Annotated in this window: 53 protein-coding genes and 1 tRNA gene (2 of these 54 cut by a window edge); 24 read left to right on the forward strand and 30 right to left on the reverse strand. The window is 63.8% G+C overall.

Annotation, left to right across the window (positions count from 1 at the left end; all coding sequences use genetic code 11):
* The 3 genes from AC07UC_RS11695 to AC07UC_RS11705 all read left to right on the forward strand — a co-directional run.
* Positions 1 to 5,326, forward strand: partial view of an autotransporter-associated beta strand repeat-containing protein gene (locus AC07UC_RS11695; RefSeq protein WP_494905794.1) — the final stretch only. Its footprint begins 6,296 nt before the window's first position; only the last 5,326 of its 11,622 coding nucleotides appear in the window; its start codon lies beyond the left edge, outside the window; the stop codon is at positions 5,324 to 5,326.
* A gap of 31 nt (positions 5,327 to 5,357) precedes the next feature.
* The gene (locus AC07UC_RS11700; RefSeq protein ID WP_494905796.1) at positions 5,358 to 5,621 is read left to right on the forward strand and encodes a hypothetical protein; all 264 of its coding nucleotides are present in this window, start codon (positions 5,358 to 5,360) and stop codon (positions 5,619 to 5,621) included.
* A 146-nt stretch (positions 5,622 to 5,767) separates the two neighbouring features.
* Positions 5,768 to 5,896 carry a hypothetical protein gene (locus AC07UC_RS11705; protein WP_494905798.1) on the forward strand — a complete coding sequence of 43 codons (129 nt, stop codon included), beginning with the start codon at positions 5,768 to 5,770 and terminating at the stop codon, positions 5,894 to 5,896.
* Positions 5,897 to 6,353: 457 nt separating this feature from the next.
* Here the strand turns inward: AC07UC_RS11705 and AC07UC_RS11710 are convergent.
* Positions 6,354 to 6,430 (reverse strand) — tRNA-Met (locus AC07UC_RS11710).
* Between the two features lie 241 nt (positions 6,431 to 6,671).
* On the opposite strand from AC07UC_RS11710, the gene AC07UC_RS11715 reads away from it, so the two are divergent.
* Positions 6,672 to 7,631 carry a Gfo/Idh/MocA family protein gene (locus AC07UC_RS11715; RefSeq protein WP_140771599.1) on the forward strand — a complete coding sequence of 320 codons (960 nt, stop codon included), beginning with the start codon at positions 6,672 to 6,674 and terminating at the stop codon, positions 7,629 to 7,631.
* 45 nt (positions 7,632 to 7,676) lie between these two features.
* On the opposite strand, the gene mnmA is transcribed toward AC07UC_RS11715, so the two are convergent.
* Entirely contained in the window at positions 7,677 to 8,867 is a 1,191-nt protein-coding gene (gene mnmA / locus AC07UC_RS11720; RefSeq protein ID WP_494905800.1) for a tRNA 2-thiouridine(34) synthase MnmA, read from the reverse strand.
* 287 nt (positions 8,868 to 9,154) lie between these two features.
* On the opposite strand from mnmA, the gene sciP reads away from it, so the two are divergent.
* On the forward strand, positions 9,155 to 9,430 hold the full coding sequence (gene sciP / locus AC07UC_RS11725; RefSeq protein ID WP_006203587.1) for a CtrA inhibitor SciP: 276 nt from the start codon (positions 9,155 to 9,157) through the stop codon (positions 9,428 to 9,430).
* A gap of 89 nt (positions 9,431 to 9,519) precedes the next feature.
* On the opposite strand, the gene AC07UC_RS11730 is transcribed toward sciP, so the two are convergent.
* Positions 9,520 to 10,446, reverse strand: a complete 927-nt coding sequence (locus tag AC07UC_RS11730; RefSeq protein WP_494905804.1) for an NADP-dependent oxidoreductase — start codon at positions 10,444 to 10,446, stop codon at positions 9,520 to 9,522.
* An 89-nt stretch (positions 10,447 to 10,535) separates the two neighbouring features.
* Here AC07UC_RS11730 and AC07UC_RS11735 point away from each other — a divergent pair, with 89 nt between their 5' ends.
* Entirely contained in the window at positions 10,536 to 10,934 is a 399-nt protein-coding gene (locus AC07UC_RS11735) for a winged helix-turn-helix transcriptional regulator (protein WP_140771593.1), read from the forward strand.
* Positions 10,935 to 11,064: 130 nt separating this feature from the next.
* Here the strand turns inward: AC07UC_RS11735 and AC07UC_RS11740 are convergent, their stop codons facing one another.
* Entirely contained in the window at positions 11,065 to 11,442 is a 378-nt protein-coding gene (locus tag AC07UC_RS11740; protein WP_056578132.1) for a hypothetical protein, read from the reverse strand.
* Positions 11,443 to 11,893: 451 nt separating this feature from the next.
* On the opposite strand from AC07UC_RS11740, the gene ctrA reads away from it, so the two are divergent.
* Positions 11,894 to 12,589 (forward strand): response regulator transcription factor CtrA, encoded by a 696-nt coding sequence (gene ctrA, locus AC07UC_RS11745; protein WP_006203583.1) that lies wholly within the window; start codon positions 11,894 to 11,896, stop codon positions 12,587 to 12,589.
* 182 nt (positions 12,590 to 12,771) lie between these two features.
* On the opposite strand, the gene AC07UC_RS11750 is transcribed toward ctrA, so the two are convergent.
* Positions 12,772 to 13,140 (reverse strand): response regulator, encoded by a 369-nt coding sequence (locus tag AC07UC_RS11750; protein ID WP_140607090.1) that lies wholly within the window; start codon positions 13,138 to 13,140, stop codon positions 12,772 to 12,774.
* A gap of 223 nt (positions 13,141 to 13,363) precedes the next feature.
* On the reverse strand, positions 13,364 to 13,993 hold the full coding sequence (chpT, locus tag AC07UC_RS11755; RefSeq protein ID WP_019860754.1) for a histidine phosphotransferase ChpT: 630 nt from the start codon (positions 13,991 to 13,993) through the stop codon (positions 13,364 to 13,366).
* Positions 13,994 to 14,379: 386 nt separating this feature from the next.
* Between chpT and AC07UC_RS11760 the strand changes: the two genes are divergently transcribed.
* Together AC07UC_RS11760 and AC07UC_RS11765 are read left to right on the forward strand one after the other, a co-directional pair.
* Positions 14,380 to 14,916 (forward strand): DUF1134 domain-containing protein, encoded by a 537-nt coding sequence (locus tag AC07UC_RS11760; RefSeq protein WP_224518884.1) that lies wholly within the window; start codon positions 14,380 to 14,382, stop codon positions 14,914 to 14,916.
* Between the two features lie 159 nt (positions 14,917 to 15,075).
* The gene (locus AC07UC_RS11765; RefSeq protein ID WP_494905806.1) at positions 15,076 to 16,227 is read left to right on the forward strand and encodes a coiled-coil domain-containing protein; all 1,152 of its coding nucleotides are present in this window, start codon (positions 15,076 to 15,078) and stop codon (positions 16,225 to 16,227) included.
* Between the two features lie 170 nt (positions 16,228 to 16,397).
* On the opposite strand, the gene AC07UC_RS11770 is transcribed toward AC07UC_RS11765, so the two are convergent.
* The 5 genes from AC07UC_RS11770 to AC07UC_RS11790 form a co-directional block, all read right to left on the reverse strand.
* On the reverse strand, positions 16,398 to 17,195 hold the full coding sequence (locus AC07UC_RS11770) for a TrmH family RNA methyltransferase (RefSeq protein WP_494905807.1): 798 nt from the start codon (positions 17,193 to 17,195) through the stop codon (positions 16,398 to 16,400).
* 103 nt (positions 17,196 to 17,298) lie between these two features.
* A complete protein-coding gene (locus tag AC07UC_RS11775; RefSeq protein WP_056578376.1) occupies positions 17,299 to 17,643 on the reverse strand; it encodes an ArsR/SmtB family transcription factor in 345 nt (114 codons plus the stop codon).
* Positions 17,644 to 17,798: 155 nt separating this feature from the next.
* On the reverse strand, positions 17,799 to 18,578 hold the full coding sequence (locus AC07UC_RS11780) for a HugZ family pyridoxamine 5'-phosphate oxidase (protein WP_494905809.1): 780 nt from the start codon (positions 18,576 to 18,578) through the stop codon (positions 17,799 to 17,801).
* A gap of 145 nt (positions 18,579 to 18,723) precedes the next feature.
* The gene (locus AC07UC_RS11785; RefSeq protein WP_494905810.1) at positions 18,724 to 19,485 is read right to left on the reverse strand and encodes a 3-hydroxyacyl-CoA dehydrogenase; all 762 of its coding nucleotides are present in this window, start codon (positions 19,483 to 19,485) and stop codon (positions 18,724 to 18,726) included.
* Positions 19,486 to 19,609: 124 nt separating this feature from the next.
* Complete coding sequence (locus tag AC07UC_RS11790) at positions 19,610 to 20,134, reverse strand: GNAT family N-acetyltransferase (protein WP_140771579.1); 525 nt, start codon at positions 20,132 to 20,134, stop codon at positions 19,610 to 19,612.
* Positions 20,135 to 20,399: 265 nt separating this feature from the next.
* On the opposite strand from AC07UC_RS11790, the gene AC07UC_RS11795 reads away from it, so the two are divergent.
* Positions 20,400 to 21,389 carry a glutathione S-transferase family protein gene (locus AC07UC_RS11795; RefSeq protein WP_494905811.1) on the forward strand — a complete coding sequence of 330 codons (990 nt, stop codon included), beginning with the start codon at positions 20,400 to 20,402 and terminating at the stop codon, positions 21,387 to 21,389.
* A 1-nt stretch (position 21,390) separates the two neighbouring features.
* Here AC07UC_RS11795 and AC07UC_RS11800 read toward each other — a convergent pair whose 3' ends face one another.
* Complete coding sequence (locus AC07UC_RS11800) at positions 21,391 to 21,885, reverse strand: NUDIX domain-containing protein (protein ID WP_494905813.1); 495 nt, start codon at positions 21,883 to 21,885, stop codon at positions 21,391 to 21,393.
* A 71-nt stretch (positions 21,886 to 21,956) separates the two neighbouring features.
* On the opposite strand from AC07UC_RS11800, the gene AC07UC_RS11805 reads away from it, so the two are divergent.
* Entirely contained in the window at positions 21,957 to 22,886 is a 930-nt protein-coding gene (locus tag AC07UC_RS11805) for a metallophosphoesterase family protein (RefSeq protein ID WP_494908923.1), read from the forward strand.
* On the opposite strand, the gene AC07UC_RS11810 is transcribed toward AC07UC_RS11805, so the two are convergent.
* From AC07UC_RS11810 to leuA, 4 genes are all read right to left on the reverse strand, one after another.
* On the reverse strand, positions 22,870 to 23,484 hold the full coding sequence (locus AC07UC_RS11810) for a hypothetical protein (RefSeq protein WP_494905815.1): 615 nt from the start codon (positions 23,482 to 23,484) through the stop codon (positions 22,870 to 22,872). The genes AC07UC_RS11805 and AC07UC_RS11810 overlap by 17 nt on opposite strands.
* Before the next feature lie 109 nt (positions 23,485 to 23,593).
* Positions 23,594 to 24,397: an alpha/beta fold hydrolase gene (locus tag AC07UC_RS11815; protein WP_494905817.1), complete on the reverse strand. Its 804-nt coding sequence runs from the start codon at positions 24,395 to 24,397 to the stop codon at positions 23,594 to 23,596.
* Positions 24,398 to 24,621: 224 nt separating this feature from the next.
* A complete protein-coding gene (locus tag AC07UC_RS11820; protein ID WP_494905819.1) occupies positions 24,622 to 26,385 on the reverse strand; it encodes a tetratricopeptide repeat protein in 1,764 nt (587 codons plus the stop codon).
* 241 nt (positions 26,386 to 26,626) lie between these two features.
* Complete coding sequence (gene leuA, locus AC07UC_RS11825) at positions 26,627 to 28,387, reverse strand: 2-isopropylmalate synthase (protein ID WP_140771567.1); 1,761 nt, start codon at positions 28,385 to 28,387, stop codon at positions 26,627 to 26,629.
* Between the two features lie 412 nt (positions 28,388 to 28,799).
* On the opposite strand from leuA, the gene AC07UC_RS11830 reads away from it, so the two are divergent.
* The 3 genes from AC07UC_RS11830 to AC07UC_RS11840 all read left to right on the forward strand — a co-directional run bounded on the left by AC07UC_RS11830 (position 28,800) and on the right by AC07UC_RS11840 (position 31,217).
* Entirely contained in the window at positions 28,800 to 29,966 is a 1,167-nt protein-coding gene (locus AC07UC_RS11830) for an ATP-grasp domain-containing protein (RefSeq protein ID WP_494905821.1), read from the forward strand.
* Positions 29,967 to 29,971: 5 nt separating this feature from the next.
* A complete protein-coding gene (locus AC07UC_RS11835) occupies positions 29,972 to 30,748 on the forward strand; it encodes an esterase family protein (RefSeq protein WP_202326078.1) in 777 nt (258 codons plus the stop codon).
* Positions 30,749 to 30,902: 154 nt separating this feature from the next.
* Positions 30,903 to 31,217, forward strand: a complete 315-nt coding sequence (locus AC07UC_RS11840; RefSeq protein ID WP_494905823.1) for a nuclear transport factor 2 family protein — start codon at positions 30,903 to 30,905, stop codon at positions 31,215 to 31,217.
* A gap of 15 nt (positions 31,218 to 31,232) precedes the next feature.
* Here the strand turns inward: AC07UC_RS11840 and AC07UC_RS11845 are convergent, their stop codons facing one another.
* Entirely contained in the window at positions 31,233 to 32,765 is a 1,533-nt protein-coding gene (locus AC07UC_RS11845) for an MFS transporter (protein ID WP_494905825.1), read from the reverse strand.
* A 148-nt stretch (positions 32,766 to 32,913) separates the two neighbouring features.
* Here AC07UC_RS11845 and AC07UC_RS11850 point away from each other — a divergent pair, with 148 nt between their 5' ends.
* The 6 genes from AC07UC_RS11850 (at position 32,914) to AC07UC_RS11875 (ending at position 37,948) form a co-directional block, all read left to right on the forward strand.
* Positions 32,914 to 33,801, forward strand: coding sequence for a LysR family transcriptional regulator (locus AC07UC_RS11850; protein ID WP_494905827.1), 888 nt, complete (start codon positions 32,914 to 32,916; stop codon positions 33,799 to 33,801).
* 224 nt (positions 33,802 to 34,025) lie between these two features.
* Positions 34,026 to 34,487, forward strand: a complete 462-nt coding sequence (locus AC07UC_RS11855; protein ID WP_140771555.1) for a MarR family winged helix-turn-helix transcriptional regulator — start codon at positions 34,026 to 34,028, stop codon at positions 34,485 to 34,487.
* Between the two features lie 52 nt (positions 34,488 to 34,539).
* Positions 34,540 to 35,103, forward strand: coding sequence for a cysteine hydrolase family protein (locus AC07UC_RS11860; RefSeq protein WP_494905828.1), 564 nt, complete (start codon positions 34,540 to 34,542; stop codon positions 35,101 to 35,103).
* 1 nt (position 35,104) lies between these two features.
* Entirely contained in the window at positions 35,105 to 35,434 is a 330-nt protein-coding gene (locus tag AC07UC_RS11865) for a hypothetical protein (protein ID WP_494905829.1), read from the forward strand.
* A complete protein-coding gene (locus AC07UC_RS11870; RefSeq protein WP_494905830.1) occupies positions 35,431 to 36,720 on the forward strand; it encodes an MFS transporter in 1,290 nt (429 codons plus the stop codon). The genes AC07UC_RS11865 and AC07UC_RS11870 overlap by 4 nt, the downstream gene beginning before the upstream one ends.
* Before the next feature lie 148 nt (positions 36,721 to 36,868).
* Complete coding sequence (locus AC07UC_RS11875; RefSeq protein WP_494905831.1) at positions 36,869 to 37,948, forward strand: SIP domain-containing protein; 1,080 nt, start codon at positions 36,869 to 36,871, stop codon at positions 37,946 to 37,948.
* Positions 37,949 to 37,970: 22 nt separating this feature from the next.
* Here the strand turns inward: AC07UC_RS11875 and AC07UC_RS11880 are convergent, their stop codons facing one another.
* The 5 genes from AC07UC_RS11880 to AC07UC_RS11900 all read right to left on the reverse strand — a co-directional run bounded on the left by AC07UC_RS11880 (position 37,971) and on the right by AC07UC_RS11900 (position 41,112).
* Positions 37,971 to 39,074 carry an AbrB family transcriptional regulator gene (locus AC07UC_RS11880; protein WP_494905833.1) on the reverse strand — a complete coding sequence of 368 codons (1,104 nt, stop codon included), beginning with the start codon at positions 39,072 to 39,074 and terminating at the stop codon, positions 37,971 to 37,973.
* 91 nt (positions 39,075 to 39,165) lie between these two features.
* Positions 39,166 to 39,408 carry a type II toxin-antitoxin system Phd/YefM family antitoxin gene (locus AC07UC_RS11885; protein WP_202326086.1) on the reverse strand — a complete coding sequence of 81 codons (243 nt, stop codon included), beginning with the start codon at positions 39,406 to 39,408 and terminating at the stop codon, positions 39,166 to 39,168.
* A gap of 47 nt (positions 39,409 to 39,455) precedes the next feature.
* A complete protein-coding gene (locus AC07UC_RS11890; RefSeq protein ID WP_140771544.1) occupies positions 39,456 to 39,764 on the reverse strand; it encodes a putative quinol monooxygenase in 309 nt (102 codons plus the stop codon).
* 64 nt (positions 39,765 to 39,828) lie between these two features.
* Positions 39,829 to 40,611, reverse strand: coding sequence for an SDR family NAD(P)-dependent oxidoreductase (locus tag AC07UC_RS11895; RefSeq protein WP_202326087.1), 783 nt, complete (start codon positions 40,609 to 40,611; stop codon positions 39,829 to 39,831).
* A gap of 63 nt (positions 40,612 to 40,674) precedes the next feature.
* Positions 40,675 to 41,112, reverse strand: coding sequence for a DsrE family protein (locus tag AC07UC_RS11900; protein WP_494905836.1), 438 nt, complete (start codon positions 41,110 to 41,112; stop codon positions 40,675 to 40,677).
* Positions 41,113 to 41,207: 95 nt separating this feature from the next.
* Here AC07UC_RS11900 and AC07UC_RS11905 point away from each other — a divergent pair, with 95 nt between their 5' ends.
* Positions 41,208 to 42,311: a hypothetical protein gene (locus tag AC07UC_RS11905; protein ID WP_494905838.1), complete on the forward strand. Its 1,104-nt coding sequence runs from the start codon at positions 41,208 to 41,210 to the stop codon at positions 42,309 to 42,311.
* Between the two features lie 156 nt (positions 42,312 to 42,467).
* Here AC07UC_RS11905 and AC07UC_RS11910 read toward each other — a convergent pair whose 3' ends face one another.
* From AC07UC_RS11910 to AC07UC_RS11920, 3 genes are all read right to left on the reverse strand, one after another.
* On the reverse strand, positions 42,468 to 43,415 hold the full coding sequence (locus AC07UC_RS11910) for a cation diffusion facilitator family transporter (protein ID WP_140771536.1): 948 nt from the start codon (positions 43,413 to 43,415) through the stop codon (positions 42,468 to 42,470).
* A gap of 4 nt (positions 43,416 to 43,419) precedes the next feature.
* Positions 43,420 to 45,609, reverse strand: a complete 2,190-nt coding sequence (locus AC07UC_RS11915) for an anthranilate synthase (RefSeq protein ID WP_494905840.1) — start codon at positions 45,607 to 45,609, stop codon at positions 43,420 to 43,422.
* Between the two features lie 127 nt (positions 45,610 to 45,736).
* Positions 45,737 to 45,862, reverse strand: coding sequence for a hypothetical protein (locus AC07UC_RS11920; RefSeq protein ID WP_274609153.1), 126 nt, complete (start codon positions 45,860 to 45,862; stop codon positions 45,737 to 45,739).
* A gap of 68 nt (positions 45,863 to 45,930) precedes the next feature.
* Here AC07UC_RS11920 and AC07UC_RS11925 point away from each other — a divergent pair, with 68 nt between their 5' ends.
* Positions 45,931 to 46,701 carry an isocitrate lyase/PEP mutase family protein gene (locus AC07UC_RS11925; protein ID WP_494905843.1) on the forward strand — a complete coding sequence of 257 codons (771 nt, stop codon included), beginning with the start codon at positions 45,931 to 45,933 and terminating at the stop codon, positions 46,699 to 46,701.
* Between the two features lie 270 nt (positions 46,702 to 46,971).
* Here AC07UC_RS11925 and AC07UC_RS11930 read toward each other — a convergent pair whose 3' ends face one another.
* The 3 genes from AC07UC_RS11930 to AC07UC_RS11940 all read right to left on the reverse strand — a co-directional run bounded on the left by AC07UC_RS11930 (position 46,972) and on the right by AC07UC_RS11940 (position 51,845).
* Entirely contained in the window at positions 46,972 to 48,027 is a 1,056-nt protein-coding gene (locus tag AC07UC_RS11930) for a M14 family metallopeptidase (RefSeq protein ID WP_494905845.1), read from the reverse strand.
* Between the two features lie 113 nt (positions 48,028 to 48,140).
* Positions 48,141 to 49,316 (reverse strand): MFS transporter, encoded by a 1,176-nt coding sequence (locus tag AC07UC_RS11935; RefSeq protein WP_494905847.1) that lies wholly within the window; start codon positions 49,314 to 49,316, stop codon positions 48,141 to 48,143.
* A 165-nt stretch (positions 49,317 to 49,481) separates the two neighbouring features.
* A complete protein-coding gene (locus tag AC07UC_RS11940) occupies positions 49,482 to 51,845 on the reverse strand; it encodes a membrane-bound PQQ-dependent dehydrogenase, glucose/quinate/shikimate family (protein ID WP_494905849.1) in 2,364 nt (787 codons plus the stop codon).
* 173 nt (positions 51,846 to 52,018) lie between these two features.
* Here AC07UC_RS11940 and AC07UC_RS11945 point away from each other — a divergent pair, with 173 nt between their 5' ends.
* A complete protein-coding gene (locus AC07UC_RS11945) occupies positions 52,019 to 52,468 on the forward strand; it encodes a MarR family winged helix-turn-helix transcriptional regulator (protein ID WP_494905850.1) in 450 nt (149 codons plus the stop codon).
* Positions 52,469 to 52,606: 138 nt separating this feature from the next.
* On the opposite strand, the gene AC07UC_RS11950 is transcribed toward AC07UC_RS11945, so the two are convergent.
* Positions 52,607 to 53,491: an alpha/beta fold hydrolase gene (locus AC07UC_RS11950; RefSeq protein WP_494905852.1), complete on the reverse strand. Its 885-nt coding sequence runs from the start codon at positions 53,489 to 53,491 to the stop codon at positions 52,607 to 52,609.
* Between the two features lie 43 nt (positions 53,492 to 53,534).
* Positions 53,535 to 54,293, reverse strand: a complete 759-nt coding sequence (locus AC07UC_RS11955) for a class II aldolase/adducin family protein (RefSeq protein WP_494905854.1) — start codon at positions 54,291 to 54,293, stop codon at positions 53,535 to 53,537.
* 106 nt (positions 54,294 to 54,399) lie between these two features.
* Here AC07UC_RS11955 and AC07UC_RS11960 point away from each other — a divergent pair, with 106 nt between their 5' ends.
* Positions 54,400 to 55,345: the 5' portion of a GlxA family transcriptional regulator gene (locus AC07UC_RS11960; protein ID WP_494905856.1), read on the forward strand. It continues 74 nt past the right edge of the window; the window shows 946 of its 1,020 coding nt (coding positions 1–946); its start codon is at positions 54,400 to 54,402; the stop codon falls past the right edge of the window.

The raw sequence follows: 55,345 nt of genomic DNA on the forward strand, positions 1-55,345 counted from the left end.
TGCCCTGTCGGGGACGAATGCCTATTCGGGGCCAACCGACGTGCAGGCCGGCACATTGCTGGTGAACGGCGACCAGAGCGCCGCGACCGGTCCCACCACGGTGGCCGACGGCGCGGCGCTTGGCGGCACCGGTACCATAGGCGGCAGCGTGACGGTCGCCGACGGCGGCGTGCTGACACCCGGCAGCGCCAGCGGCGCGCCCGGCACGCTCACCATCGCGGGCGATCTCAATCTCTCCTCGGGCTCGGTCCTGCAGTATGAGTTCGGCCAGGCGAACGTGCCCGGCGGCCCCCTCAATGACCTCACCGAGGTTGGCGGCAATCTCGTGCTCGACGGCACCATCAACGTGACCGTGCCCAGCGGCGGCTCCTTCGATCCGGGCGTCTATCGGGTATTCAACTATGCGGGGACGCTGACGGATAATGGCCTCACAGTCGGCACCATCCCGTCACCCACCTATTTCGTGCAGACCTCCGTGGCGGGCCAGGTCAACCTCGTCAACACCACCGGCCTGACGCTCAACTATTGGGATGGCGCGGCCGGACCCAAGAATGACGGCGTCGTCAACGGAGGCGACGGCCTCTGGCAGAACAGCAACGGCAACGACAACTGGACGACGGACAGCGGCTCGCCGAACGCGCCCTTCGCCGATGCGGCCTTCGCCATCTTCACCGGTGCTCCCGGCACCGTGACTGTCGATGCCTCGCTCGGGGCGGTCGATGTCCAGGGCATGCAGTTCGCGGTCGATGGCTATGTCGTGCAAGGTGACGCCATCAATCTGGTCGGCTCGCCCGGCTCGCTTATCCGCGTCGGCGACGGCACCCCGGACGGCGCGGCCATGACGGCGACGGTCGCCTCGGTGCTGACCGGGAACACGACCCTCACCAAGTCCGATCTCGGCACGCTGGTCCTGACGGCCGCCAATACATATACCGGCGGCACGGCGATCAACGGTGGCGTGCTGCAGGTCGCGTCGAATGCCAATCTCGGCGCGGCAGCCGGCGGATTAAATTTCAACGGCGGCACCTTGCGCACCACCAGCAGCTTCACGACGGCGCGCGAGGTCACGCTGCAGACCAATGGCGGGACATTCGAGACCGCGCCGGCAACGTCTCTCACGCTCAGCGGCGCCATCGCCGGCGCCGGAGCACTGGCCAAGACTGGCAGCGGAACGCTTGTCCTGACGGGAGAGGCCAGCCACACCGGCGGCACCACGATCGACGCAGGCACGCTCCAGGTCGGCGCCGGCGGCACCAGCGGCAGCCTTGCGGGCGACATCGTCGACAACAGCCTGCTTGTCGCCAACCGCTCCGACACGCTGACGCTGGCCGGGGTCATCTCGGGCAGCGGGTCCTTCACACAGGCAGGCTCCGGCACGACGATCCTGACAGGGGCCAACAGTTATGCCGGGACGACGAGCGTGTCGGCCGGCGCCCTGCTTGTCGATGGCGACCAGAGCGCGGCGACCGGCCCGGTCAACGTCGCCGCGAATGCGACGCTCGGAGGCACCGGCACAATCGGCGGCAGCGTTGCGGTCGCCAATGGCGGCACGCTTGCACCCGGTGGCGCGGGCACGGCGCCCGGCACGCTCACGATCGCGCAGGACTTGGCGCTTTCCGGCGGCTCGCAGCTCGCCTACAATTTCGGGCAGGCCAATGTGGTTGGCGGCCCGCTGAACGACCTCACCGTGGTCGATGGCGATCTCGTGCTCGACGGCACGATAAACGTAACGGTTCCAAGCGGCGGCAGCATCGATCCGGGCGTCTACCGTGTCATCAGCTATGCCGGCGGGCTCACCAACAACGGCCTCCAGATCGGCGCCATGCCATCCCCCGGCTTTGTCGTGCAGACTTCGATCGCGAACCAGGTCAATCTGGTCAACACTTCGGGCCTGACGCTCGACTTCTGGGATGGCGCGGCCGGACCCAAGAACGATGGCGTCATCAACGGCGGTGACGGCGTCTGGCAGAATGCGGCCGGCAACGACAACTGGACGACGGCGAACGGCACGCCGAACGCGCCGTTCGCCGACGCGGCCTTCGCCATCTTCCAGGGCACCGCGGGCACGGTGACGGTCGACAACTCGCTCGGCGCCGTCAATGCCTCGGGCATGCAGTTCGCGGTGGATGGCTACGTGGTCCAGGGCGATCCCATCAACCTCGTCGGGCCGATCTCCGTCATCCGCGTCGGCGACGGAACGGCGGCCGGCACGGGCATGACCACGACAATCGATTCGGTGCTGGCCGGCGGCGCGACGCTTGCCAAATCCGATCTCGGCACGCTGGTCCTGACCGGCGCCAATACATATACCGGCGGAACGGCGATCAATGGCGGTGTGCTGCAGGTCGCTTCGGACGCCAATCTCGGCGCGGCGAGCGGCGGATTGAGCTTCGACGGCGGCACTTTGCGCACCACCGACAGCTTCACCACGGCGCGTGGGGTCACGCTCGAAACGAATGGCGGGACGTTCGAGACGCTGGGCGACCTGGCGGTCGGCGGGGTCGTTGGCGGCGCCGGCGGTCTCACCAAGACCGGAACCGGTTCGCTGACCCTTTCGGGCGCCAACAGCTACGCCGGGCCGACGACCGTCTCGGCCGGGGCGCTCTATGTCGAGGGGAACCAGAGCGCGGCGACGGGCCCGACAACCGTTGCGAGCGGCGCGACGCTTGGCGGCGCGGGCACGCTTGGCGGCAGCGTGACCGTGGCTGATAACGGCCGACTTTCCCCGGGTAACGCCAGCAACGTGCCCGGTGTGCTGACGATCGGGCAGGACCTGACGCTTTCGGCGGGATCGCGGCTTGCCTACGGCTTCGGCCAGGCCAATGTGGTTGGCGGCCCCTACAACGATCTGACGGTCGTGGATGGCGATCTGGTGCTGGACGGCACGATCGACGTCACGCTGTCCCCCGGCGGCAGTCTCGACCCGGGTGTCTACCGCGTGATCAGCTACGCCGGTGCGCTCACCAACAATGGCCTTCTGATCGGCGCCATCCCCTCCGCCGGTTTCGGCGTGCAGACGTCGGTCGCGAACCAGGTCAATCTTATCAACACCTCGGGTCTCACCCTCAATTATTGGGATGGGGCCGCGGGTCCGAAGAATGACGGCGCCGTCAATGGCGGCGACGGCGTCTGGCAGAGTTCGGCCGGCAACGACAGCTGGACGAGCGCGAACGGTGTGCCCAACGCGCCTTTCACCGACGCAGCCTTCGCCGTGTTCATGGCGGCGCCGGGCACGGTCACGGTCGACGACAGCTTGGGCGACATCACTGTCTCGGGCGTGCAGTTCGCCAGCGACGGCTATGTGGTCGAGGGCGATCCGGTCACGCTGGCAGGTCAGGCGGGACGCACGACCGTCCGTGTGGGCGATGGAACCGCCGACGGCGCCGGCTACACAGCTATCGTCAATTCCGTCCTCACCGGCGACTCGACGCTGGTCAAGACCGATCTCGGCACGCTGGTGCTGAATGGCGCCAACACCTATACCGGCGGCACGGCCATCAACGGTGGCGCGATACAGGTCTCGAGCGACGCCAATCTCGGCGCGAGCGGCGGTGCGCTTACCCTCGACGGCGGCACGCTCAGGACCACCGAAAGCTTCGATACCGACCGCGCCGCCACGCTCGGGCCGGCGGGTGGCACGTTCGAGACCGGGGCCGATACCACCTTGACAATCAACACAGGCATTTCCGGCGGCGGCTCCCTCACCAAGACCGGCACCGGCACCCTGGTGCTGAACAGCGCGGCCAATACTTATGGCGGTTCCACGCTGGTATCGTCGGGCACGCTGCAGGCAGGCGCCTCGAACGCGTTCAGCCCCAATTCGCAGGTCTCCGTTGCCTCCGGTGGGACGCTCGACCTTGCCGGCTTCGACCAGATACTTCCCGGGCTGACCAATGCGGGGCTGATCCGCACCGGTGGCGCGCCCGGCACCCCCCTGACGGTTGCCGGCAACTATGTCGGAGCGAACGGGGTGCTCTCTCTCAACACGCAGCTTGGCGGCGATTCCTCGCCCACCGACAGGCTGGTCATCGACGCCGGACAGGCAAGCGGCAGCACATCGATCCGCATCACCAATGTCGGCGGCGGTGGCACCGTCACCGCGGGTGACGGCATCCGCGTCGTCGATGCCGTGAATGGCGCGACGACGATGGCCGCCGCCTTCTCGCTGGGCGCGCCCGCCGTTGCGGGTCCCTATGAATATTCGCTTTATCGCGGCGGGCTTGCCGGCGGCTCCGACGACGACTGGTTCCTCAGGTCCATTCTGGACTGCAATCTTCAGCCGACTTTCCCGGAATGCCTCAACGCTCCCGGGTCGACGCCCGACTACCGACCGGAGACCTCCCTCGACACGGCCATTCCTTCGCTGGCCCTCGACTACGGCAATACGCTGCTCGATTCCTTGGACGAGCGCATGGGCGGACGGCGTTCGTTCGGCGGAAGCGATCCCTCCGTCCAGGCCAACGCCCCAGACCGCCTTGCGTGGGGGCGCCTGATCGGCACCACCGGCTCCAGGGACGGCGGCGCGCTCGGCATCTACGGCAGCGGCGGGCCAAGCTACGACTACGACATCTTCGCGCTGCAGACGGGCATGGACCTCTATCGCGCCGAGAATGCCGGCGGCAGCTTCGACAGCGCGGGCCTTTATTTCGCCTATGGCCACATCAGCGCCGATGTCGACCATTTCGACGGTTCGGATGCCGGCACCGACAGGCTGAACGGAGTGACGCTCGGCGGTTACTGGACCCATTACGGAGCGACCGGCTGGTATCTCGACGGCGTCGCCCAGGGCACCTGGTACGACATAACGGCCTCGGGGCGGCTGCCCGACACGAAGACGAACGGTCTCGGTTTCGCCGCCTCGCTGGAAGGGGGCTATCCCTTCCATCTCGACAACGGCTTCGTGCTCGAGCCGCAGGCGCAATTGACCTACCAGACGATCAAGCTGGACGACACGAGCGATCCCGGCGCCCAGATCCGCTTCAGCGATGCGCAGAGCCTCGTCGGCCGCTTGAGCGTGCGCCTGTCGCGGGACTGGGAGCTCACGCCGGCCGGCACGCCCGCGGGCGACCGGCGCCAGGCCACAGCCTGGATCAGGGCAGGCGTCCTCAATGAATTCCTCGGGCAGCCGAAGACGGAGTTCTCCTCCGCGGACGGCTATGTGCCGTTCGAAGCGGACAACAAGGGTGCCTCCTTCAAGATCGATCTCGGCCTCGACGCAGAGGTGGCAAAGAACGTTTCACTTTATGGAAATCTCGAATTCCAGCGGAAGTTCGATGGCAGCGACCATGCCTTCGGCGGCGAATTCGGCCTGAAGGCGAAGTTTTGAAGGCACGGCGAAGTCATGGCTTCCTGAAGTCATGCCGTCGATCTCGAGTGTGAACTCCGGCTACGGTCACCTCGGCTGGGTCGCCGCCCAGTTGGTAGCAGAAACCATTGCCGATCCGTTCGCCACCGATGTGGCTATTCAGCCTGACTTGGATCGGGCGGGATCCGTCGTTTCGAAATGCGCGGGCAGATTGGCGGTAGCGGAGGAGCGTACAAGCGCGCAACTCATCGCCTCCTGCAAGCGCTTAAAGACCCTGAAATGCGCACAGGGTTCGATTTCGTCCAACACAGGCTGATCATGCGAGGGACGGCAGGTCGATTAGTGTCAGACGGTTTCCAGGTTCAAAGGCGCTAACTTACTTGTCTTCCTCATTCGCGCGGTAGCCCTAACTCTGGCGACGCTGCCTGATGATCGCGTCGGGCACGTCGCCAGGACGCTATCATGATGATCGAGGGCGTTGCCATGCTCGCCAATATCGGGCAGCGATTGAGGGAGCGTTTGCGGGAGGGGGCGGAAGCCTACGCTAAGGATTTCGGCCAGCGATATTTCGAGCGGCGAGACATGGGCTAGCGATAGCAGTTCCCCGTCGCGTTTCTGCTTGGCAACGACCTCGCGAAAATCGCGGCTTCGGGCCGACTGGGCCGCGTAAGCGGATAACTTCTTGGTAGCCGTCCAGCGGATGTCGCGCTCGATGCCGAGGCCGAATGGGCGTTTCCCAGGACACGCCGGACACCAGCCACTTTTTTATGCCGAGGTTGGGGCGGCACCAGCCGGCCCAAAAACGAGACATCTGAATTGGATTGTGTTTGCGCTGGCCCTCAAACCAGAACGGAATCCGTGCCAAGGCCGCTAGGCGGGGCGATGCTGCGCGTGCCATCTGGGAAACTGGTAGCGGTGGGGTTTTGAACCCCCGGGACAAATGCCTTTAGTATCAATAGCTTAAGGCAAATCAGGATTGTCGACACAGGTGTCTCCAACCCTTCTGGCTAAAAATATTTATTGATATCAGATGGTTACATGGCAGTTATGGTAGCGGGAGAGGGACTTGAACCCCCGACCCCAGGATTATGATTCCCGTGCTCTAACCAACTGAGCTACCCCGCCAGGGCGGCGAAAGGCCCGAAATCCACCTTAAATCGAAAGGCATTTCGAGGCGTTCGCCAAGGTCGCGCGGATATAAGGTTGGGAGGGCGAGCCTGTCAAGCTTCGAAGCATTCCATATCGCCGCATATTCTCATTGCCGAAAAAAGCTTTGCCGCGTGGACATTTGGTTGCAACCGCCGGGGTTGAGTTCGAAGGGGCACGTCGCTATGTCTCGGCCACGAGTTTTTAGAGTTTGAAACAGATGAAGCCGCGCATTGCAGTCCTCGGTTGCGGATACTGGGGCTCAAACCATATCCGCACCCTCAAGGCGCTTGGCGCGCTGTATGCGGTTTCCGACGCCAACCGGGCGCGAGCCGAAGGCTTTGCCAGCGAACAGGATTGCCTGGCGATCGAGCCGGACCAGCTGTTCGGCCGCGACGACATCGACGCCATCGTCATGGCCTTGCCGCCGCAGTTCCATGCCGACCTTTCCGTGCGCGCCGCCGAGAGCGGCAAGGACCTGCTGGTGGAAAAGCCGATCGCGCTGACGGTGCCGGATGCCGAGCGTGCGGTGCAGGCGGCCAAGGACAATGGCCGCGTCTTCATGGTCGGCCATGTCCTGCGTTTCCATCCCGCCTTCGAGACGCTGAAGGGGCTGATCGACAATGGCGAGCTCGGCGAGGTCCGCTACATACATTCGCACCGGCTCGGCCTTGGCAAGTTCCACACCGAGAACGATGCGCTGTGGGATCTGGCGCCGCATGATTTGTCGATGATCCTGGCCATCACCGGCACCGAGCCGATCGAGGTGCGCGGCGAGGGCGCCGCACTCCTCGACAATCTCAGCGACTTCGCGCATCTGCACATGCGCTTTCCCAACGGCCTGCGCAGCCATCTTTTCACCTCGCGGCTCAATCCCTACCGCGAGCGGCGGCTGACAGTGGTCGGCACCAAGGCAATGGCGGTGTTCGACGATGTCGAGCCGTGGGAGCGCAAGCTTGCCGTCTACCGCCACGCGGTCTGGCAGGACAGCGGCCAATGGGCGTTCACCACCAACGAGCCATCCTATGTCGCGGTCGCGCAAGGCATGCCGTTGACGCGCGAGCTGGAGCATTTCATCCACTGCATCGAGACGCGCGCCGAACCGCGCACCAGCGGCGAGGAAGCGATCAGGGTGCTGCGCATCCTGACGGCGGGCACGGTCACCCACACCAAATCTTGAAGGAAGGCCGCGCCGTACTCTTGGCGCGACAGGGCAGGTGGTCGCCTATTCGGCGGGAATTTGCGCCGGCCTTGCCGCCAGCTTCGTCAGCATGGCCTCGGCCTCGGCGCCACGCTCGGAGCGCTCGATGAAACCACCGCCGAAGATGCGGGCTTCGTTGCCGTCATCGGAATAGAGCACGCACGCCTGTCCGGGCGCGATGCCGGATTCGCCGTCAGCCAATTCGACTGATGTCACGCCTGCCGCATGGCGCAGCACCGCTGGACGCGGCGGCCTGGTGGAGCGCACCTTGGCGAACAGTTCGATGCCGCTGGCGGGCACGTTGGCGAGCGGACCGTCGCCAAGCCAGTTCATGTTGCGCAGATAGATCTTGTGCGTCTCCAGCGCCTCGCGCGGGCCGACCACGACGCGGGCCCGTTCGGCGTCGAGATGGACGACATAGAGCGGCTCGCCGGAGGCGATGCCGATGCCGCGGCGCTGGCCGATCGTGTAGCGCAGGATGCCCTCATGGCGGCCAAGCACGCGGCCATCGATGTGGACGATGTCGCCCGGATTGGCGGCGGACGGCTTCAGCTTGGCGATGATGTCGGAATATTTGCCCTGCGGCACGAAGCAGATGTCCTGGCTGTCCTGCTTGGCGGCCACCGTCAGTCCCATCTCCTCGGCAATCGCGCGAACCTGCGGCTTCGACAGGGCGCCCAGGGGAAAGCGCAGATAGTCGATCTGCGCCTGCGTGGTGGCAAACAGGAAATAGCTCTGGTCGCGGTCGGCATCGACCGGCCGGTAGAGTGCGCGGTGGGCGCCATTGGCGCCGGAGCGGATGTAGTGGCCGGTGGCGAGCGCGTCGGCGCCAAGCTCCTTGGCGGTGGCCAGGAGATCGGCGAACTTCACCGTCTGGTTGCAGGAGACGCAAGGAATGGGGGTCTCGCCGGCGACATAGCTCTCGGCGAAGGGGTCGATGACCGCCTTGCGGAAACGCTCCTCATAGTCGAGCACATAGTGGGGAATGCCCAGCGTCTCGGAGACGCGGCGGGCATCGTCGATGTCCTGTCCGGCGCAGCATGAGCCGGCCCGGTGCGTTGCCGCGCCATGGTCGTAAAGCTGCAAGGTGACGCCGACGACATCATAGCCCTCGCGCTTCAACAGGCCCGCGACCACGGACGAATCCACGCCGCCCGACATGGCGACGACGATGCGGGTGTTTTCGGGACGTCCGGGAAGGTCGAGACTGTTCATGATGCTTTCATTCTGCGCGGCGTCTGAATGCCAATGTCGAGAATATAGGTCAAGCTTTCCCACGACGCCAGCTTGCAGGCCCATTCACGGATTGCGAACGATCCGCCATCCGTCGGATTTTTCCCAACCAATTCAAGGCGTCGAGCCCGATGTTTCAAATGCCTGCGAAAAGACTAACGCGCTGTTCACGATCCTTACCTAGTCATTAGGGTCTGCTTAGGCAATTTTTAAAGCTGTGGCGGTAACGTGGCGGGGATTGGGTCTTTGAGTTTTTTGTAGAGAGTACGATGACCGATCTGGTTAGACCTAGAGTCAAGTATGTTATTGGGCCTGACGGCAGCCCTCTTACGATTGCCGATCTGCCGCCGACGAATACGCGTCGCTGGGTTATCCGGCGCAAGGCGGAAGTTGTCGCGGCGGTGCGCGGCGGGCTTTTGAGCCTCGAGGAGGCATGCCAGCGCTACAAGCTGACCACCGAGGAATTCCTGTCCTGGCAGGCGTCGATCGACGAATATGGCCTTGCCGGGCTGCGCACCACGCGCATCCAGCAATACCGGCACTAGAGCCGGCCTGGTACAGTCAAAGGGCGCGGCACTCCGCGCCCTTTTGCTTTTCCAGGCAGGTTCCTGGTCCTGAGGCAATTTCCCGCGGGTCAGACCGTCAGCGCCACCTTGCCGATCGGCCTGGTGGCGAGAAAGGCGTGGGCGGCACCCGCCTCTTCGAGCGGAAAGCTCCTTGCCACATGAACGGCAAGCTTGTTCGCGTCGATCAACCGACCAAGCTCCACAAGGCCTTCGCGGTCAGGCACGACGGACATGCGCTCGACCCGGATGTCGCGCGCGCTTGCCAGTGCCCTGGTGGTGTCGTTCAGGTTCAGCAAGGACACCAGCACACCGCCATTCCTGATGACCTTCAAAGAGTGTTCGGCGTGCTCGCCGCCCATCGGGTCCAGCACCAGATCGATGTCGCTGATCCGGCTGGTAAAATCGCCCTGGGTGTAGTCGATGACCTCGTCGGCGCCGAGCTTGCGGACGAAATCGAGCTTGTTCGGGCTGGCGGTGGCGATGACATAAGCGCCGCGCGCCTTGGCGATCTGCACCGCCACATGGCCGACGCCGCCGGCGCCCGCATGCACCAGAACCCGCTGGCCCGGCTTCAATGCGCCATGGCGGACGAGGCCCTGCCAGGCGGTCAGGCCGGCCAGCGGCAATGCGCCTGCCTGGATGTGGTCCGCCGCCTTCGGCTTCAGCGCGATTTCGTCGGCTGGCACGGCGGCCAGTTCGGCGTAGGCCGCCGCCTGCTTAGGGAACCGCGGCATGCCGAATACCTCGTCGCCGATCTTGAGATCCGTGACGCCGGCGCCCAATGCCTCGACGGTTCCCGAAATATCCCAGCCGAGGATGAAGGGAGGTTCGCCAAGCAGCGGATAGTAGCCGGCGCGTACGGCGCCATCGACCGGATTGATGCCGGCGGCCTTGACGCGGACCAGCACTTCACCGGGCTTTGCCGTCGGGTCGGGCTGATCGGCAATGACAAGGACGTCGGGTCCGCCGACGGAATTCTGGATAACGGCACGCATGGGATGTCTCCTGCTTGGTTGCTGCCGCTATCATTTGGATAGTAATATTCCCTTGTCCAGTATGTACCTTCTTGATATATAGGTACCTCATGGATAGTGAAGATGCCTCCCCCTTCGGCTATGACGCGTTCCGGCGGACATGTCCGTCGCATACCGTGCTGGAGATGCTGGCCAGCAAATGGGTCTACCTGGTGGTCTGCGCGTTGCGCAAAGGCCGTCTGCGCAATGGCGAGCTTGCCCGCAAGCTCGAAGGCATCACGCCTAAGATGCTGACGCAGACGCTACGCGTGCTGGAGCGTGACGGCCTGGTGCGGCGTGAGATCTTCCCGGTCATTCCGCCGCGCGTCGAATATGAATTGACCGAACTCGGCCAGAACTTGGCGGGACTGCTGACCCAGATCAGGGCCTGGGCGGAACAGCACGCCCCAGACATCAAGGATGCGCGAGCCAGGGCGATTGCGGCGAATGAAGGGGAATGGGCCGCCTAGGGCAGCTCGCCGTTTCCCGGAAACCGCATTCTTTCTTGTTCTTACGCAAGTCCGTACGGAAAACCGCCAGGCACTTTCCTGGAATTGCTCCAGCTACGCGCCCGCGGACATGCCGACGATCTCGGCCTGTTCAACCGATCATGGCGCTGCGGCCGCCGGTCTCGGCTTCGCGAATCTTGGTGTCGCGCGATTCCAGCATTTCGGCCTTGGAAAGCTCCGCTTCAGCTTCGCCGAGTAGTGATTCGGCAGCGCTTCGCTGTTGTGCGAGGTCGCTTTGCGAATTTCTGAGGTTGTCGCGGCGCAAGCGTGCCGCCTTGGCGAAGGTCGGATAGGCGAAATGATTGATGTCGGTGATGCCGGCTTTCTTTTCCTCGGCGGTGATTTGAAGCTCCAGTTCGACGGCCATGCGTTCGAACTCGGCGATCATCATGTCGAGTTGCAGCAGCTGCCGCCGCTTCTCATTCACCTGAAACTGTTTCAGCCGAACGAGGTTTTCACGTGACTTCATGATTCGGTACTCCCGGAAACGCACACCCGCACATATCGTCCAAACCACCTGGAAACGCCCAGGCGTTGCCCGTGTCCACCGGCTTTCCCCGAACTATGGGAAACAAAACCCTAAAGTTTTTTGCCGGCGGTAACCATTCGTTTACGGGCATTGTTAATCATACGGGTCAGGGCTTAAGGCCGGGTAAAAATTCCGGTCGCCGAAGCGAAGGCGCGTCGATGAGTCCCTGGAGTCGCTTAGTCCAGGTTATTAATGTGTTGCATTAGGAATTTGGGTCTAGGATTCGTTATTAGATTCAAGAGGGTGTAGAAAGGGGTTAAAAAATCTGATACCGTCATGGACGGGAAATTAGGTTTTGTTAACCATTCGATGGCAGCCTCTGCACAAGGCAACCACTGCTCCGGGGCAGGACGGGTCGTGAAATGGTCCGGCAGCAGAAAAGGGGAATGAAATGCGTGTTCTGCTGATAGAAGATGACAGTGCAACCGCACAAAGCATCGAACTGATGCTGAAATCGGAAAGTTTCAATGTCTATACGACGGACCTCGGTGAAGAGGGTGTCGATCTGGGCAAACTCTACGACTACGACATCATCCTTCTCGATCTCAACCTGCCCGATATGTCCGGCTACGAGGTCTTGAGAACGCTTCGTCTCTCCAAGGTGAAGACGCCTATCCTCATCCTCTCCGGCATGGCCGGCATCGAGGACAAGGTCCGCGGCCTGGGCTTCGGTGCCGACGACTACATGACCAAGCCGTTCCACAAGGACGAGCTGGTGGCGCGCATCCACGCCATCGTGCGGCGCTCCAAGGGCCATGCCCAGTCGGTCATCACCACGGGTGACCTGGTGGTCAACCTCGACGCCAAGACCGTTGAGGTCGGCGGCCAGCGCGTGCACCTGACCGGCAAGGAATACCAGATGCTGGAGTTGCTCTCGCTGCGCAAGGGCACCACGCTCACCAAGGAAATGTTCCTCAACCATCTCTATGGCGGCATGGACGAGCCGGAGCTGAAGATCATCGACGTCTTCATCTGCAAGCTGCGCAAGAAGCTCGACGCCGCGTCCGGTGGCCAGAACTACATCGAGACGGTCTGGGGCCGCGGCTATGTGCTGCGCGAACCCGAGGACATCCGCGTCAGCGCCTGAGCCGACCGCTATTGCCATCTTCGACAAAAAACCCGGCTTCGGCCGGGTTTTTGCGTCAGCGATGGCAATGACGGTGGCTGCCAGAGCAATTCCAGGAAAAGCGTGACACGGTTTTCCGTCCGGAATTGCATGCAAAACAATGAGATATGGCGGTTCGGCGTTTCCGTGAAACGTTCCGCGTCTCAGGCTGCGATCTTCAGCGTGCGAAAGCGCTCGAGCAGCTGCGGGCGGTTGAACGGCTTCAGGAGATAGCCCTGGGCGCCTGCGCGCTTGGCCCGCATGATCGACGCGATATCGAGTTCGACCAGCGAGATCAGGATCTGCGGCTTTATCGGGCTCTCCATGGCGCGTACGCGGCGGATGAGGTCGACCGCCTGGACATCCGGCAGGGCACCGTCGACGACGATGATGTCGGGCATGTCGGCGGCGCACATCTCCAGTGCATCAAGCCCGCTGGCCGCTTCGATGACCACCATGTCGGAACCGCCCAGGATGCGTTTTGCAACCTTCCTGATGACGCTTGAATCGTCGACGAACATGCAGCGTTTCATTCCGGGTCCTCTTTGCCCTTGGGCAATCCGGTCGTGCGGGGCATCTGCTGCGCACCCTAGACCAATCTGGTAAAGAACCCGGAAAGCCATTGGGTAAAATTTTTGCAAACATGCGTTTGAGAGGCTTTTCCTTGCGGATGCTTCGATGGCGCTCCCAGTCGAGCCATCACGACAATATTACGCTGCTGAAATACTTTGCCCTGCGAGCAAGCCGGCAGGCCGCTCAGGCTGCCGAAAGTACGATTTCTTCCGCCGTCGCGTGGATCGATATCGTCATGCCGGCCTCGCGGGCCAGAAGCAGCGTGTAGTAGGGCTGCACCGAATGCGCATCGATCGGCTCTTCCGGCTTGTGGCCGGAATGCAGTTCGAGGAATTTCGGCGGCACGCGCAGCATCGGGCCGCTTGCCGACAGGGAAATGCGCGGCTCGGTTTCGAGATTCTCGAGGGTGACGACCAGCTTGCCGCCACGCGGAATGGCGGCATTGGCGACCAGGATCAGGTTGAGCAGCAGCTTGACCTTGTTCTTGGGCAGCAGCGCACGGGCCCCGTTCCAGGTCAGTTCCGGCTTTTCATTCTTGAGGAAGGCGATCGCCACCGCTTCGGCGTCACCGGTGTCGATCAGCATGCCGGCCGAACCGGCCGCGCCGAAGGCGATGCGGGCGAACTGCAGCCGGGCCGAGGCGTTCTTGGCGCTCTGGCGGATGAGCCGCATGGCGTCTTCGTCGGCGCCGCCCTCGTCAAGCAGTTCAAGCCCGTTGTTGATCGCGCCGACCGGCGAGATGATGTCGTGGCAGACGCGGCTGCACAGAAGCGCCGCCAGGTCAGGCGCGGAAAGGGTGAACAGATCGGCCATCGGTGAAAATCCCTGCAAAATCCCACAATTCGCGGCCGAGCGATTGATTATCGCGCCTGCGCACACGAATCATGCTCCAACCCGAGGCTTTCTGAATACACAGCACTCGTAGGTACAGCAACAAACCCAAAATTGTCGTCTGGCAAATGGCGTGTTCGCGCAGGCCGCCGGCGCGCGCGACCCCAAAGCCAGCCTTCGAACCGCCATCTTCCTGTGGGAGTTAATGGTTGAAAAAGAATTACGGCATAGTTTGCCCTTAACTGTCATCCTTAACGGCCGCCTAAAGAGCCGGACCGGATGCGAGGCGTCGGCGAAAGTGCTCCATGACGGAGATTGGAAGCATGTTTTCCCGAATCTATGACCGGAGTGTCCTCCGTGTCCTCTCAATGGCGATCACGCTCATGGGCGTCCTCGTCTTCTCGACTTCAGCCCTGCGGGCTCAGGAATATACCGCTCAGGAGATTGTCGATTCCGGTCACAAGTTCTTCGGCGCGACATCGGGTGGACTCGCCACGGTCGTGGAGAAGATCTTCGCCTCCTACGGCTTGCCCAATGGCTATCTCCTCGGTGAGGAGGGGTCGGGTGCGCTGATCGGCGGCCTGACCTATGGCGAAGGCACGCTCTACACCAAGAATGCCGGCGACCACAAAGTGTTCTGGCAAGGCCCGTCGCTGGGCTGGGATTTCGGCGGCGAGGGCTCCCGGGTGATGATGCTGGTCTACAATCTCGACGATGTCGGCAACCTCTACAACCGCTATGGCGGCGTGGCCGGTTCGGCCTATGTGGTGGCGGGTGTCGGCTTCAACGTACTGAAGAACAACAATGTGCTTCTGGTGCCGATCCGCACCGGTGTCGGCGCCCGGCTCGGCGTCAATCTCGGCTACCTGAAGCTGACCGAGCGGGCGACCTGGAATCCGTTCTGATTCCAGTTCGCCGTGACCGCAATGCCGGCTTTTCCGTGGGAATTGTAGGTCCGTGATGCTCCATGCGCCGCGGCAGGCTCTTGCCGCAGCGCCGGATTTCCGCCATGCCAATATGATGCGGTCCAGTCCAGGTGGTTGCCGCCGATAGCGGGTTGTCTTTTGGTTCAGTCGGTCCTGTTCTTTGCCCTCGGCTTTCTCTGCGCCGGCTTTCTGGCGCTGATCGTGGCCCCGGCCGTCTGGCGGCGTGCGGTCTCCCTGACCCGCAGGCGCATCGAGGCCTCTATTCCGCTGACGCAGGCCGAGATCCAGGCCGACAAGGACCGGATCCGGGCCGAGTACGCCATGTCGACACGCCGCCTCGAGATGAACGTCACGGCGTTGCGCGAGAAGGCGGCCGAACAACTCGTCGAGATCAGTCGCGGCCGCGAGGCGTTGAAGGGGCTGGCGGTCGAGCGCACGGACAAGAATCACGCGCTCGCGGAACTCGGCGCCAAAAGCGAAGCATTGCGGCAGCGCGAAGAGGAACTGCACCAGCTTTCGGAGCGGCTCAAGGAAACCGAGCGCAAGCTGGAGAAGCGGGCGCTCGAACTCGAAAAGCTGGAGCACATGTACGACGATGCCAGTTTTTCCTCCAGCAGCCGGCAAATCGAGCTCGTGGCGCGCGAGTCCGAATTGCAGAAGCTCGCCAGCGACATCTCGCTGCTGCGCGGCCAGCGCAAGGAAGCGGATCGGCGTCATCAGGAAATCGCGGCCGAAAGCAAGGCCGCGCGCGATGCCCTGAAGGCGGAGAAGAAAAGGGCGGCCGAACTCGACAAGAAGGTCGAACGGCTGCTGGCGACGCTCGCCGACCGCGAGGACAAGCTCGACCGTCGCGAGAAGGAACTGGTGCGGCTGCGCGAAAAGGCGAAGGGCGAGGACGGCGCACCGGCCTTGCGACTGGTCGGCAGGCCGGATGACGCGGCAGGGGATGACGAGGCCAAGAGGCGCGACGACCTGGACCAGGCGATCGCCAAGCTCGACAGCGATCGCGAACGGCTGGAGGCCAGGCTGACGGCGCTGGCGCGCGAGAACAAGCGGCTCAAGGCGGATCTCGGCGCCGTGGCATCGTCGGGTTCGGTGAACGGCAGTGCCGCGCTGCGCGAGCAGATGAACGAGTTGGCGGCTGAAGTCGTCCACCTGACGGCCAAGCTCGAGGGGCCCGATTCGCCGATCGCGAAAGCGCTGGCGGGCCCGCAGGACAGCCGATCCGACGGCGGCGACCTCAGTCTCGCCGACCGCGTGCGGGCCTTGCAGAAAGCGGCCACGAACTAAGGTGTGTTGAGATTCAGCTGATGCGGGGCTGCAAACGGCGGCTTTCTGCGCTTCCGGTGTTCAAGTACCCAAAAGTACGCTCCGCTCCGGTTCTCGAAAACCACCATTTTCGGCTCGGCCTGACCTGAATCTCAACATCACCTTAAGCGGGGTGCCGCCGTCACGCTTGTTCAACGGTGTGAGAAATGATGCAGGGCGATGGCCGAGGCGGCGGCGACGTTCAGGCTGTCGAAGCCTTTCGACATTGTGATCCGCACGGTCTGCAGGCTAGCTAGCAGGTTTTCGGGCAGGCCTTCGCCCTCGGTGCCGAGATAGAGCGCCAGGCGTTCGGTCGGCCTTGCATCACGTATGTCGGTTCGTCCGCGCGGCGACAGGGCGAATTGTTCAAAGCCCCGTTCGGCGAGCGTTGCGACAAAGCCAGGGGCGTCGCTGAAGGATGCGAACGGGATCTTGAGCGCGGCGCCGACAGAAACGCGAATCGCCTTGCGGTACAGCGGATCGCAGCATGTCGCGTCCATGAGCACCGCATCGGCGCCGAAGGCGGCGGCATTGCGAAAGATCGAACCCATATTGTCGTGGTTGGCGATGCCGACAAGCACCACCACCAGGGCTCGGCCGGGCAAGGCATCCAGCAATGCCCCGGCCGCTTGCGGCGTCTGCTTGCGGCCGATGGCCAGGATGCCGCGATGCATGTGGAAGCCGGCGATCGCGTCCATCACCGCACCGGTGACGACGAAAACCGGCAGGTCCACCGGCGCCTTGTACAGGATGTCCCTGAGGCCGCCGAGCCGGTTTTCCAGGACCAGAACGGATTCGGCGCCGAAGCGGCCGGACGACAGAAGCAGGTCGAGCACCACCTTGCCTTCGGCGACGAAACGCCCTTGCCGGCCGGCGAGATCGCGTTCGCGGATATCAAGATAGGCGGCGACCCTGGGATCGCCCGGGTCTTCGATGCGAATTGGGTCCATATCCTCCGCTCAAACATCAAGAGCGTGGTTTGTGCGTCGAGGAAGACGCGCAAGCCATGTTCTGGAAATCGTCAGCGAGGTAGACGGCCGCAGCCGCGTCCGGTCAAGTGCCGGCGCGGCGCAATCTCTGTGCCATCTGGGACAGATCCTCCTTGCCGCCGCCGAAAATACCATCCAGCACGACAAGCAACTCCCGCACCGCATCGGAGTTGCAGGAGTAGTAGATCATCTGGCGGTCGCGGCGGGTTTCCACAAGGTCGAGCGCCCGCAACTTGGCCAGATGCTGCGAGAGGGCGGATTGGCTGAGCATCACCTTTTCGGCGATAGCGCCGACCGACATTTCACCGTCGATCAGATGGCTCATGATCAACAACCGTTTTTCGTTGCCCATCAGCATCAGAAATTCGGCAGCCGATTCGGCGTTGGCGATTAGCTTTGTCGAGACCATGAATGCCCCATGCTGTTTGCTCATCGAGGCGCCATGGGGGCAATGGTGCCTGAATCCATAAATTCAATAGCGAAAGGCAACCGACGAGTCAGCGCCCTTCACAAAGGGTAGAACATTTCTTTCAAATCTCAAGTGTTGCTTTCGATCAAATGCAATTAAGTTTCGTTGGTTGCCTGCCCGGCAGCCCGGCCGCTCCTGGCCATGGCGACCAGAACGGGTCGCAGGTCCCGCGCTGCCACCAGGGGTTGCGGAAAGAATACCCGGCAAACATTGTCTTTCGACACCAAATCCATGCCATCGGCGTCCAAACCCGCGATGCTCCAGCCGTCGCCAGATGCCCCGGCATAGTGATGCGCATAAACCGCGATCGCGTCGAGATGGTCCGCATTCATGTGCTCGACGGCGGATTGTTCGCTCGCCGCAAGCTCTTCGACGATGGGCCCGCTGGTGACGAGATCGGACCGATCGAGCAGATAGGCCTTGCCGAAACCGCCATTGAGGCTGGCGCGCTCCGGCTCGAGGCGAAAGATCGAGAAGTCGCCGAGCCCGGCATAGAGGCTCGCCTTGGGATTGCGGTTGAGATAGCGGCGCTCGGCACGGGCATGCGCGTCAGAGCCACGCTCCAGCCGCGACGCCCGGCAGATCAGGGTTAAGCGCGGATGCGCCAGCGGGTCGCCCTTGCCGGGCTCGCCGAGCAGCAGGGAACAGCGTGGATCGGCCAGGATGGCAGGCGTATGCGCCGAGAGCATCGAGACCAGGATCAGCGGCACGCCGTCGATGTCGGTGGCGACACCGACCCGGCTTGCAAGCGGCGACCCGGTCTGCGCCTCCAGCACCGCCAGTGCGCCGAAGCGGGCACTGCGCAGAAGCGTTTTCGCCAATCGGATTGCCTCGGCGTCGGTCTCGCGGATCACATCCTTCTTTCGGTCGTCCAAGGTTCTCGCCCTGCTAAGTTGATTTTTCTATTCCACTTATCAGACGATGAGGCCTGTCTTGGCAAGTGTTCCAATGCATGTCGCCATCCCGGAACTCGCTCGCACTCGTGGCTCGAGGCGTGGGCAGGCTCATGGGCGGCATGCCTTACCTCGGCGCCATGCGGATGGCGCCGTCGAGGCGGATGGTTTCGCCGTTCAGCATCTGGTTTTCTATGATGTGCAGGGCAAGGTCGGCATATTCGGATGGTTCGCCGAGGCGCGACGGGAAGGGCACGGCGGCGCCCAGTGAATCCTGCACGTCCTGCGGCATGCCCGCCATCATCGGGGTCTTGAAGATGCCGGGCGCGATGGTGCAGACCCGAATGCCGGAACGGGCCAGGTCGCGCGCTACAGGCAATGTCATGCCGACCACGCCGCCCTTGGAGGCGGAGTACGCGGCCTGGCCGATCTGGCCGTCATAGGCGGCGACCGAAGCGGTGTTGACGATGACGCCACGCTCGCCGCCCTGCAGCGGCTCGAGCCTGGCGGCGCGGTCGGCGACGAGGCGGATCATGTTGAAGGTGCCGATCAGGTTGACCTCGATCACCTTGCGGTATTGGTCGAGTGGATGGGGCCCATCCTTGCCGATCGTCTTCACGCCGATGGCGATGCCGGCGCAATTGACCAGGATGCGCGGCTCGCCCAGCTTGCTCGCCGTCTCGGCGACGGCCGCAGTGCCACTGTCGGCGCTGCTGACGTCGCATTGCACGGCAATGCCGGCGATGTCGGCCGCGACCTTGGCAGCGCGGTCGATGCCGACGTCGAAGATGGCGACGCGAGCGCCCTTGGCGGCAAGCGCACGCGCCGTTGCCTCACCAAGGCCGGAGCCGCCGCCGGTCACGATCGCGATCTGGCCGTTCGGATTCATGGCGTCATCCTCTCCTAAAGCGGTTCAAGTCCCGTGGGAAAACCGTTTCACATTTTTCCTGGAATTGCTCCAGGAGAACAGGACGGATCAAGGCCCGGATCGAAGGACCAGGTCAAGCCATCGCCTAGACGTGCTCGGCGAGCCTGGCCTGGCTGGCATGGCCGACCTCGCCCGTGAGCCTGGCAACCGCGCCCGGCGTGATCTCGTGCGACAAAAGGCGGTCGAGGTCGACGGGGCGCGGCATCGAGATCTGGCCGCGCGGGATGCGCTTGAAGCCGAGCGGCCCGTAATAGGGTTCGTCGCCGACCAGTATGACGGCCGGCGCCCCGGACTTTGCGGCCGCCTCCAGCGCGATCGCCACCAGCCGGCGGCCGATGCCGAGATTCTTGAAGGCGGGCCGCACGGCAAGCGGCCCGAGCATCAGCGCGCGGCCGGCACCGGCGGCAATGCGGGTCATGCGTACCGAGGCGACGACGATATCGCCGTCGACCGCGACAAAGGACAATCCACGCTCATGGCCGCCGGCCTCGCGGATCTTGTAGGCGGCAAGCACGAAACGGCCAGGCCCGAAGGCCTCGTCATTGATGGCTTCGATTTCAGGGTCGTGCGCCGGAGTTTCCGGCAGGTATTTAACGTCGGCAAGGCTCATGGTCTTTGCGTTCCGGTAGAGGAGGAAAGGTTGCTGCGAACGGCAGCATTCGCCAGTCAGCGCTTCAAGCGCGGGCGCCCTTTCGTCGTCGGTCAAACCGGATCAAAGCAAAGTCGAACATGCGGAGTGTCCGCTAGCATCAATTTTCGGCCGCCGCAATCGGCGCCTTCGCTGGCCCTACTGATTGACAATCTGTTCAGCCCTGAATGATTTCCGGCCTGCCGCATCGCGCTCTACATGAGGTGGAAACGCGAAAGGACATCTCATGGGATTGCTGGTCGACGGCAAATGGCAGGACCGCTGGTACGGCACCAAGGAAAGCGGCGGCAAGTTCGTGCGTCCGCAATCGCAATGGCGCGACTGGATCACGCGCGACGGAACGCCCGCCGGAGACCGTGGCCGCGGGTTCAAGGCCGAACCCGGCCGTTATCACCTCTATGTCTCGCTCGCCTGTCCGTGGGCGCACCGGACGCTGATCTTTCGCGCGCTGAAGAAGCTCGAAGGCATCATCTCGGTCTCGGTTGTGCATCATTTCATGGGCGCGAATGGCTGGACGTTTCTTGCCGAAGACGGCGCCACCGGCGACACGCTCTACGGCCTCGATTTCCTGCACGAGATCTATACCAGGGCAGATCCCACCTATTCGGGCCGAGTGACGGTGCCGGTGCTGTGGGACAAGAAGGAGCAGACCATTGTCTCAAATGAGTCTTCCGAAATCATCCGGATGCTCAATTCAGCCTTCGACGAATGGGGCGACGCCGGCCTCGATTTCTATCCTGAAGCGTTGCGGGGCGAGATCGATGCGATCAACGCGCTGGTCTATCCCGCCATCAACAACGGCGTCTACCGTGCGGGCTTCGCCACCACCCAGGCGGCCTATGAGGAAGCGTTCGGCGAACTGTTTTCGGCGCTCGATACGCTGGAGGATCGCCTTTCCAGGCAACGCTATCTGGCGGGCGATCGCATCACCGAGGCCGACTGGCGGCTGTTCACCACGCTGGTGCGTTTCGACCCGGTCTATGTCGGCCATTTCAAGTGCAATCTGCGCCGAATCGCCGACTATCCGAACCTGTCGAACTATTTGCGCGACCTCTATCAGGTGCCTGGTGTCGCCGGCACGGTGAACCTGCATCACATCAAGGCGCATTATTACGGCAGTCACGAAACGATCAATCCGACACGGATCGTGCCGCTAGGGCCGGAACTGGACTATGGCGCGCCGCATGACCGGGTCCGGTTCGGGGAGCGGGCCTGATCTACCAGTAGGGCGATGTCGACTCACCCCGAAAAACCTCGGCGATCCGCCGCAGCGTCGCCGGCGTCGTGTCCCTGGGTAAGCGATCCAGCGGGAAGAAACCGGCCTCGGCGATCTCGTGGTCCGGCTGCTTCGGTGCTGTCTGGCTGAAGTGCTCGATCAGGTACAAGCCGACATGGTCGCGGCGGCTGGAACGGCGGTTGAAATGCATCGATTTGAGAACCGGCGGCGCGGTCAGCGCGATGTTGCCTTCCTCGGCCAGTTCGCGCGCCAGCGCCTCGGCAAGCGTTTCGCCCGTTTCGACGCCACCGCCGGGAAGCTGCCAGCCCGGCACATAGGTGTGTCGGATGAGGAAAACGGAATTGTTGGCAGCGTCATGGATCAGGCCGCGCACGCCGAGCGTCATCGGCCGCCGCAGCACGAAATAGAGGTGGAACAGCCTGGACCTCAAACCCGCCCAGCCGGTCTGGCGGAAGGCGTCTTCCGGATTTGCCATCAGGTGCGAAACCGTGGGTGATAAGGAAACCTTGAGTGGAAAGCGGGGCGCTGGTCGCCTATGAGGGATGGATGTTCAGGCTCGCGCATATTTCCGATGTCCATCTGGGGCCGCTCCCCGATGTATCCTATCGCGATCTCGCCTCCAAGCGCGTGCTCGGCTACGTCAACTGGCAGCGCAACCGCCGCCGCCACATGCATGACGCCGTCATCGATGCCATCACCGCCGATATCAAGGCGCAGAACCCCGACCATCTCGCCGTCACCGGCGACCTGGTCAATCTGGCGCTCGACGGCGAGATCGAGATGGCCAAACACTGGCTGGAGACGCTGGGATCGCCGCATGATGTTTCGGTGGTTCCGGGGAACCACGACGCCTATGTGCCTGGCGCCTTCGACAAGGTCTGCCGCGCATGGGCGGCCTGGATGAGCGGCGACGGCGTCAACGCACCGGTCGACCGCAACGCATTCCCCTATCTGCGCGTGCGCGGCAATGTCGCGCTGATCGGCGTCTCGACGGCGCGTGCCACGGCTCCCTTCATGGCCAACGGCTTCTTCATGGAGGGGCAGGCGGAGCGGCTTGGCAAGATCCTTCGCGACACCGCCGCGCAAGGCCTGTTTCGCGCGATCATGATCCACCATCCGCCGGTGCGCGGCGCCGTCTCGCAGCACAAGCGGCTGTTCGGCATCGCCCGCTTCCACAAGATCATCCGCCGGCACGGCGCGGAACTGGTCCTGCACGGACATTCGCATCTACCGTCACTGTTCCAGATCGGCCCGCGCGACGCCAAGGTCCCGGTGGTCGGCGTCGCCGCCGCCGGTCAGGCGCCGGGGGGCAAGCATCCAGCGGCACAGTACAATCTGTTCGACATCGATGGCGAAAAGGGCAATTGGCGCATCCGCCTGACACGGCGCGGCCTGACCGGGCCGGCGATGCCGCCTACCGATCTGCAGACCATGGAACTGGGTGTGGAGGCCAGCGCTTCTATTGCCGCAGGCTGAACACCATGGCCACGAGGCGGTCCCAGAACAGGGCGACCGACACCGCCAGGCCGACCAGGGCGCCGGCGGCGATCAGGCCAAGGCCTGACAGGAAGGCCGACCAGCCCTTGCCGCGCGTCGTCGAGCGCAGCGGCGGCTCGGCTTCCGCCACCTGGGCGCGCTTCATGCCGGCGACGGCCGGTTCGGCCCCGCCTTCCATCATCCTTTGCCGCTCGACGATGCGCTCGGCGACATAGCGCGTCACGGAATCGGCAACCGGCTTCATCTCGGTCGATTCGGCAAGCACCACACGGCCAATACGGGTGTCCTTGAGGAAGCGGTAGGTGCGGCGGTCGCGCCCCATCGCGACATGGCTGACGGCGTCGATCCACAGGCGCGGCTGCAGCCCCGAGGAAACGACGAAGTCGAAATTGTCCATGTCGGCGGGCACGTCGGCGAAGACAGGCGCAAGTTCGGCTGCCAGGAGATCGAGGCGCATGCGATGCGCCTCGCGCATGTCGACAACGACATCGTCGCGGTCGGCGAAGGCGTTCTTCACATCACGGATGGCATCGGACAGTTTTCTCGACGGATCGATCTTTTCGCCTGCGTCCTTCATCGGCGTCTGCCTCGCGGGGTTGGTTAACACGCAGTTAACACAGCCGCCGGCAAAATGCACTGGCGAGATAGACGGCGCGCGGCGCGGGACACCGTTGCGCGGGAAGAACTCAACCAGTCGCGGTGGCGAGCCTCGGGCGAATGGGCCTGGCGCGACGGTTCATGTTGCGCTGGATGATATCAGCCACCAGATCGGGTGCTTCCTCGACCAGCATATGGCCGGCCTCCAGCACGTGATGCACATGAAAGCGCGCCGGCAGGTCGTCCGCCTGGGTGAAGGGCAGCACCGCGTCATCACTGCCCCACACCACCATCACCGGCATGGCCAGCCTCTCCAACTGGTCGCGCGGGATGACGCCTTGCCGGTCGTCCCTGGTCATGGCGGCGGCGATCTCGACGAGTTTTTCCAGTTGCCCGGGCCGTTTGCGCATGTCGCAGAGGGTGTCGGCGGCGTGATCAAAAGGCGGTGCCCGTGGCCCCGACATGGCGGCAAGGCAGGCGCGGATCTCGGATGGGCTGTGTGCGCCGGCATAGCGGCGCAACAGTGGCCCGTTGATTTCCGGGCCGAAGCCGCCGGGCGCCAGCAGGGTCAGCGAGGCCACCTTTTCGGGCTCGGCCAGCGCCATCAGGGTCGCCACCGCTCCGCCCATCGAATGGCCAACGAGATGGATCCGTTTGCCCGCGCGCGCCGCAAGGTCGGCAAGAACGGCCCTTGCCGCGACCTTTGCGGGCCCGGCGCCCGGAAAATCGAGCGACAGGCCGTGCCCCGGCAAGTCGTAAGCAAGCGTGCGCACGGAAGGCGCGAGCGAGGCGACCACGTCTCGCCAGCCGTCGGAGCAGCCGCCGAAACCGTGCAGCAGGACGATGGTCTTCGAGCCAACACCCTGTTCGGTGGCATGGAGCGATGAGATCATGATCGCGGAAGGTGTTAGATTGCGGGAAAACTCGAAATGTGGCTGGATTGCTCCTTGTCCAGCCGGATGACCAGTAAAGTTTTCGCGACTGGCGCCTGGGCGCGAGCATGCCATTCCATGGCTTTGCCGGCAAAGCCGGCTAAATCAGCGCGATTGCGGCTTTATCCGCAGCGCGCGGGCGTCCAACTGTCCCATTGGTCCAAATAGGCCCGGTCTATTGGACATCAGCTGGCGTTGCCGAGTCCGGCGGCGCGCAAGGCGCCGACCAGGCGTTCGGTCAGGTCGGCCGGATATTTTCGGTCGATGAAGGTCGCGCGCGGATTGGCGGCGAATCTCGGAAACTTGGCGCTCAGCTCATCGATCAGCTTTCGCGCTTGACCGTCCTGGCCGGAGATCCTGGCGCCGATCAGCCGGGCGGCGAGATAGTGCGATTTCGTTGCGGTCGTTCGCAGGGCGGAACTGGCGATGGCCGCCTTGTTCGTGTCGCCGAGCATGAGTTCGCCGGCGAACAGCCCGAAATCCCACCAGGTCGGATGGCCGCTGGAGGCGTCCACCGCATGGGCCAGGATCGGCGTCCCCTCGGCATACCGCCCGGTGAAGATCAGCCCATAGCCATAAGCGGCGGCCATGGCGAGATCGTAGGGGTTGAGGTCATAGGCCTTGCGCATCCAGCGCAGGGCCTCGTCGGCATTGCCGATACGCGAATTGATGTAACCGTAGGAGCGATGCGCATAGGGGCTGGTCGGCCCCATCTGCACGGCGCGATGCGCGAATGTCACCGCCTTCTCTATCGTCGCGTCCGGCGGATAGGCGTAGTGGTCGTTCACGGCCTCCAGATGCAGCGAGGCGAGCTCCGAATAGACCAGCGGCGATCTGGCGCCGTTGTCGGCAAGGGTTTCTAGGCAGCGATAGGCGGCCTCGTGCGTCTTGGCGTTCTGGTCGAGATAATATTTGTCGTTGAGCAACAGGCACTGCGTCAGGGCGGTCTGAATGCCGCTCTGCTCGATATAGCTGTAGATGGTGCCGGACGCGGGAAGGGCCGAACTCAGTATGCCGGCGATACGGTCCTCGACGGCCGATGGCGCGCTGTCGGCGGTGGTCAGGTTGCGCGACAAAAGCACCCGTCCGGTCGCCACGCTCTGCAATTCGATGGTCACGTCGCCAGCATCCGGTCCAGGCAGGACATCGAAGATGAAGCTTGCCGCGCTGGCGGCCGAATCGGTCTTGTCGACCGTGTCGCGGCCGATGAAGTCGATCGTGTCGAAGCCGCTCAGACCGGCGCGCAGCGCCGCGGCGACGCGGCTGGCGTCGGCGCCGCTGGCCTTGACGGCGATATAGACGAGCGGCAAGGCCTCGCTCGCGGGCGACGATGCGATGCTGCTGGTCAGGCCGGCAGTCTCGACCGCGGCCGGCATGTCGCCGCCGGCGAGCAGCGCGCCGCTGCCCTGACGCATGATCAGAACGCCGAGCATGGCGATGACCAGGGCGATCGCCATCCAGAAGAACCTGAGATGGCGCGCCACCGAGGGGGTGGCAGAAGGTACGGCAGGCAACGCCACGGCGGGGGCAGGATCACCGGATGGTTCGGACAGAGCGGTCGCCGGTTTGGCCTGTCCGGCAGGCTCAACGGTTTCCGGCAAACGGATCGCGTTGAGCTCATAAGCCGGCACGTAGCCGCCGCGTGGAATGGCGATGCGGACCGGTTCGGCGATGCCCTCATTGGCGAAATACTGCTGTAGCAGTTCGCGCAGCCTGCCTGCCTGCACTCGCACCACGGCATCGGTCGACGGATCGAAATCGCCATCCTTGCCGAAGACATCCATGGCGATGGAAAAGCCCTTGAGCCTGTCGGCTTCGCCGGCCTGCTCGCGTTCGACGAGATAACGGATCAGCTTGCGCGCGCGCTCGGATCTTCCGAACGTTTCGCTGGCAAGCAGTCGCTCCAGTGTCTCGCGCACTGCGGGGGCGGCAGGCGTGGCATGCTGCAAGTGTCGATCCTCTCGAAGTCGGCACAGGTTGAGGCGCGATCATATAGTGCCCGCATCGCCACACAAGTATGCAGCCCTTATGCGATCGCGTACCTAACCGGATAATTTTCCGGTGGTTAATGACGGGGGCCGCCGCCGGTCACGGGACGACGCGGTTGGATGTGGACAAGCTCTTGTTCCGGCTTGAAAAAATAGCGGCGCGAGAGCCGGTCGAATCTCTCGCGCCGATAACCGGCAAATGCTACCGCGCCTTGCGGCCGACGATGCGGTTGGCGGCCGAAGTCACCGCTTCCAGCGATGCGGCGACGATGTTGGTGTTGATGCCGGCGCCGAACAGTTTGCCGCCGGGATATTCCATCTCGACATAGGAAATGGCCGACGCATTCGAGCCGCGCTGCATCGAGTGCTCGGAGTAATCGAGCACCGACATCTCGACGCCGACATGACGCGACAGCGCGTCGACGAAGCCGTCGATCGGACCGGTGCCGGTGCCGGATATGGTCACTTCCTTGCCGTTGTCGAGGATGACCGCCTCGACAACGCGCCGGCCCTTCACCTCGGTATCGGGATAGGTGTGGTGGTCGAGGAATTTCAGGCGCGCGCCCGGCTGGTCGACATAGGTCTCGAGGAAGCGTTCATGAATGCGCTTGACCGGAACCTCCTTGCCTTCGGCGTCGGTGATCGCCTGGATCGCCTGGCTGAACTCGATCTGCAAATTGCGCGGCAGGTTCAAGCCGTAATCGGCCTGCAGCACATAGGCGATGCCGCCCTTGCCCGACTGCGAGTTGATGCGGATGATCGCTTCGTAGCTGCGGCCGACATCGGCCGGGTCGATCGGCAGATAAGGCACTTCCCACAGGCTGGTGTTGGCCTTCTTCAAGGCCTTCATGCCCTTGTTGATGGCATCCTGGTGCGAGCCGGAAAAGGCAGTGTAGACGAGTTCGCCGACATAGGGGTGGCGCTCGGGGATCTTCAACTGGTTCGAGTACTCGTAGACGTCCTTCATCCGGTTGATGTCGGAGCAGTCGATGCCGGGATCGACGCCTTGCGTGTACATGTTGAGCGCCAGGGTGACGATGTCGACATTGCCGGTGCGCTCGCCATTGCCGAACAGCGTGCCTTCGACGCGGTCGGCGCCGGCCATCAGGCCGAGCTCGGTGGTGGCGATGCCGGTGCCGCGGTCATTGTGCGGATGCAGCGAGATGATCAGATTTTCGCGGTTGTCGAGATTGCGGCACATCCATTCGATGCGGTCGGCATAGACGTTGGGCGTCGACATCTCGACCGTCGACGGCAGGTTGATGATCAGCTTGTTGTCTGAAGTCGGCCTGACGATCTCGGTGACGGCGTTGCAGATCTCCAGCGCCACTTCGAGCTCGGTGCCGGTGAAGCTCTCCGGCGAATATTCGAAACGGTAGCCGCCGCCGGCCTTGGCCGCCATGTCGGTGATCATCTTGGCGGCGTCGGTGGCGATGCGCTTGATGCCGCCGACATCTTTTTCGAAGACGACGCGGCGCTGCAATTCGCTTGTCGAATTGTAGAAATGCACGATCGGGTTGGTGGCGCCCTTCAGCGCTTCGAAGGTGCGGGTGATCAACTCGGGCCGGCACTGCACCAGCACCTGCAGCGATACGTCGGCGGGGACGTTGCCTTCCTCGATGCACCAGCGGGCGAAGTCGAAATCGGTCTGCGAGGCCGAGGGGAAGCCGATCTCGATTTCCTTGAAGCCCATGTCGAGCAGCAGGCCGAACATGCGCGCCTTGCGCTCATGGCCCATCGGATCGATCAGCGCCTGGTTGCCGTCGCGCAAATCGACCGAGCACCAGATCGGCGCCTTGTCGATCACTTTCGAGGGCCAGGTCCGGTCGGTGAGGCCTACGGTCGGATAGGGCTGATATTTGCGGGCCGCATCCGGCATGCCCTGGGCTGACTCGGTCATGCCCTTCGGAGCATTCTTGCCGGCTACCGCGGCATCAGGGCGGATTTCTTCTCGTGCGTTCATCGTCTTGTTCTCCCGGCGGCCCTCGGATCCGTCTTGGACGGATGGGTGGCGAGTGGCGCCTTTACCAGATTTTCGTTCGCTTGATATGACTGCCAAGGAGCATGCGCTTGCGCGGCGGTTCGACCGCCGGGCGCTCCTTCAGCGAACCCGGCGATCGCCGATAAGGCCGAGAAGAAGCAGGGTCGAGGCAAGCGCGCGCACGGTCTCGCCGGCAAAGCCGGTCTGACGGGAAGCGGTGGTGGCGCGCGTGTTCATGCCGGCTCTCATACAGGAGCGGCCCGTGAGAGGCAAGCGGGCCGGGATCGGTCGACCACTATCCTCAATGCGGATGCTCTTTCCCGCGCGCCGCAAATGCGCCAGACTTGGGCGCCGGCGGGGCTGCGGTGCGCCATCGCCGGGAAGGGGGTCGTCCATGAATTTCGTGTTCTTCTCGCCGCATTTCCCCGCCAACGGCGCTGATTTCTGCGACCGGCTGAAGAAGGCGGGCGCCACCGTGCTCGGCATTGGCGACGCGCCTTACGACGCGCTGGACGGCAAGCTGAAAGCAGCACTTTCGGAATATTACCGCGTCGCCGACATGGAGGACTATGATGCGGTGTTCCGGGCGATAGGCCATTTCATCCACAAATGGGGCCGCATCGACCGCTTCGAATCGCTCAACGAGCACTGGCTGGAACTGGAAGCCAACATCCGCACCGATTTCAACATCTACGGCACCAAGCTCGATTTCGTGAAGAACCTGAAGCGCAAGAGCCGCATGCGCGCCTTCTTCCGCAAGAGCGGCGTCGAGACGATCGCGCAGCGCAAATGCTCCGACCGCGCCGGCGCCATGACCTTCATCCGCCGCGTCGGCTATCCCGTCGTGGTGAAGCCGGATTCGGGCTCCGGTGCCTCGAATACCTTCAAGATCTCCAACGCCAAGGAACTCGACCAGTTCTTCCGGGACAAGCCCGAGGACGTGACCTTCGTCATGGAGCAATTCATCGAAGGGCTGGTGGTGACCTATGACGGGCTGGTCAACCGCAACGGCGAGGTGGTGCTGGCGGCCAGCCACCGCTATGACCAGAGCGTCATGGAGGTGGTCAACAAGGACCGCCACATGAGCTACACCTGCTTTCCCCGGATCCGACCTGTTGTCGAGGAGGCCGGACGCAAGATCCTGAAGGCGTTCGACGTGCGCGAACGCTTCTTCCACATCGAGCTGTTCGAGACCAGGGACGACCGGATCATCGCGCTGGAGGTCAACATGCGGCCGCCCGGCGCCTGGATGACCGACGCGATCAACTACACGTTCGATATCGACGTCTACGCGGCATGGGCCGATATGGTGGTCAAGGACGCTGCCGGCGGGCCCTATGAGGGCAAATATTTCACCGCCTATGCCAGCCGCAAGCGGCACCTCCACTATTTGCACAGTCATGAGGACGTGCTAGCGGCGCACCGCGACAAGATCGTCCACCATCAGCCGATAGAAGAGGTTTTCAGCCGCGCCATGGGAAATTACGCCTACCAGATGCGCTCGAAGGATCAGGCTGATCTGCGTGAGGCGGTCGCCTATATCCACGCTGAAAAGGCTTGAAGGCGATGGACATCTCCTATCACAAGCATTTCGCCCGCAATCTCGGCCGCGACATGGAATACAAGCGCTACGGCCATGCCGGCCGACCGGTGGTGGTGTTCCCGACCTCGCAGGGACGGTTCTATCAGTTCGAGGATTCCGGCGGGGTGGGCGCACTGGCCGAATTCATCGACACCGGCCGCATCCAGCTGTTCACGGTCGACGGCATCGATTCGGAATCCTTCTTCGACAAGCATCACGACGCCGCGCACCGCATCGCCCGGCACGAGGCCTATTTCCGCTATGTGCGCGAGGAGGCGCTGCCGGAATTTTTGTCCACCGCGGCGGCCGCCAATGGCGGGCGCAAGCTGAAGCCGTTGTTTTCAGGCTGTTCGATGGGCGGCTACCACTCTTCGAACTTCGTCTTCCGCTTTCCGGAGCTGGCCAGCGGCGTCATCTCGCTGTCGGGCGTCTATTCGGCCCGCGATTTCTTCGGCAAGGCGCTGGAGGGCGACATCTTCTACAACTCGCCGCTCGATTATCTGCCCGGCATCGTCGACCCCAAGCTGCTGGCCCGGCTGAAGGCGCTGAGGCTGATCTTCTGCTGCGGGCAGGGCGCCTGGGAAGAGCGCATGCTGGTCGAGACGCGCCAGCTGGAGCAGATATTGCGCGACAAGTCGATTCCGGCCTGGGTCGACTATTGGGGTGGCGATGTCAGCCATGACTGGCCATGGTGGCACAAGCAGCTGGTCTATTTCTTCGGCCGGTGGCTGGATGATGACCTGATGCATCGGCTCGATTAAGGTGCATTGATATTCAGGTGATGCCGGTCTGCAAACGAAGGTTTCCTGCGCTTCCGGTGCTCACCTACTTCAAGTACGCTCCGCTCCGGTTCTCGGAAACCATCGTTTTCGACTCGGCCTGACCTGAATCTCAATGCACCTTGGGCGCTGACGAATGAACACACCCGACCCCCTCCGCCGCTTTGTCGATGCCACCAACAAGGGTGACACGGAAGCCTTTCTCGATAGCTTTGCCGACGACGCGTTCCTGAGCGACTGGGGACGATCGTTCCAGGGCCGCGAGCAGATCGCGCGCTGGAACCAGTCGGACAATATCGGCGTGAAGTCACATCTGAGCATCGTCAGCATCACGCCGGCGGACGGCACTTATCGCGTCCGCATCGCCGTCAAGGGCAAGGGCTTCAACGGCGAGGGCGACATGACTTTCACGCTGGATGGAGACCGCATAGCGAGCCTCGTCATCACCTGATGTCGTCGCGGACGATCATGCCTCCTGGCACGCCGGCAGCGGGACTGCCTCGTGTTCCGCCGCCGATCCGCGGCGCAGGCCGAGGAAGACGACAAGGGCGGTGACGATGGTGATTACGGCCAGCACGATCAGCAGCCGGTCGAACGCCGTCTCATAGGCCTCGACCAGAGCGCCGGCATTGGCCAATGGCAGATGTTGCGCCGTTTCACCGACATTGCCGGTGACCAGCAACTGCGCCGCGGAGGCCGTATCCCTGGGAGATGCGCCTCGAGTGGCGAGTTGTGCCGCGGTGAAGCCCGACAGGGTCGCCATGACGATGGCCAGCGCCACGCCCTCGCAGGCGACGCGGGTGGTGTTGAAGATGCCGACCGCCATGCCGGCGCGCTCCTTCGGCACGACGCTGACGGCGAGCCCGTCCATCAATCCCCAGGGCAGAGCGATGCCGACGCCGATCAGCATCAGCGGCGCCACCAGAGCGACCGCAACCGGCGGTGTCAGGCTCAGCCAGACGAGGCCGGCGGCAGCGATGAGCAGACCGACGCCGCAGATCGTGGCCGGAGCGACCCAGCGCGCCAGCTGACCGGCGAGCAAGGGCAGGATCAGCAGCGGCCCCGACAGGCAGATCATCAATTGCCCGGCCTTGACCTCGCTCATCCCTTCAATGCCGATGAAACGGATCGGCAGGAGCACGAGCAGGACGACGAAGCCGTAGGCAGGCGCCGCCGCCAGGAACTGGACGCCGACGAAGCGGGGAAAGCGAAACAGGGTGAGATCAAGCATCGGCCGGCGCACGCGCCGCTCGACGATGACGAAGGCGGCGAAGAAGAGGACTGCCGCCGCGAGCAACACGATGACGACGGGATCGGCCCAGCCGGTCTGCGGCGCCTGCAGCACGCCAAAGGTCAGCGCGGCCAGCGCGACGGTGAATGTGCCGGCTCCCGCCCAGTCGAGCCCGGTTGCATCCGGGTCGCGCGATTCCCTGATGGTGCGCAGGCCGAGGGTTGCCGCGGCGATCGCAAGTACTACAACCAGAACAAAGATCGACCGCCAGCCGAGTGCGGAGATGAGCAGGCCCGAGGCGATGGGGCCGAAGGCCAGGCCGATGCCGAAACTGGTGCCGAGGAAGGAGAAGGCGCGCAGCCGCAGCGGCCCTTCGAATTCCTGGGCAAGTGCCGAGGCGCCGCCGGCGAAGGCCAAGGCACTGCCGATCCCTTGCGCGGCCCTGAACATGTCGAACCAGACGATGTCGGGCGCCAGCATCGCGCCGAGTGATGCCACGACATAGAGGCAGAGGCCGGTAAGGAAGACGCGCTTGCGGCCGTGGTTGTCGGCCAGCGCTCCCGATGCCATCAGGCCGGCGCCAAAGGTCAGCATGAAGGCGTTCGTGACCCAGTTGAGCGCGATCGGGCTGCCGCCGAGATCGGCGGCAATGCGGGAGAGCGCGACGGCCGGGCCGGTGAAGGTCAAGGGCATGGTCATCGCGGCAAGGCATACCGACAAGAGCACGAGCCATCTCGCGGTCGAGCCGGTTATGGTCTGCAAGGTCATGGATTTTCCTATCTGAAGCAGCATCGGCCGGCATGGCGCACGGGTTGCGGCGCCGGTCGTAACGACAAGATAGGTCGACGGCCTTTCAGGAAAAATGGTATTATATCTCCTGATATACCGGACTAAAACGCTCGAATGGAAGAATGCGATGGATCGTCTCAGCGGCCTCATGGCCTTCGCCCGCACCGCCGAACTCGGCAGTTTCATCGCTGCCGGCCGGGCGCTCGGCATCTCTGCCTCCGCCGTCGGCAAGAGTGTCGCGAGGCTCGAACAAGAGCTCGGCGTGCGGCTCCTGCAACGCAGCACGCGACGCATCGGGCTGACGGAAGAGGGTAGGCTGTTCAACGAACGGGTTCGGCGCATCCTCGACGACATTGACGATGCCGAAGCGATGCTGTCGCGGGCACGAGAGACGCCGCACGGCCGGCTGCGCGTGTCGACCCCGATCGTCACCTACCATCTGCTGCTGCCGGTGTTGTCGGAGTTCATGGAGCGCTACCCCGAGATCGAGCTCGATATCGATTTCAACGATCGCATCGTCGACGTCATTGAAGAGGGCATCGACGTCGCCATTCGAAGCGGCCAGCTGCCCGATTCACGATTGGTGTCGAGACCCGTTGCGCCGTTTCGCATGCTTTTGTGCGCGGCGCCGTCCTATCTCGACCGCCATGGCACTCCCGGCGCGCCGGCAGATCTCATCAGGCATTTCGGCATCAACTTCCGCTTTCTCAACAGCGGCAGACTGCTGGAGTGGCCGTTCATCACCGGCGCCGCCGAACCGCAGATCCGCTCGATGCTGACCTGCAACAATATGGAAGCCTTGAAGGGCGCCACGATGGCTGGCCTCGGCATCGCCTGCATGCCCGATTTCCTGGTCCGCGAGGCGCTGCGCGACGGCAAGCTGCGGATCGTGCTGGACGATCATGTCGACGGCCGTGGCCAATTCCGGATGCTGTGGCCTTCCAATCGCCATCTGTCGCCGAAGGTGCGCGTCTTCGTCGATTTCCTTCCCGAGCGCCTCTCCGTGGCGCGATAGGCCGGCCGGCGTGGCACGGCCTTCGGCCGGCCAGGGTCACGGCCTTCGGCCGGCCAGGGTCACGGCCTTCGGCCGGCCAGGGTCACGGCCTTCGGCCGGCCAGGGGTCACGGTCTTCGGCCGGCCAGGGGTCACGGTCTTCGGCCGGCCAGGGGTCACGGTCTTGTGATTTCTGATATGAAGTTAAACTTTGAAGTTTAGCTTCATATCTACTACAAAGCGGCCATGAAAGATCAATTGCCCCCGCAGGACGACCCCGAAGCCGCGCATGCGCTAGCCCTGGCGGCCGAGCTTCGGGTGGTGGCCGGCAGGCTGATCCGGCGGCTGCGCGAACAGGCCGATACCGGTGATCTGACCACGTCGCAGAAGTCGGCGCTGCTGCATCTCGAGCGCGAGGGGCCGGCGACGGTGACGACGCTGGCGCGCGCCCAGGACATGCGTCCGCAGTCGATGGGCGCCATTGTGTCAGCGCTGCAACTGGCCGGTCTGGTGGAAGGCGCGCCGGATCCGGCCGATGGCCGGCAGATCCTCCTGTCGCTTACGGCTGCCTGCCGGGACATGATTGCGACCGGGCGGGCGGCCCGACAGGACTGGTTGTTCCGCGCCATCCAGGCGAACCTTGACCGCGAGGAGCAGAAGCAACTCGCGGGCGCCGTCGAATTGTTGAAACGGCTCGCCGACTCCTGACCCTTCAATATCCACGATCCACGCAGCCGTTCGATCGCCGAAAGGAAGCATAATGGCAGTCACCACGCTTGACCCGAAGACCGCACTCATCGTCATCGATCTGCAAAAGGGCATTGTTTCGCTACCCTGTGCCCATCCGGTCGGCGACGTCATACAGCGGGCCGGCGCGCTCGCCGACGCGTTCCGCGGCCGCGCCTTGCCGGTCGTGCTCGTCAACGTCGCCGGCGCGCCTTCGGGCCGGACGGAGCAGGCGCCGCGCGTGCGGGAATTTCCCGCCGGCTGGACTGATCTTGTCCCCGAACTGAAGCAGCAGCGGGAGGATCACATCGTGACCAAACGCACCGTGGACGCCTTCGTCAACACCGATCTCGAAGCCTGGCTGAAGGGCGAGGGCGTCACCCAGGTGGTGATCGCCGGCGTCTCCACCAGCATGGGCGTCGAAGCGACCGCCCGTCACGCGCGCGATCTCGGGTTCAACGTCACGCTCGCCGTCGATGCCATGACCGACATGAGCCTCGATGCCCACACCAACAGCACTGCGAATATTTTCCCGAGGCTGGGCGAAAACGGCAGGACACAGGACATCCTCGATCTCCTGGCCAAGGGGAGTGCCTGACATGCAATGGATCGACTACGTGTCCTATTTCCTTGGTGGCGCCGTGCTGACGAATGCCGTGCCGCATTTCGTCAGCGGCGTGATGGGGCGGCCTTTTCAAAGTCCCTTCGCCAAGCCGCGCGGCCAGGGCCATTCCTCCTCGACAGTGAATACCCTGTGGGGATTTCTGAACCTGGCCATCGGTTACCTGCTGGTGGTGCGTGTCGGAGATTTCGACCTGCGATCCACGGCTGATGTCGTCGCGTTGGGGTTGGGCACCCTCCTCATGGGGGTGGCGACGGCACGCATGTTCGGCCGCTTCAACGGCGGCAATGCCCCGGTTGACGGATGAGCGGTCAGACAAAAGGCACGTTCCGTTCGCTGGCCAATTTCAACTACCGGATCTGGGCCGGTGGCGCGATCGTGTCCAATGTGGGAACCTGGATGCAGCGCACCGCCCAGGACTGGCTGGTGCTGACCCAACTGACCCACAACAACGCGACCGCCATGGGCGTGGTGATGGCGCTGCAGTTCGCGCCGCAGATCCTGCTGCTGCCATGGACGGGCTTTGCCGCCGATCATCTCGACCGGCGCAAGCTGCTGCTCGCCACGCAAGCCGCCATGGGCCTGCTCGCGCTCGGCCTTGGCCTGCTCACCGTCGCCGGGCTCGTGCAATTGTGGCACGTCTATGTGTTCGCATTCCTGCTTGGCTGCACGACGGCGTTCGACGCGCCGGCCCGTCAGACATTCGTCTCCGATCTGGTCGGCGAGACAGACCTGTCGAATGCCGTGGCGTTGAATTCCACCTCGTTCAATGTCGCGCGCATGATCGGGCCTGCCGTCGCCGGCGCCCTGATCGCCTCCGTCGGCTCCGGCTGGGTGTTCCTGATCAACGCGGCATCGTTTGCCGCGGTCCTTGCCTCGCTCGGCCTGCTGCGCCTCGGTGAGCTTCACCTGAAGGACAAGACGCAGCGGAGCCGCGGCAGGCTTGCCGAGGGTTTTGCCTATGTCTGGAAGCGTCCTGACCTCAAAGCCATCCTTTTGATGCTTTTCCTGATTGGTACGTTCGGGCTCAACTTCCCGATCTTCATTTCAACCATGTCCGTTTCCGTCTTTCACGCGGGCGCCGGCCAGTACGGGCTGTTGATGTCGACCATGGCGATCGGATCGGTCACCGGCGCATTGCTGGCGGCCCGGCGCGAGCAGCCCCGCCTGGCGTTTCTTCTGGCGGGCGCCGCGATCTTCGGCTTTGGCTTCAGCCTGGCCGCGATCATGCCCAATTACTGGCTGTTCGGCCTGGCGCTCGTTGTCATCGGCGTCTCGGCGCAGACGATGACCACCTCGACGATCGGCCTGGTGCAGCTTTCAACCGAACCTGCCATGCGTGGACGCGTGATGGCGATCCTGCTGGCCATAACGCTGGGCGGCACCGCTCTAGGCGCGCCGGTAGTCGGCTGGGTGGCCGATGATGTCGGCCCACGCTGGGCGCTCGGCGTGGCCGCCATTGCCGGCTTTGCGGCGGCTCTCGTCGGAGTTCGCTATCTCGCGAGGTATCGCCACTTGCGCGTGCGGATCGAGGCCGGACGTCTCCGCTTCGACCTCGACGATGGCAAAGCCGAGCCGGCAGAGGCCGGATAGTGTCTTCTCCGGCGGTCCGATAAAAATATGATTACTTAAGTCAAGTTTTTGATGGAAACCCCGGCGGCGCTGTGGCATGCCCCGTGATGGCAACGAGGCCAGGATCTTTCGGCGGCTTCGTTTGAAGCGCTATCGAGGGATTTCAGCGATGGACCAGTTGAGTGCGCAGACCCGCATCAGCGACGAGGCGATCAGGTCGGCGATCGAGCGTCTACGCGCCGAGCACCGCGAATTCGAGATCGAAACCGGCGCCGCCGATCGATGGGAGCTTCGCCTGTATTACGGGTCGGTGAGCGCGATGCGCGAGGGCGACGCCATGCTCATCCGTGTCGCGGCGATCGACGAGACCTGCCTCTCCTACATGAAGATGACGGTTGCCGGCCATGTCGCGCGGCATCTCGGCACGGCCAGCGGATTGCGCTGGCAAGGCGATGGCAGCGACGCCGGCACGCCGGTCTTCTTCCGCGAGATCACGGTGATGTCGTCGGCGCCGATTTCGCCGCACATGCAGCGCCTGCGCTTCGCAGGCACGGATCTCGACCGCTTCACCCATGGCGGCCTGCACATGCGGCTGCTGTTGCCGCCGCGCGGCCGGCGGCCGGTCTGGCCCTCCGTGGGCCCTGACGGCCTGCTTGTCTGGCCCGCGGGGGAGGATGCGCTCACCATACGGGTCTACACGATCCGGGCGATCGATGCGGCAAGCGGCTGGTTCGATGTCGATTTCGTGCTGCATCCCGGCCAGGATACGCCGGCCGCCATCTTCGCGCAGAATGCACGGGCGGGAGACGTGATCGGCATGATCGGGCCCGGGGGCGGCGATGCGCCGGAGGCAGGAACCCTGCTTCTGGTCGGCGACGACACCGCGCTGCCCGCCATCGGCCGGATCCTCGAGCATCTGCCGCCGGCAAGCCGAGCCGAGGCGCTCATCGAGGTCGATGGGCCGGACGACCGGATCGCGCTGCCGCAAGGCGAGAACATCGATATCAGCTGGTTCTACCGGCACGGCCGTGAAGCTGGCACCGCCGGCCTGCTGCCGGCCGCCCTGCGCGAGCGCAGTCACGCAGCACTTGCCGACGGCCTCTTCGTCTGGGCCGGATGCGAATTCACCGATTTCCGCGAACTGCGCAAGATCGTGCGCAAGGAGTGGGGCCTGCCACGCGACAGGCATATGGTCACCGCCTATTGGCGTCGCGGCGCGCAAGGCGAGAACGGCGGCGGCGAGGAATAGGGCGCCGATGCGCTGAAGCCGATCAGTCCCGGATGCTTCTGGCCACCAGACGCGCGACGCTCGGGCCGACGAGCAGCACGATCAGGAAGCGCGCTGACTGCAGCGCCATGACGAAGGAGATGTCGACGTTCTGCGCCGCGGCGGCAATGATGGCCACGCTGTCCATGCCGCCGGGGCTGGTCGCCAGATAGGCCGTCAGCGGATCGATGCCCAGGAGATGGCTGATCAGGAAGGCGAGCCCGCCGCAGAATGCGATCAGCGCCACGATCGAGGCGATGATCTGGGGCAAGGCCCGCGTCGCATGGCGCAGGATCGGCCTGGTGAAATTCAGCCCGATCGACCAGCCGACCATGGCGTAGCTGATAGCCAGCAGCCAGGGCGGCAACTGCATCTCGACGCCAAGACCGAGATGGATGACGCTGCCGAAGATGAAGGTGCCGAGGAAGGAGGGCGAGGGCAGCCGGCAGAGCTTGCCCGCCAGGCCGCCGACCAGCGCGATGCCTGACGTGGCGGCGAAGGCCTGGGCATCGATCGGCGGAAACCAGATGATGGGCGGGATTTCGATGCCCGATGTGTCGACCCACATCTTGGCGACGATGGCGGCCGTCATCGAAACGAAAATGACGCGCAGATACTGCATGAAAGCGACAAGCCGCTGGTCGGCGCCGAAGGCGCCGGCCATCAGCACCATGGCGGTGGCGGCACCCGGCGAGGAGCCCCAGACGGCGGTGGTGCCGGGCAGGATGCGCCAGCGGCTGATCAGCCAGCCAAGCAGGCTGGAGGCCGCGACCGTTGCGATCACAACGCCCAGGAACAGCGGCCACTCTGCGTAGAAGACGGGAAAGATGTCGGCCGAGATCGACGCGGCGACGAGACAGCCGACAATGGCCTGGGCGGAGCCGAACAGCAGGCGCGGCACGCGCACCGTGGCGCCATTGGTGCCAGCGACGATCGCCGCCAGCATCGGCCCGATCAGCAGCGCCGCCGGCAGAGCGGCGAGTTCGAGCGCACCGGCAAACAGAGCGGAGATGGTGAGCAGAACCAGCCATTGCCAAGGCTTGCCCATCCGCGCCATGCGCTCGGTGGCGGGCTGGTCCTGGGGTGGAGACTCGGCCGAGGAATCCATAGTTTGGTCTTAGACCTGGCGCGTGAAAATGCGAACCACGGTTTACCGAAAAAATGATGGTTTCACGCGTCCAGGCGCCGAGTAACAGCTTTCATATGTCGGCGCCGAACCGTTGCTCGATCTCATCGCGACCCATGCGGTCGAAATCTTCAGCGACGGAAAGGCCGGTCATAAAACCAACCCGTCGCTTCTGCGGTGCGGGCTGATCGATAGGCACGATTCTGGCCAATGGCTTGCCGGCGTTGGTGATGATGAACGACTCACCTTTGGCTACCTGTCTTACGAGGCGCGACGGATGGGCTTTCGCATCGCGAATGTTGACCGTCCGCGTCAAAGGTTGCTCCTCAATGACCGACACTGTGCGGGCCTTAGCTGTCCGGCTCAGCTCGTCTTGCCGTCGACCAACCCGAAGCCGCCGACGGGGTGGGTCTCCACTTGGAACTCGAAGCCGGCGATGAAGGGGCGGGCCTTGGCGATGGCCGCCTGGACTTCCGGAAGCTGCAGGGAAGCCTTGTGGCTTGCCTGATCCGTCCACACTTCGGTCACCCAGATCGCGTCGGCATCGGCCGGATCGGTGGCGACGATGTAGCTCAGGCAGCCGGGCAGGGCGCCGGTGCTGGCGCGCAGCACATCCATGACCGCGTCGCGCTGGCCGCGCGCTGCCCGCATCTTGCCGATCAGTCCGTACATTCCTTGTCTCCCCCTGGGATTGGCGCGAAAGGAGTATGCAGGGCGCCAGTATGCAATTCACGGGTCACGGCATCAACTGGCCGCCATTCACCTCGATCACCTGGCCGGTGATGTAGCCGCTCAACAGGTCCGATGAGAGGAACAGATAGGCGCCGACGCAGTCTTGCGCCGTGCCAGCCCGCCCCTGCGGAATTGTGGCGACCATGCCCTTGATCTGCTCCTCGGTCGAATAGCGCTCGTGGAACGGGGTGAGAATGGTACCGGGCGCCACGGCGTTGACGCGGATGCCGAAGCCGATCAGCTCCTTGGCCATGCCGCGTGTCACATTGGAGACGAAGGCCTTGGCCGAACCGTAGAGACCGGCACCGCCGCCCGCGCCATTGCGCGCGGCGATCGAGGAGGTGTTGACGATGAAGCCGCCCTGCTTCTTCAGCCACGGGATTGCCTTGCGGGAGGCGGTCAGCACCGAGCGGGCGTTGAGGTCCATCACCGCGTCGTAATGCGCTTCGGTCTGCTCGGCGTAGGGTATGCGGCCGAGCATGCCGCCGGCATTGTTGACCAGTCCGTCGAGACGGCCGAAATGCCGCGCACTGTCCTCGACGACGCGTTCGACATCGGCGGGCAGGGAAAAATCGCCCTGGACGAGGAAGACCTCGCCGCCGCTGTCGCGAATGGTCTTGCCAAGTTTCTCGGCGGCCTCCTGGCTCGAATTGTAATGCAGCGCCACCTTGGATTTCTGCGCGGCATAGGCCAGTGCGAGTGCCGCGCCTATGCCGGTCGAGGCGCCGGTGACCAGCACCGCCTTGCCGGCGAGATCGGGGATGGTAAGCGCGGTCGTGGTGGGCACTGTCGGTCCTCCGGAGCGTTCAACGGGACCAGCCGTTCCAGGTCCCATGGTCGAGACTGTGCACTATGGCCGGAGATAGGCATAGCCCTGGCTTTGCAGTTCCGCGAGCTTGACGACGCCGCCCTTGTCGGCGGCATGGAAGCCGTCGAGCAGGTCGGTGAGCGAAATGTCCATGCCTTGCATGGTGTTGGCGCAGGCTTGCGGCTCGAGCCCCTGCCGCACCAGGCCGGCGAAGCGGCCGGAGACCGCGGCTGATATGCCCTTAGACTTGAAGGCGGCCAGGGCCGGGCCATGCACGACCAGCACGATGTCGACATTGCCGCCGGTGCCCTCATAGTGGTTCTTGATGTTGCCGAGCACGAAATTGACCTTGTCCACATCGCTCAGGTGATAGGCGACCTTCAGCCTGGCGGGCTCGATGGCCGCCGCCTGCACCGCCCGCAAGCCAAGAAACGTTCCGGTTCCGGCAAGAACCGCGCGGAACATGTCACGCCGGCGCATGGCTTCCTCCTCCAATTTCACCGCGATTTGCGTGGCTCCGGCCGCAATACTAGCATAAATTGACGCTACGTCCTGTCGATGCGAGGAGGGATCACATGACGTTCAGGGCAGGGGAATGGAGGACGATTGCGGGCGCTGGATTTGGCGTGGTGCTGCTCGGTTTGCTATCAGGCACGGCAGTCGCCGGCGACACGCTTAAACTCAGGGAACTCAGCCCGAACGGAGCGGACGCCTGTTTCGGGCGGGTCTATGACGCAGCCCATCTCAAGGCGCATCCGAAGCAGAAGGTGGCGCGGATCTTCTTCTACTACGGCCATGACCCGGTCAGCCGGCCGAACGAAGAGCCCACGGCAAACGCCGACACGTCCTACAATGGCTTTCTCTCCACCACGGTGCGTGGCGCCAAGGCGCCGGAATGGGCCGGCGGCTGGTGCAATCATGAATCCGAGGACGGCACATCAGGCCCGATCCGCTGTGGCATGGATTGCGACCGTACGCTGGCCTCGCTGAAAGTCGACGACAAGGGCCGGCTGCTCCTCTCAGATCTGTCTTCCGATATCTACCTCGATCCGGACTCGGAGGAGCAACTCGGCAAGGCGGAATACAACCGCCAGGCGCTCGGCTCGGAGGATGACAATTTCCGCCTTGACCCGATGCCGGCCGCGACCTGCAAGGCCGAGTTCGCACGCATCGATCCCATTGATCCGGCGCTTGGGGACCCGTTGCGCGTGCGGCTGAAGCCAGACCAGCCCTTCTGCTATGGGCGCGACTATGACGCGGCCCATATGAGTTCGCACCCCAACCAGCTGACGCAGTCGATCCGGGTTTTCCGCGGACCGGTGGAGCTGGCATCCTTCGCCTCCAGCGGCGACGCCGCCAACTGGCCCGACGGCGCCGACATTGCCGTGTCAGTGACGACCAGAAAGAATGGGACCAAGGTCACGCAGACCTATTCCTGCCAGGGCGAGGCCGACCAGTGGCGTTGCGCGGCAAGCTCGAAGATGAGCGATTTTGCCTGCGACATCGCGCAGAAGGAAATCTACCTCAAGCGCGGCGCCAACGGCATGATGATGCTGGCCAATCCCAATAGCAGCCTGGCGATCGTCGATCTGTGCTCCAAGGCCGCCGACGGCAAGACGAAGTCGGACGACAAGGTCTATCGGCTGGAGCCAATGCCGCAATCGGCCTGCGCACCTTGAGGCCTGCCGATATTCAGGTGAGGCCGGCCTGCGAATGGCGGCTTCCTGCGCTTCCGGTGCTCACGTACTTTGAGTACGCTCCGCTCCGGTTCTCGGAAGCCACCATTCTCGACTCGGCCTGACCTGAATCTCGACAGGCCTCAGGCTAGCGCGAGGCTACGCGAACGGCACGGCCGTCGTGCCCTTGGGCAGTTTCGCCTCATCATCTGGCTCGACATGGATGGTGACGCGCACCGAGGGGATTTCGGCTTTCAGCGCGTCCTCGATGCGGTCGCAGATGACGTGGCTGGCGCCGACGGACATGTCGGCGTCGACGACCAGATGGAACTCGATGAAGGTGGCGCGGCCGGCGATGCGTGTCTTGAGGTCGTGCACCTCCAGCGCGCCCTTGCAGTTGGCCGAGATGATGTCGCGGATGCGCATATGTTCCTGCGTGTCGACGGCGCGGTCCATCAGCCCGTTCATCGACGAGCCGATGACGTGCCAGCCCTGCCACAGGATGTTGAGCGCGACGATGACGGCAAGTGCCGGATCGAGGATCTGCCAGCCGGTCAGGATTGCGCCGACCAGGCCGCCGAAGACGCCGATCGAGGTCACCACATCGGTCATGATATGATTGCCGTCGGCGACCAGCGCCGGCGATTTCTCGGCCCGGCCGACTCGGATCAGCGTCCAGGCCCAGAAGGCATTGATGGCGGTCGCGACGCCATTGATGGCAAGTCCTTTCCAGGGCTGCTCAAGCGGCGCCGGCGTTTGCCAGGAGCGCCAGACCTCGTTCAGGATCAAAAGGGCGGCGACGACGATCAGCACGCCTTCCAGTACGGCCGAGAAATACTCGGCCTTGTGATGGCCGAACGGGTGGTCCTGGTCGGCCGGCTTGTAGCTGACCTGGATCGCCCAGAAGGCGGCGACCGAGGCAATGACGTTGACGATGGATTCCAGCGCGTCCGAATAGAGCGCGACGGAGCCGGTGACGTACCAGGCGGCGACCTTCAACGCGAGCACGACAAAGGCGATCACGATCGACCAGAAGGCAAGGTTGGCGACCTTGCGCTTGCCGGCGGCTTTCGTCGCGATCATCATGGCGTTCTCGGCTTCGGCCATTTCGTCAGGCTGCCTTTTCCTTGGCCTTGCGCGGCAAATGGGCGACGATGTTCTCGATGATGCGCATGCCGGCATTGTGGCCGAGCGTCATGATCGATTCCGGGTGGAACTGCACCGCGGCGATCGGCTCCTTGCGATGTTCGAAGGCCATGATCACGCCGTCCTCTGTTTCCGCCGTGACGATGAAGTCGTCGGGCAGCCGCACCGGATCGGCGAAGATCGAATGGTAGCGGCCGACGGTGACTTCCTTGGGCAGGCCGGAGAAGATGATGCCCGGCTTTGAGACGCGGATGCGCGAGGGCTTGCCGTGCATCGGGATGTGCAACTGGCGCAATTCCCCGCCATAGGCCTCGGCCAGTGCCTGCAGGCCGAGGCAGACGCCGAAGATCGGCAGGTCGCGGGCGCGCGCCTTCTTGATGGTGGCGGCGCAGTCGAAATCCTTCGGCGTGCCGGGTCCGGGCGACAGCACGACGAGATCCGGCTTCAGCCGCTCGAAGACTTCCTCCGGCACCGGCGTGCGCACGGTCGAGACATTGGCGCCGGTCTGGCGGAAGTAGTTGGCCAGCGTGTGGACGAAACTATCCTCATGATCGACGAGCAGGATGTTGACGCCGTCGCCGACGCGCGCGGTGGTGCGCTCGGTGCTGGTGGAATTGCCCGTCTTGGCGTCGCGGATGGCGGAGAGCATGGCGGATGCCTTCAATTCGGTTTCGGCTTCTTCTTCCTCGGGAATGCTGTCGAAGAGCAATGTGGCGCCGGCGCGCACCTCGGCGATGCCGTCCTTGATGCGGATGGTGCGCAAGGTCAGGCCGGTGTTCATGTCGCCGTTGAAATTGACCATGCCGATGGCGCCGCCATACCAGGCGCGGGGGCTTTTCTCGTTCTGCTCGATGAAGCGCATCGCCCACAGTTTCGGCGCGCCGGTGACGGTGACCGCCCAGGCATGCGAGAGAAAGGCATCGAAGGCATCCATGCCTTCGCGCAGCCGGCCCTCGATGTGATCCACGGTATGGATCAGGCGCGAATACATCTCGATCTGGCGGCGGCCGATGACGCGCACCGAGCCCGGCTCGCAGACGCGCGACTTGTCGTTGCGGTCGACGTCCGAGCACATTGTGAGCTCGGACTCGTCCTTCTTGGAGTTGAGCAGCTTCAGGATCTGCTCGCTATCGGAAATGGCGTCGTCGCCGCGCTTGATGGTGCCCGAGATCGGGCAGGTCTCGACACGGCGGCCGTTGACGCGCACGAACATTTCCGGCGAGGCGCCGATCAGGTATTCGCCTTCGCCCAGATTGATGAAGAACGAATAGGGCGAAGGGTTGATCGACTTCAGCTTGCGCGAAATCTCGGATGGCTGCGTCTCGCACCGCTCGTAGAACATCTGGCCGGGAACGACCTCGAACAGGTCGCCGCGCTTGAACGAGTCCATCGCGCGCCGCACAAGGTTGGCATATTCGCCGGGCTCATGGTCGCCGCGCGGCGGGATGCGGTCGGCGGTCTGGAACGGCTCGGCGATTTCGTCGCGCGGCAGGCCTTCGGTGGAAAAACCCTCGCCTGAATAGTCGTAGCGGTCGGTCCAGGCCTTGGCCGAATAATGGTCGACGACCAGGATCTCGTCAGGCAGGAACAGCACGAGATCGCGCTGGCTCGGCTTGCGCTCGAGCTTGTAGTCGACTGGGTCGAACTGGAAGGCGAGGTCGTAGCCGAAGGCGCCATAGAGGCCGAGATTGGCGTCTTCCGCTGTCTTGAACAAAGCGGTGATGGCACGCAGCACAGTAAAGACCGAAGGCACGCGGCTGCGCTCCTCTTCGGTGAAGACACGGCCCGGTTTGGCGACATCGAGGCGGATCAGCTTCCTGGTCGTCTCGGCGATGGTGACGTCTGCAAGGCCAACCAGCGTCTTGCCGACGACCGGCAACAGGGCTTCGCCACGCCCGTTCAGCGCCTCGATGCGCATGGCGCGACCGCGCGCGGAGATGACCAGAGGCGGATCGATGATGGCCGTGTCCCAACGCGTATAGCGGCCGGGATATTCGTAATTCGAGGAAAACACGGCACCGCGGCGCGAATTCAGCCCGTCGACATAAGTGTCGATCGCGCCTGCATAGGGCCGGTCGTGGCGCTCGCGGGTGATGGTGATGCCACCCGCGGTCACGAAGCTTTCAGCGCCGTTCTCCAGAACCTTCATCGTCATTGCCGTCTCCATCTGGCTTGTTGGGGCAACGGACCCGGGACTGGCTTGGAAAAAAACAAATGGCCGCCCGGACTTTCCGTTGCGGCCACCCTCTCTTTTCACGCACGCGCGTTCGAACAGGCCGCTGTCAGCAGGCCCACCACCAAATGGTCTTGGTCGAACGCATGTTCATGGCGAAATCCATAGCGGCGAAAAACTGGATGCGCAACTGATTTGAAAAGCCTCTTCGGTGGCCGCCGGTTCCCAGGCTCATGGCACATCGCCAGAGCCGGCGGTCGCGTCTAGGCTGGACCTTCAACAATACGAAAACGGGAAACACCAATGACCGAACAGGCCGAGCGTGCGCGGACGTTCCATTCCCTTCACGTGAAGGGCAACCCGATCGTTCTCTACAATGCCTGGGATCCGGGCTCGGCCAAGATCGTGGAGAAGGCCGGCGCCAAGGCGATCGCCACCGGAAGCTGGCCGGTCGCGGCAGCGTTCGGCTATGCCGATGGCGAGAAGATCCCGCTGGAACTGGCACTCGACAACATCAAGCGTATCGTGGCGGCGGTCGACCTGCCGGTGACGATGGACCTCGAGGGTGGCTACGGCGTCGATCCCGAATTCGTTGCTCGCACGGTGACGTTGGCATTGCGCGCCGGTGCCATCGGTTTCAATTTCGAAGACCAGATTGTCGGCGGCAGTGGCCTGCACGACATCGTCGTCCAGGTAACGCGCATTGAAGCCGCCGCCGCTGCCGTGAAGGCTTCCGGCATTCCGGCATTCCTAAACGCACGCACCGACATTTTTCTCAAGGCGAAGCCGGACGCGCATGACGACGAACTGCTCGATCAGGCCATCGAGCGGGCGCAGGCGTATGAAAAGGCCGGAGCGAATGGCTTTTTCGCACCGGGTCTTGGCGACGAGGGCTTGATCGAGACGCTCTGCAAGGCCACGGCCCTGCCGGTCAACATCATCGCATTGGCACATGTGCCGCCGCGCCAGCGGCTGGCCGAACTCGGCGTCGCCCGCATCAGCCATGGCCCGGTGCCTTACCGGCAGATGGCCGAATGGCTGGAGGCGAAAGCGCGGCTGGCGATTTCTGGTTAGAGGTGCTGCACATGGCAGGCAGTAGGGGGCGAGCGGAGACCTCCTACTTCATCATCCTAGGGCGAAGCAGGAGCGAAGCTCCGTCGCGGAGACCCTGGGATCCATTCCGTGACCTTAGACGTGGAGTGCAGCGGAGCAGAATTCTGCACCGCTGCGGCGCTCAGATGTAACGGCATGGATTCTAGGGTCTGCGCCGCGTCGCTTCGCTCCTTGCTTCGCCCTAGAATGACGAAGCTTTGGGACGCTTCGGCAAACTACTAGGCAAGCTCCTCAATCCTCCAGCGTACCCGACCTTGCGTCGGCGCTCTTCCTGTCGCCGACCAGCTTCAGAAGGTCCTCGCCGGCGCGGACGATGCGGCGCGAGCGGCGGGTCAGGATGATGCCGTCCTGCGGCGCGAACACTTCCGCGCGGCCATCGGCTTCGCCCGGCGCGTGGACGATGGTGGCGAGGCGCGTGCCCCTGGCGACACGGTCGCCGGGCTTCACGTCATAGAGCACAGCACCGGCCCGTGGCGCGGGCATCATGTCGATGTTTTCCAGGGGGGCCACAGTGCCGGTGAAAGGGCCGGGTGCGGGGAGCGTGCTGTCGGCGATCACGCCGCGCGCCACCAGCAGCCGGTAGAGGCCTTCGGCGTCGGCTTTGGCCAGGGCGCCATCGACGTCGATGATGCCGCGATATTCGACCGTGGTGGCGACGCGCCGGTCGAACCTCGCCACATCGGCGGGAACGTTCTGGTACGGCATGATCGAGGCGCCCTCAAAGGTGCCGTCGGTATCCTCGCTCCACAGCACGACCGCATCGACACCCATGGCGGCGGCGCAATCGGCCATATCAGGCCACAGGCTGGTGTGGACGTAGAGATAGGCAAGGCCCTCGTCATCGCAATGCAGGTCGAGCACGATGTCGTGGCCCAGCGACAACTGCACCAGGCGTGACTTCAGCCGCTGGTCGGCGCCGCCAAACGCGGTGTCCGGCAAGAGCTTGGTGTCGGGCGCGGCAAGCAGCGGAAAGCCGCGGTTGAAATTGGTGCGAGTACCCAGATGGAAGCGGCCCTGGTGCTCGCCGAAATGATATTGCGCGCGGCCGATCGGGTTGGCCCACGGCACGATGGTTATGCTGCCCCTGATGCGGCCTTCGGCCTCCGCCTTGTTCAGCGCCGGCATCAGCGCGTCGATGGCGACGACGCCTGGCAGTTCGCCGGCATGGAGTGCCGCCTGCAGATAGGCCGAGGGCGCCGCCTTGTCGCTGCCTGTGAAGTGGAACACCGGGAATTCGTAGGAAACGCCTTCGCTATCACCGGCGATGCGTTCGATCGATTTCTGCATGACTTCCTCCATCAAGAGCAAGAAGACATGCCCATTTGAGGCCATCGATGTCGATTGGTCCAGCAGGCCGCGCTATGGGCGCAAGATTTCTGTCCCTCTGACGAAAGAGACGTCTATTCCGCGGCAGCCTGGAGCGGGACGGGCGCGCGCCGGTCCAATGCCTGCGACAGCACTGCCACGGTGACAGCCAGCAAGGCGAGCACCGCGCCGACCAGCGGCAGATTGGCGTAAGAAACGCCTGCCGACAGGGCCACGCCGCCAATCCAGGCGCCGCCGGCATTGCCGACATTGAAGGCGCCCTGGTTCAGCGTGGCGGCAAGGTTCGGCCCTTCCGAGGCCGCCTCGACGACGCGGATCTGCAGCGGCGGCACGACGACGAAAATGAGCAAGCCCCACAGGAAGACGATGCCGATGGCCACACTTGCGATGGCGCCGAACTGCATGAAACCGACGAACAGCACCGCCATCAAAAGCAGCGTGCCGATGACGGTCGGCATCAGCTTCCAGTCGGCCAGCCGCCCACCAATGATGTTGCCGATCGTCATGCCGGCGCCGAACAGCAGGAGCACCCAGGTAACGGCCGAGGTGGACAGGCCCGACACGTCGGTCAGATAGGGCTTGATGTAGGTGAACACGGCAAACAGGCTGGCCGAGGCCAGCGAGGCGATCAGCATCGCCAGCCAGACCTGCAACCTGCCCAGCACGCGCAGCTCGCCGCGCAAGCCACCGCCGCTCGGCTCAGCGACATCCGACGGCACCAGCCAGGCGATGGCCGCGACCGAGATCAGACCGATGCCGACAACGGCGATGAATGTGGAGCGCCAGCCGAATGCTTCGCCAAGGGCTGTGCCAGCAGGAACGCCCAGAATGTTCGAAAGCGTCAGGCCGGCGAACATCAGCGCCATGGCGCTGGCGCGCTTGTTGCGCGGCACCAGGCTGGCGGCAACGACCGAGCCGATGCCGAAGAAGGCGCCGTGCCCAAAAGCGGTGAAGACACGCGCCGCCATCAGCGTCCAATAATCAGGCGCGATGGCGCAAAACAGATTGCCGACGACGAATGAAGCCGTCAGCCCGACCAGCACCGGCTTGCGCGGCAGATGCGCGGTGGCCATGGCGACGATCGGCGCGCCGAAGACGACGCCCAGTGCATAGCCCGTGACCAGCAAGCCGGCCGACGGGATCGACACGCGAAGGTCGGCGGCGACCTCCGGCAGCAGGCCCATGATGACGAACTCGGTGGTGCCGATGCAGAAAGACGCAATGGCAAGCGCAAGGATCGGCAAGGGCATGGGGCGTCCAGACTGAATCGGTTCAATTCTGAGTCTGCGCGAGGAGCCGTGCCGGGCGCAATGTATATTGCTGCATTGCAGCGATGCAGAAAGCGTGGAGCAGATTGAAACGAGGCGCCGCAGCGCCTCGTTTGCGATCAGCCTTGGGGAACGAGCCTTTCCCGATCATGGCGCCTTTGGCAAGGCATAGGCGATGATGTAGTCGCCACGATCGGGCGACTGACGCGCGCCGCCCGCCGACACGACGACGAACTGGCGGCCGCTTGCGGGCGAGGTGTAGGTCATCGGCGTCGCCTGCGCGCCGACCGGCAGGCGGCCTTTCCAAAGCTCCTCGCCGGTGGCGACGTCGATGGCGCGCAGATAATAATCCTGCGTGCCGGCATAGAAGACGAGCCCGCCCGCAGTCGTCACAGGGCCGCCGAGCGAGGGCATGCCGATCGGGATCCGCAGGCCGGTCTTCATCTCAAGCGGGCCGGTGTCCTGCAGCGTGCCGGCCGGAACCTGCCAGACGAGTTTTCGCGTGTTCAGGTCGATGGCGCTGATCGTGCCGTAGGGCGGCTGGTGGCAGGGCACGCCGAGCGGCGACATGAAGCCGTTCTTGAGCGCGCCATACGGCGTGCCGAGCTGGGTGCCCAGACCGTCATGCGCCGCCGAGGGGCCATAATTGTCGGCCACCGCGCGCGGCAGCAATTCGACGAATTGCGGCATGCGGATGTCGTTGACGATCAGGTAGCCGTTGGCCTCGTCGATCGAGGCGCTGCCCCAGTTCATGCCGCCATAGTAGCCGGGAAACTGCAGCGAACGCGTCGGGCCCGGCGGTGTGAACTCGCCCTCGTAGCGCAGCTTCTTGAAGCCGATACGGCAATAGAGCTGGTCGAACGGAGTGGCGCCCCACATGCTGGCTTCGGTGAATGGCTTATCGCCGATCGAAGGCATGCCGACCGAATAGGGCTGGGTCGGCGACAGGAAATCCTCCTTCGCGCCGCCATCCTGCGGCACCGGCTTTTCCTGCACCTCGGCGATCGCCTTGCCGTCGCGGCGGTCGAGCATGAAGATCTGGCCGCGCTTGGTGACCTGGATCAGCGCCGGCACCTTTCCGCCCTTGCCGTCGGGCACGTCATAGAGCGCCGGCTGCGAGGGAAGGTCATAGTCCCAGAGGTCATGATGCACGGTCTGGAATTTCCAGCGCTCGCGGCCCGTGGCGATATCGAGCGCGACGACCGAAGCGGTGTAATCCTCCGCCGCCTTGCTGCGCTCGGCTCCGAAGAAGTCGGGCGTGGCGTTGCCGGTCGGCAAATAGACGAGGCCAAGCGCGTCGTCATAGCTCGGCGTCGACCAGACGTTGGGCGTGCCGCGCGTGTAGCTCTGGCCTTCCGGCGGCAGTTTGGTGATCGCCGGATTGCCGAGGTCCCAGGCCCATATCAGCTCGCCTGTCCTGGCGCTGAAGGCCCTGACGGCGCCTGACGGCTCGCCGGTCTCGACATTGTCCCAGACCCAGCCGCCGACCATGATTAGGTCGCGCATGACGGTGGGCGCAGAAGTCTGGAAGTAGAAACCGGCCTTCACCTCGCCCATGCCTTGCTTGAGGTCGACGGTGCCGCCCTGGCCGAAATCCGGGCAAGGCTGGCCGGTCTTGGCATCGATCTCGATCAGCCGCGCATCGATGGTGGTCATGACGATGCGCCCGGCACAGACCGCTGGGGCGCCACCGGCCGCGGCATCGGCCGCCGGCTCGTAGTAGCTGACGCCCCGGCAGCGCTGCCACAGCGGCGCCGAAGCTTTCGGGTCGAATTTCCAGCGCGGCTCGCCGGTTTCGGCGTTGAGCGCGTTGACGACATTTTTCGAGGAGCAGGTGTAGACCGTGTCGCCGATCTGCAGCGGCGTATTCTGGTCCTCGGCGCCCTTGACCGGTATATCGCCGGTGCGGAAGGTCCAGGCGACCTTGAGGTCCTTCACATTGTCCTTGTTGATCTGGCCGATCGGCGCATAGCGCGTGCCGGCGGGCGTGCGGCCGTAATGGCGCCAGTCGGTGCTGGAGGCGGCCGCGGCAAGCGGCGGCGCTTCGCTGGCGACGGCCATGTCGCGGATCACGCCATGTGGCTGGAAGGCGTAGGCGGCAGTGGCGATCAGGCCGAGCACGAGGACACCGGCAACGGCGAACGGGCCGCGCTTGCCGCCGCCGGATGACGGGAACAGCGGCGCCAGCAGGAGGGCGATCACGGCCAGCACCGCCGGCGCGACCAGCCGCGGCACCAGCGGCCAGAAGTTCAGTCCGGCCTCCCACAATGCCCAGGCAATGGTGACAAGGAAGATGAGGAGGTAGAGCCAGAAGCCTGCGCGCCGGCGCAAGGCGAAGAGGAAACCGGAAACGATGATGCCGGCGCCGGCCAGCGCATAATACCAGGAGCCGCCAAGACCGATGAGCTGGACGCCGCCATAGAGCAGCGGCAGGCCGATGATCATCAGCACCAGGCCGAAAAGCACGAGCAGCCAGATGCCGCCGGAGCTGTTGGAATCTTGTTTCGACATATCGGTCCTCACGCTTTTCCGGGGGGCGGCGCCTCGCGGTCGCGGCGGCCGAAAAGGGCCGTCAGGGCGATCTTTGGAGCTCGGTCGTCGGCTTCCGGTTCTTGGCGACTGGGGCTTCGCCAGGGAAAAGAATTTTATCGCAACCTAATAAATAGCATGTTATCTTTTTCACCATGTCCAAGCAAGACCCGGATCGTGCCAGATTTGGCCAACTGGTTATATCAGTCGCAAGGCTTTGGCGGCGCGCGGCCGACAAGGCGCTCGACGATTGCGGCCTGTCGCATGCCACCGCCATGCCACTCGTGATGCTGTCGCGGCTGGGTGACAATCGGCGCCAGGGTGTCCTTGCCGATCATCTTGGCTTCGAGGGGCCGTCCCTGGTACGCATCGTCGACCTGCTGGTCGAGGAGGGGCTGGTGACGCGCACCGAGGATGCCGCCGACAGGCGGGCCAAGATCCTGTCGCTCACCGATGCCGGGCGCGGCCGTGTGACCGAGATCGAGCGCCTGCTGGCGGTGCTGCGCGCCGAGCTGCTCAGCGATATCGGTGACGCTGAACTGAGAAGCGCAATGCTCTTGCTCGGCCGGTTGGAGGCGAAGCTGACCGGACCGGAAGCCGAATAGGTTTCAGACCAGGGGCCCTGGGCGAAGATGCGGGATCTAGAGCGGTTCAGCGTTTCACGGAATCGCAGAACCGCTCTAACTATTTCTTTTTATGCAATTCCGGACGGAAAACCGTTGCACACTTTTCCTGGAATTGCTCTAGACGCGACCGGCTCGCCTCATGAATGGAAGAAGCTCAGCCAGCACGCGATCCGGCGCCTCCTCGGCGAGATAATGCCCCGCTTCGATTGCGCGGCCGGCGACGTCATGTGCAAACCGCTCCCATACCCCGATCATGTCGAAGCGCTTCCACACCGGATTGCGTGCGCCCCACAAAAGCAGCAAAGGCATTTCGATGCGCCGGCCGGCATCAGCCGCGTCATGGGCAAGATCGATCGTGGCGCCGGCGCGATAGTCCTCGCACATACCATGCATCGACGCCTTGTCCTGCAGGACGCGCAGATATTCGTTCCAGACCTCGGGATCGATCGTGCCGTCATCGACGAGATGGCCGAGTTCATAGCGCAGGAAACTTTCGGGATCGGCGCTCAGCAGCTTTTCCGGAAAACCCTGGCCCTGGGTGAAGAAAAACCATTCCCAATACGCGTTCGCGAAGTGCCTGTCCGTCTGTTCGTAAAGGACCGTCGTCGGCAGAATGTCGAGAAAGGCCAGCCTTTGCAGCCGACCGGGAAAATCCAGTGCCATGCGGTGCAGGACCCGCGCTCCGCGATCATGGCCGATGGCCGAGAAGCTCCCGTAGCCAAGCCGCGCCATAAGCTCGTTCTGGTCCGCCGCCATCGCCCGAAACGAATAATTCGAATGATCTGGCAATCCTTGTGGTTTGCTGCTGTCGCCATAACCGCGAAGGTCGCTCGCCACGACCGTAAATTCGCGCGACAGGACCGCTACCAGCTTGTGCCACATCAGGTGGCTTTGCGGGCAGCCGTGCAAGAGCAGCAAGGGCGGTCCTTTGCCGCCGATGCGGTAGTGGATCGTGACTTCGTCGAGGGTCACGGTTTGCGTGTGGAAGTTCTCAAAAACCATCGGTCACCTCAGATTCGAGCGCACCAGACCGGTGCGAACAACATCAAGCCGCGTAGGTGGAATCTTGCCTGTCGAGGCTGCGCTTCAACGCCTCGAAATGGGCGAAGCTCATGCCGGAATAATCCTCCCAGTCGAGCGCCGTGCGCTCTGCCAGCTGCGGTGACATGATGTTCAATGCCTGGCCGCTGGAATAGGCGAGGATCAGGGTCTGGCACGCCCGCTCGAGGAAATAGAGGTCCTCGAAGGCTTCCGCGATGGTGGGCGCCGTCACCAGGACGCCGTGGTTGCCCATCATGAGAATCCGGCGGTTGCCGAGCGCACCGGCAAGGCGTGCGCCTTCGGCGGCGTCATCGGCGATGCCGCCAAACGCAAGATCGATGGCAATGCGGTCGTAGAAACGGGCGGTGTTCTGGTCGATCGGTTTCAGAGATGGATCGGCAAGCGCCGCCACCGCCGTCGCGTAGGGCGGGTGGAGATGCACTATGCAACGCGCCTGTGGCAGCCGCGCATGCAACTGGCCATGAATGGCCCAGGCTGACCGGTCGGGCGCGTCCGGCCGCTGCATCGTTTCCCGGTCTTCGGCGTCGAGCGCCAGCAGGTCGCTAGCCTTGATCCCCGAGAAATGCCGCCAGCGCGGATTCATCAGGAAACGCTTTCCGTCTGGCGAGATAGCGACGCTGAAATGGTTGCCGACCGACTCGTGCCAGTTGAACTGTGCCGCCAGCCTGAACGCCGCGGCGAGGTCGACCCGCAACGGCCATTCCATGTCGGCATCGGCAATGCGGGGGTGGTTTCCTTGCATCTGGGTTCCTCCTTGGAGATGACCGACTATCCCACGCGACTGACAGCTATTTTGACATTTCTGGCCATGTGTCGGAAAATGACAACTTTGTACGATGAGCCTGTCCATGCCCGTCCGTTTTGGTTTTGTCTTGGTTCGCCTGTTCCCGATGTACGTGGTCGTGCTGGCAATGGAGGCGCTGCGGCTCGCCAACAAATATGCGGGGCGGCGCGCCTTCGACTGGCAGATCCTCAGCGAGGATGGCCAGGCCGTCGAAGCCAGCAATGGCATTGCCGTGGATTGCGATGCCGCTCTCAACGACGCGCCGGAGCTTGCCTATGCATTCATCGTTGCCGGTGACGATCAGGCGCGGACCGTGACGCCGCACATGCGGCGCTGGCTGGTCCGCGCAGGCGGCAAGGGCACGGTTCTCGGCGCCATCGACAGCGGTGTCTTCCTGCTTGCGGAAGCGCGGCTGATCCGGGACCGCACCATCACTGTCCATCCGGGCGCGGCGGCAGCATTTCGCGAGCAGTTTCCCGAAACAAAGGTCCAGGACCGGCCCGTCGTGGTCGACCGTTCGATCATCACTTGTGCCGGCGGCATGGCGACCGTCGAACTTCTGCTGATGCTGATCGAAAAGCACTGCAACGCGGCGATTGCCAGGGATGTCGCCAGCGACATGGTATCGCCCGATGCCGTTCTCTCACCGCCGGACGGTTCCACGGCAAGCCCCTCGGAACGCCATGGCGATGCCGATCTGGAGACAATCCTGCACATCATGCGGCAGACCGTGGAGGCGCCGCTTGCGCTTCACGCGCTGGCCCGTCGTGCGGGGTTTTCGGAACGCCAGTTCGCTCGCGTTTTTCATCTGGCGACCGGCGAGGCGCCGATGGCCTATTATCGAAAGCTGCGCCTCAATCACGCAAAGCAACTGTTGTTCCAGAGTGACATGGGCATCTCCGAAATTGCCTTCGCCTCGGGCTTCCGGTCGCTCTCCGCCTTCTCACGCTGCTTCGCGGACGAATTCGGCCGCTCGCCGCGCAAGCTGCTGGCGGAACTGCGTGCATCAG

Source organism: Mesorhizobium sp. GW821-FHT04C10, assembly GCF_059420305.1.

What these genes read in the sequence shown, in the direction of transcription:
- AC07UC_RS11815 (WP_494905817.1), bottom strand. Translation starts at nt 24,397, where the DNA reads ATGATCTCATCGCTCCATGCCACCGAACAGGGTGTTGGCTCGAAGACC.
- AC07UC_RS11950 (WP_494905852.1), bottom strand. Translation starts at nt 53,491, where the DNA reads ATGGTTTTTGAGAACTTCCACACGCAAACCGTGACCCTCGACGAAGTC.
- AC07UC_RS11925 (WP_494905843.1), top strand. Translation starts at nt 45,931, where the DNA reads ATGACCGAACAGGCCGAGCGTGCGCGGACGTTCCATTCCCTTCACGTG.
- AC07UC_RS11870 (WP_494905830.1), top strand. Translation starts at nt 35,431, where the DNA reads ATGAGCGGTCAGACAAAAGGCACGTTCCGTTCGCTGGCCAATTTCAAC.
- AC07UC_RS11955 (WP_494905854.1), bottom strand. Translation starts at nt 54,293, where the DNA reads ATGCAAGGAAACCACCCCCGCATTGCCGATGCCGACATGGAATGGCCG.
- AC07UC_RS11735 (WP_140771593.1), top strand. Translation starts at nt 10,536, where the DNA reads ATGGATAGTGAAGATGCCTCCCCCTTCGGCTATGACGCGTTCCGGCGG.
- chpT (WP_019860754.1), bottom strand. Translation starts at nt 13,993, where the DNA reads ATGGCCGATCTGTTCACCCTTTCCGCGCCTGACCTGGCGGCGCTTCTG.
- AC07UC_RS11700 (WP_494905796.1), top strand. Translation starts at nt 5,358, where the DNA reads ATGCCGTCGATCTCGAGTGTGAACTCCGGCTACGGTCACCTCGGCTGG.
- AC07UC_RS11935 (WP_494905847.1), bottom strand. Translation starts at nt 49,316, where the DNA reads ATGCCCTTGCCGATCCTTGCGCTTGCCATTGCGTCTTTCTGCATCGGC.
- AC07UC_RS11915 (WP_494905840.1), bottom strand. Translation starts at nt 45,609, where the DNA reads ATGACGATGAAGGTTCTGGAGAACGGCGCTGAAAGCTTCGTGACCGCG.
- AC07UC_RS11800 (WP_494905813.1), bottom strand. Translation starts at nt 21,885, where the DNA reads ATGGCAAATCCGGAAGACGCCTTCCGCCAGACCGGCTGGGCGGGTTTG.
- mnmA (WP_494905800.1), bottom strand. Translation starts at nt 8,867, where the DNA reads ATGAACAGTCTCGACCTTCCCGGACGTCCCGAAAACACCCGCATCGTC.
- ctrA (WP_006203583.1), top strand. Translation starts at nt 11,894, where the DNA reads ATGCGTGTTCTGCTGATAGAAGATGACAGTGCAACCGCACAAAGCATC.
- leuA (WP_140771567.1), bottom strand. Translation starts at nt 28,387, where the DNA reads ATGAACGCACGAGAAGAAATCCGCCCTGATGCCGCGGTAGCCGGCAAG.
- AC07UC_RS11880 (WP_494905833.1), bottom strand. Translation starts at nt 39,074, where the DNA reads ATGGATTCCTCGGCCGAGTCTCCACCCCAGGACCAGCCCGCCACCGAG.
- AC07UC_RS11775 (WP_056578376.1), bottom strand. Translation starts at nt 17,643, where the DNA reads ATGGTCTCGACAAAGCTAATCGCCAACGCCGAATCGGCTGCCGAATTT.
- sciP (WP_006203587.1), top strand. Translation starts at nt 9,155, where the DNA reads ATGACCGATCTGGTTAGACCTAGAGTCAAGTATGTTATTGGGCCTGAC.
- AC07UC_RS11875 (WP_494905831.1), top strand. Translation starts at nt 36,869, where the DNA reads ATGGACCAGTTGAGTGCGCAGACCCGCATCAGCGACGAGGCGATCAGG.
- AC07UC_RS11730 (WP_494905804.1), bottom strand. Translation starts at nt 10,446, where the DNA reads ATGCGTGCCGTTATCCAGAATTCCGTCGGCGGACCCGACGTCCTTGTC.
- AC07UC_RS11805 (WP_494908923.1), top strand. Translation starts at nt 21,957, where the DNA reads ATGTTCAGGCTCGCGCATATTTCCGATGTCCATCTGGGGCCGCTCCCC.
- AC07UC_RS11785 (WP_494905810.1), bottom strand. Translation starts at nt 19,485, where the DNA reads ATGAATCCGAACGGCCAGATCGCGATCGTGACCGGCGGCGGCTCCGGC.
- AC07UC_RS11790 (WP_140771579.1), bottom strand. Translation starts at nt 20,134, where the DNA reads ATGAGCCTTGCCGACGTTAAATACCTGCCGGAAACTCCGGCGCACGAC.
- AC07UC_RS11920 (WP_274609153.1), bottom strand. Translation starts at nt 45,862, where the DNA reads ATGAGCCTGGGAACCGGCGGCCACCGAAGAGGCTTTTCAAATCAGTTG.
- AC07UC_RS11740 (WP_056578132.1), bottom strand. Translation starts at nt 11,442, where the DNA reads ATGAAGTCACGTGAAAACCTCGTTCGGCTGAAACAGTTTCAGGTGAAT.
- AC07UC_RS11830 (WP_494905821.1), top strand. Translation starts at nt 28,800, where the DNA reads ATGAATTTCGTGTTCTTCTCGCCGCATTTCCCCGCCAACGGCGCTGAT.
- AC07UC_RS11835 (WP_202326078.1), top strand. Translation starts at nt 29,972, where the DNA reads ATGGACATCTCCTATCACAAGCATTTCGCCCGCAATCTCGGCCGCGAC.
- AC07UC_RS11945 (WP_494905850.1), top strand. Translation starts at nt 52,019, where the DNA reads ATGTCCAAGCAAGACCCGGATCGTGCCAGATTTGGCCAACTGGTTATA.
- AC07UC_RS11890 (WP_140771544.1), bottom strand. Translation starts at nt 39,764, where the DNA reads ATGTACGGACTGATCGGCAAGATGCGGGCAGCGCGCGGCCAGCGCGAC.
- AC07UC_RS11840 (WP_494905823.1), top strand. Translation starts at nt 30,903, where the DNA reads ATGAACACACCCGACCCCCTCCGCCGCTTTGTCGATGCCACCAACAAG.
- AC07UC_RS11865 (WP_494905829.1), top strand. Translation starts at nt 35,105, where the DNA reads ATGCAATGGATCGACTACGTGTCCTATTTCCTTGGTGGCGCCGTGCTG.
- AC07UC_RS11705 (WP_494905798.1), top strand. Translation starts at nt 5,768, where the DNA reads ATGATGATCGAGGGCGTTGCCATGCTCGCCAATATCGGGCAGCGATTG.
- AC07UC_RS11940 (WP_494905849.1), bottom strand. Translation starts at nt 51,845, where the DNA reads ATGTCGAAACAAGATTCCAACAGCTCCGGCGGCATCTGGCTGCTCGTG.
- AC07UC_RS11900 (WP_494905836.1), bottom strand. Translation starts at nt 41,112, where the DNA reads ATGCGCCGGCGTGACATGTTCCGCGCGGTTCTTGCCGGAACCGGAACG.
- AC07UC_RS11930 (WP_494905845.1), bottom strand. Translation starts at nt 48,027, where the DNA reads ATGCAGAAATCGATCGAACGCATCGCCGGTGATAGCGAAGGCGTTTCC.
- AC07UC_RS11850 (WP_494905827.1), top strand. Translation starts at nt 32,914, where the DNA reads ATGGATCGTCTCAGCGGCCTCATGGCCTTCGCCCGCACCGCCGAACTC.
- AC07UC_RS11845 (WP_494905825.1), bottom strand. Translation starts at nt 32,765, where the DNA reads ATGACCTTGCAGACCATAACCGGCTCGACCGCGAGATGGCTCGTGCTC.
- AC07UC_RS11770 (WP_494905807.1), bottom strand. Translation starts at nt 17,195, where the DNA reads ATGGACCCAATTCGCATCGAAGACCCGGGCGATCCCAGGGTCGCCGCC.
- AC07UC_RS11905 (WP_494905838.1), top strand. Translation starts at nt 41,208, where the DNA reads ATGACGTTCAGGGCAGGGGAATGGAGGACGATTGCGGGCGCTGGATTT.
- AC07UC_RS11860 (WP_494905828.1), top strand. Translation starts at nt 34,540, where the DNA reads ATGGCAGTCACCACGCTTGACCCGAAGACCGCACTCATCGTCATCGAT.
- AC07UC_RS11910 (WP_140771536.1), bottom strand. Translation starts at nt 43,415, where the DNA reads ATGGCCGAAGCCGAGAACGCCATGATGATCGCGACGAAAGCCGCCGGC.
- AC07UC_RS11715 (WP_140771599.1), top strand. Translation starts at nt 6,672, where the DNA reads ATGAAGCCGCGCATTGCAGTCCTCGGTTGCGGATACTGGGGCTCAAAC.
- AC07UC_RS11760 (WP_224518884.1), top strand. Translation starts at nt 14,380, where the DNA reads ATGGCGATCACGCTCATGGGCGTCCTCGTCTTCTCGACTTCAGCCCTG.
- AC07UC_RS11810 (WP_494905815.1), bottom strand. Translation starts at nt 23,484, where the DNA reads ATGAAGGACGCAGGCGAAAAGATCGATCCGTCGAGAAAACTGTCCGAT.
- AC07UC_RS11750 (WP_140607090.1), bottom strand. Translation starts at nt 13,140, where the DNA reads ATGAAACGCTGCATGTTCGTCGACGATTCAAGCGTCATCAGGAAGGTT.
- AC07UC_RS11855 (WP_140771555.1), top strand. Translation starts at nt 34,026, where the DNA reads ATGAAAGATCAATTGCCCCCGCAGGACGACCCCGAAGCCGCGCATGCG.
- AC07UC_RS11795 (WP_494905811.1), top strand. Translation starts at nt 20,400, where the DNA reads ATGGGATTGCTGGTCGACGGCAAATGGCAGGACCGCTGGTACGGCACC.